Source organism: Streptomyces griseus subsp. griseus, from assembly GCF_000720255.1.
Taxonomy (GTDB): domain Bacteria; phylum Actinomycetota; class Actinomycetes; order Streptomycetales; family Streptomycetaceae; genus Streptomyces; species Streptomyces griseus_I.
Genome location: NZ_JOJE01000034.1, coordinates 1 through 55,572 on the forward strand (window position 1 = coordinate 1; position 55,572 = coordinate 55,572).

Here is a 55,572-nt window from a genome sequence, read left to right on the forward strand (position 1 = left end):
CCAGCCTGAGCCCGGAACGGGGCCTCCGCTCCGCTCCAGCCCCAACCCAACCGGCCTGTAGGGGAACTGTGAGGAAAAGCAGCAGCAGTGAGAGGGGGAGGCGGGAGCCGTTGCGGGATGAGCAGCTGGTAGTGAGGGATGGGCGGGTGACGGGTGGTCAGCGAGGCTCCTGATTGCCGCACGACCGAACGAGGGGGTGATCCCTTCGGGTGCCCCTCTCGGGTTTCGAGTGCTTCACTTTGGCGAGCTAGATAGACTCTGGAACCAGTAGGCCACACCGCTCCGAGGAAAAGGGTCGCTTTGATTTCCGCGATGCGGTTTTATGCTCAACCCAATCAGGCGCAGCGTCGAGAATTCAAGTTTGGTGGACTGAGCTTAGCCACAGAATGGTACCTCGGATATGCGAATTCGAAATTCGGCGTGCGGAGGTACCGGAGCCGAACGGCCTCCAAGGCCGGGCGGCGGAACCGAGTTCCGGCCCAAGCCGCGCCTTGCTGCTGCTTGTCCCGTCATGGCCGGCACCACCCGAGACTCAGAGCCGCTGGTGCCGCCTACGATCTGCACTGGCGCACGGAGGCGCACGCGAAGCCGCCCCAGCCACTGGGGGCCCGGCGTGCGCGTGCCGGTGGACCTCGACCACCTAATACTTCCCAGAATCAAGAACCCGCTGGTCAGAGACGTGCGTTTCTGTCGATCTGTCCCCTCAGCGGGTACACAACGCCGCCGCTATGTACCTCCTGAGGAGTCACATCGACGTCGGAATGTCAGCGAGGCCGACAGTTCCGAGCGTGAAACGTCAGCGAGGCCGACATTCGCGGGGGCGTTCCGTTGGGCGGTCTGTCGGAGCTCGCAGGGGGGAGATCTGTCCCCCCTGGGGGGACACAACACGCCGGAACGTCAGCCAGACCGACATATCTGTCGGCGTGGCTGACATACTTCTGGCGTCCAAGATCAGCGAAGTGGAGAGCAGCCTCGTGTCATCCGAGCCACAGCGCCGCCGTCCCGCACCGAAGCGCGCGCCGCGCCGCCCGGAGCTGCCGCCCCTTGACGATGAGATCCAGGCGTGGTCGAAGCCGACCCGGCCGGTTGAGGATCTGGATTCGCTCGCCGGCCGCTACCCGGACCGGCACATCTCGCTGAGCAGCAAGCGCAAGCAGATGGAGTTCTACGACACTCCGGAGCGGCCCAAGGCGTTCTCCATGGACTCGCTGGAGTTCTTCTTCCTGATCGCGCAGTACTTCCGCGAGGCCCTGCCGCTGCGGCTGATCCTGCTGATGATCGCGTGCCAGAAGGCCGGCGGGCAGATCCGGCTGACCCAGGAGGAGATGTCGACGGTCCTGGACGTGCACCGAGGGAAGATCAACGAGGCCCTCGGGGAGATCATGTCGCACGGGATCGTCTTCAAGGTGCGCCGGGGCGTCTACCAGTTCAACCCGCCCTACTCGTACCGTGTAGCTGAGTTCATCCCGGGCACGGAGCTGGTCGAAGCCGAGTACGTCCAGGTCGACCAGGACAAGACGATCGCGAAGATCCGCAAGGATGAGAGCCTGCCGCAGCTGGTGCGGTTCCCGTCGCTGGAGCACATGCGCGAGGCGATCGAGGAACTGCGCAAGCAGCGGGCCGAAGAACGCGCTGCACGCCGTCTGGCTCGTGCGCAGCGCCAGGAGGAGGGAACAGCCCAGTGAGCACCCTGAAGTGGGCGGCGACCAACGCCGACAGCCTTCTCGCAGACCTGGACCTGCCGCCCGCCGCCTACCGCGCGCTGCTCAAGCTCCGGGCGCGCAGCGAGGCCGGGGGCCGTATCGCGATGGACCAGGCCACCCTCGGTGAACTGCTCGGGCTCAGCCGCCCCAGCGTGAACGCCGCGCTGCGAGAGCTGGAGCTGGCCAGGCTCGTCAAGAAGGTCCGCAACGGCGTCTACCAGATCAACCCGATGCTGGCCGGCTACAACTCCCCCGAGGACGCCCTGGACGCCGTCAAGGCGATGCCCAAGGCGGACCGACTGGACAGCAAGACCTACGTGGCGAGCTACCACAAGGCCGTCGCCGCCTACCAGGACCAGCTTGCCGAGCAGCGCAAGAAGCGAGCGAACGTCGCCGCCGCCAAGAAGGCCGCGGCCGCCAAGAGGCGCGGCTCGCTGCACGCCGTCGGCTGACCCGGCCGCCCGCCCGGCCGGGTGGCACGACATCAGCGGCGCCGCACCCCTCCGAGAGGGGCGCGGCGCCGCTTTCGTGTGCGGGCAGCGAGTGTCAGATCCGTACGCACGGTTCCCGCAGGCGGGAAACGCCCAGGTCGGGAGCGGGGCGAAAAGAATCATGAGTGGCCCCCTTCCCTGAGTGTATGAAGCTCCATACAGTGTATTGAAGTTCATACAGTGTATTGAAGTTCATACAGCTACGGGAGGACCCGCCGTGTTAGTCACCCTCGTCACCGCCGCCCTCGCCATCGTCGCCACCTTGCTGGGTGCGATCGTCTCCGGCCGCTTCCAGGAGCGCGCCGCCGAACGCGGCGTCCGCGCCAGCCACGGTGAGGCGATCCGCCGCGACCGGCTGGAGGCCGTGACCGCGCTGGCCTGCGCGATCAGCGACCACCGCCGGGCGATGTGGATGCGCGGCGACGCCGTCCTCAAGGAGGCCGGCACCGAGCGGATCGAGGCGCTGCGCGGCGAGAGCCACATGACCCGGTCCGCGGTCACCCGCCCGCTGGTCGCGCTGCGCGTCCTCATCGAGGACCAGGCCGTGCGCGCCGCCGCCGACCACATGGTCACGCTGACCTACGCGATGCGCGACGCGTACGCCACCGCCCAGGAGCTGACCGCCGCCCGCGAGGCCGCGAAGGTCGCCCACGACACCTTCGTCGACACCGCCGCCGGCTACCTCGCCCGGACCGCCTGACCGCGCTGCACCCTCGTGCCGTCGGGGCCGTCGACTCGGAATGTCATCGCTCTCCGGCGGCCCCACTCACCACAGCCTCCCCCTCGCATCCACGCACCCGATCGGAGTCCCCATGGAGAAGCAGTCGAAGGCCCTCGCCCGGATCAGCAGTGTCGAGACGTCGGCCGAACGGAGCGCCGGCACCTCCACCGGCGGCGAGGACCTGGCCGTGCTCGCCCCGGCCGCGGCCGCCGCGCTGGGTCTGCTCGCCGACGCCGTCCGGCGCGGCGGCGCCGACCACGACGACATCGTCCAGGCCCTCAAGGCCGCCGGGGTCCACGAGGCGTTCGCCAGCGTCTTCGACGCCGCCTCCGAGCGCGTCATGGAGGCCACCGACGACCCGTACGACTTCGACGTGCGGCTGCACGCCGACAACCTCGCCGGGGCCGCGGGCGACGTCCGCCGCGCCTTCGAATGGCTCTAGACCCCGCCAGCACCCGCCACCGCCCCACGGGAAGGCCACCGATGACCACCGAGCCCGAACACCCCAACCCCGTCCCCGACCTCACGATCCCGCTCTCCACCGCCGTCGCCCAGGCCCTGGGCGACGACGTCGGGCAGCTCGCCATGCGGCTCGGCTCCGTACTGCACGGCCTCGCGCAGCTGCGCGCCGGCGGGGCGAGCACCGACGACCTCGCGAACACCATCCTGATGTCCAACGGGCTGATGAACCGGCTGGAGGGCATCCGAGACGCCGCCGTACGCCAGCACGCCGCACAGGGCGGCTCGTACGGCGCGCTGGCGAGCTCCATGGGCGTCACCCGGGCCACCGCGCAGTCCCGCCGCGACACCCTGGTGAAGAAGGCCCCGACCCCGATGGAGCGGTGGGCCACCGGCGAGACGGAGTGACCCCGAGCAGCGGCGCCGTGCAGCAAACAGTCGTTTGGTTGCTGCACGGCGCTGCTGCGTGCAGCAACGGGCCTGCTGCCCGTGCAGCGCCCTTGTGCCGTCTGGCCCGTGGGCCGGAGTGTCAACGCACTCCGGCGTCGCGAGCAGTGCCCCAGCGCCCCACGAGCAGCAGCCGGACAGCACCGAGCAACGGCTCCTACTGCAGCCGGCGCTGCACGTGCAGCACACGCAGCAGCGCCCCGGACGAGGGTGGTGTCCGGGGCGCTGCTGCGGGGTGCTCGGGAGGCCCTACGCCTCAACGTACGCGACGATCGTGATCGACCCCAGGGCCGTCACGTAGTAGATCACCCGCACGCCGTCGATCTCGTCGACGTAGTCGCGCAGCAGGGTGCCGGGCACCTCGGTGCCGAGCGCGGGGTTGACGCTGATCGCGACGATCGCGCGGTCCAGGCGGTGCGTCTCGTTGGCGGTGAGCTTGGCCAGCTGGGTGAGCGCGGGCTCCACCAGGATGACCCGGGAGCGCCGCGCGCCGTGCTCAGGCGACACGGGCCTGCCCGTCGGCGAGGTGGGCGAGGTGGGCGTCGCGGGCGACCTCCCACGGCACGCCCGCCTCGGGCGAGGGGTAGCCGTTCTCAGCGATGTCCTCGAGCACGGAAGCGAGGACGTCGACCTTGGCGCGCTGGTCGGCCGCGTACTTGCGGACCGATTCGGCGGCGGCTTCGTCGATCGGCTGGCGGTCGGGCGTGGCGGCCGGCTCCTGGCTCATCGAGGGCTCCCGGGGCGTCATCTGGCGTGTGTTCTCACGGTATCGCCGGGGCGCGGCACTGGTCTGCGGTACGGACGAAACCCGCCCGATGACACAGATGACACAGCTGAACAGTGACACAGATGGTCACGACCACCTGGGAAAGCAGGGGGTTGATGACACAGTCCGGCGCCGATGACACAGATCCGCGGCCCCGGCTGGACCCAGGACCCAGGACCCAGGACAAGGGACCCAGGTTCGTACGGCGCTGCTGGGTCCCGTCGGGCGGGTCAGGCCGGGGTCATTGGCCGGACTGCGAGAGGCCTTCCACGAGCTGGGTGACGACGTCCAGGATCGACTTCCCGAACGCGGTCGGCGCGATCAGCACCCCGAACGTGAGGCAGATGACCACGGTCATCTTCTCGTCGAACCGGCTCCGGGCGTGCGTACGGCGGCGCAGCCGCACCACGATGATGATGGCGAGCAGCACCGCCACGTTGATGGTCACGATCACGTGCCCGGACCTCCCGTAAGTCCACAACTGCCCTGCGAGCACCGCGCGTTCACTCCGGTGTTCTTGTGTAGCGCGAAGGGACCACGACCGCTCCGGGGTTGACCTCGGTTGGCGGCAAAGCGGGCCCTCCTGGCTTGAATGCGCAGGTCAGGGACGCGGCGGGCGGGGGTGAGCGAGGCCTTCGGGCGCGAATACGGACCGTGACTCGCGGGTGGTCCGGCGGGGGCGCCCTGTCCGCTGTCACGTTGTCACGCGGATCCGCCCTGGAGGGGGGTGCAGGCCCGATCCACGCCCCGAAAATCGGACATTAGCGGGCATTCTCGCGGGCGCTGTCACGCTCCAACCGGGGAGCGTGACAGCGGCGTTGGAGGTGCGTGACAGCAAATCCCATCACGTTCGGTGAGCGTGACGGGTGCCGGGCGCTGTCATGTCACAGGGCTACAGGTCACCTCACATGAACCTGTCCACCTGGGAAAACGAGGGTTCGACCTCACAGGTGAACAGGGTGAATAGGGCGTTCGGGCTCTCAGGCTCCCAGTCATGGCACAGGTTGTCTGTGGGCCTGTGAGGGTTGCCCTCCGTGATCAGGGCTGCGCCGGGGGCCAGATGTGCGGACCGCGGCACTGCCCGCAGGCGGCGCAGCCGGCGCACTCCATGCAGAACTGCTTCGGGACGCGCGGGCACCAGCAGATCGGGTTGTAGTCGGGGTCGTCCTCGCCCTCGAACCAGGGCTCGCCCAGCGGGGGCCGGTAGTCGACGTGGACCTCGCCGTCGGCCGTCAGGTCTTCGTACCGGGTGCCGCAGCCGGTCGACGTCACCCACGTGGCGATCACGTGGTCGGCGGCGCTCACCGGCTGCTCCGGCCGCGGGCCTCGATCCAGGCGGCGAGCGCGAGCACGGCGTCCGGGTCGGCCTGCGCCAAGCGCACCGCGTGACCCGCGTCGAAGTCCTCCAGCGTTCCGGTCCGCGCCATGGCCCGCAGCAGCGCGCTGTGCGCCCGCACCGAGGCGGGGACGGCGTCCAGGTCGCTCGGAGGAGCCATGCTGTGGCCCTCCAGGATGCGGAACATGTCGTAGAACTCGCCGTACTCGTTCAGGTAGTCGAGGGCGTGGCGGTCCTCGGGCTCGTGCAGTACGAGCGGGCCTTCGGCGCCGTAGCGCCCCTTGGTCCTGCCGAGCAGGCCGGCTTTCTCCAGGGCCATCAGCATGTGGGCGCGCTCGGGCAGCCCGTTGGAGTGCAGCCACTCCTGCCGCTGCTGCTCCATCTCCAGATCCCGTAGTTCTTCCTCGGCTTCGGCCGTTGCTGCGGCTTCGGCGGCGAGCTCGTCCTGGACGACGGCGTCGGCCTTCGGGTCGTACGTCACGCCGGTGGTGGCGAGCAGCTGCGCGATGCGTTCCCACTCCGCGACTTCGGCCGGGCCGCGTGCGTCGTCGGCCAGGTCCTCGCGGTCGCGGTCGATGTGCTGCTGCAGCCGGGCGTCCTCGAGCGCGGCCGCGGCCTCCGCGGCGGTCATGCCGGTGGCGCGCCGGCGGACCCAGCTGCGGCCGACCTTCGCCCGGTCGACCAGCTGGCGGGGCGCGGCCGCGCCGGGCGCGGGTACGCGGGGACGCCGGGTGGATCGGGGAACAGGGGTGCTCACACGAGCCTCCCAATCGTTGCGGAAACGGTGACGGGAAATCCGGCTGCCGCGCGGTGGGCGCGGCAGCCGTAGACAGGTTTATAGCAGCCCTGAATTCGGCGTGCCTAAAACTTGATATCGAGCCACTCCACGTCCGCGAATTGCACCTCCACGCCCGCGCGCCCGCCACCTCCTTGACGGAAATAGGCGTCCGCTATGGCCTCCGCAACCAGTGCATGCAGATCCTTGTCCGTCGCTCCGGACTCCTGTGCCGCCAGGATGGCGCGGGCGTGGGAGGACGAGACAGCCACCATGAGGTCCCGCACCCGGCCCTCATCCGAGGTTCCCTCGGGGCCGAATCCGAAGTAGGCGCGGCAGGAGATGACGAACCCGCCAGAACTGCCCGCGCGCTGCCTCGCCTGTGCCCTGACCTGCGGTTGCCACTGTGACTCGGTCTCCTGCACCAGAGCCTCCTGAAGGCGCTTCTGCGGCTTCTTGGCCGCACCCGAGCGGTAGCGCTCCACCGTGCGGCGGGAGACGCCCAGGCGCTCGGCTACGGCCTTCGTGGAGCCCTTCGCGCGCGTGAGGAGGAATTTCATCTGAGCTTGCGCGGATTTCGGTGCCGGACGGGTGAACAGGGCCCGTTCGGCGCGTCCGAGGCCGTCGAAGAGCTTGTGCCGGAGCAGGGCCGACGCCCTTGCGCGCTGCTGATCATCCATACCGAGCAGCGTCGGGCCGGGCGCCTGTGGACAGAGGCCAGCGGCTGAACGAACTCTCGCTACACGTCGGAGGGGTTGACGCCTCAGGTCAGCGGGGTTTGGGTGGAGGGCCACGTCCAGAGCAAGGGGGCTGGCCATGGAACTGCTCAGGTTGTCCGACCGACTGCCGCAGTGTTCACGCTGCCGGGGCGATCTCATCATGAGCGGTGTGGCGCCCCAGGACGACGAACACGGGCGTCCTATCCATCTGGAGCTGTGCCCGGTCTGCGACACCGGCGACGTCGACCGCCCGGCGGCCGGCCTTCTCGTCCAGTGGTTCGCGAACGACGGCGGTCATGACGTGAGCCGCGTCCAGGAGGGCGCGCACCTGCTGATGGAGTTCACGAAGGAGTGCATGGCCGCACACGGCTGGTACTGGCAGGAGACGCCGCCGCCCGACCAGGCCTGAGCCGTCGGTCGGCGGCGCGGCCGCCGGATCGAACTACTGTTGGGCCGTGGCAACGTACGACTATCCCGACGATCTCCTCACCGCGCAGCGGGACCTCAACCAGGTGCGGGCCGACCTCGCGGCCTTGTACGAGCGGCTGCCGTACTCGGTGGAGCCGATGCAGGCCTGGCAGCGTCCCGAGGGCTACTGGCTCGCCACGTCCCGCGCGTATCCGGACTCGCCAGGCTGGTCGGAGCAGGAGCAGCTGGAGGTTGCCGCGCTGCGCGAGCGGGAACGCGACCTCACCGCCGTGATCCTGACGCACGCCTTCTGGAACGACGTGTCCGGCCCCGAGCGTCCCGACGCCCGCAGCAAGCTCAGGCACGCCCTCGAGGCGGCCGCGGACCGCCAGGAGCAGGAGGCGTAGCCGTGGCGGACACGCCGTCCGAGCCGCCGCCCATCACGGTGGTCCTCCCGGACGGCCAGGAGGTCACAGGACGCCTCCACGAGCGCCAGCAGACGCCCGACGGCTGGCTGTTCCGAGTCTCGGTCCCGGCCTGGCAGAACACCGCTGAGCGGACCGTAGAGGCCGCCTGGTACACGGTGTGGGTGCAGGCTCCCGCCCACGTCAAGCGCGTTGCGGGAGCCGCGTACGACGACGTTCCCACGGCGTACCTGAAGTCGCCGCCGTCGCGGTCAGTGCGGGAGGTCCTCGGGCCGCGCCGGCCGACGGGCTGGGTACTGCAGAAGCTGGACGCCCCCGGGCCCGACCGCGGCGTCCTGCACGCCCCGGACTGTGACGAGGCACCAGAAGGCGCGCCGGTGCTCGAGCTGGAACGCGCCCTGGACGCTGCCGAGAAGGCGGGCGTGAGGCTGTGCTCGCTGTGCGGCGCCGCTCAGGAGTTGGAGCCGTTGCTGAGCGGATTCGACCGGGGCTTCGATCCAGACAACTGAGCGTCCCCCGAGTGGGCCCACTGGCACGGCTGCTCACAGCACGTGGTTCTCGGAGGCGTGTGCCAGGTTCGCGAAGCCGAGAACGGGGGCACGGCACGCCTCCGGTAAAGAGATCAGCAGCCGACTTGCCGTTGGCGAAGGGCGGGTTGTGGAGGACGAGGCAGGCCTGCCCCAGGGCAGGCCCGCCAGAGTTTCAGTGCCGGGTCTCCCACCACAGGATGATCAGGGTCACGGCGCCGCTGCCGAGCTTGTACGCCGCGCCCTGCAGGAACTCACCTGGGACATTCCGTCCCTGCTGGATCGCCCATTTCCCCAGGTGGCGGACGGTTTCGATACATCGCCTGTCCCAGCGGGACGGGTGCTTGGGCTGGCGTTTCGCGTTACTCTCGTCCATACGGAGTTCCTCTCGTTTTCGGGCGTGCTGGAACACCGCGCAAGGAGCCCTCCCAACTCAGAGGCCTAGGAAACCTGTTGGGATGCAGGGCTCCTTTTGCGTGGAACAGCAGTCTAGTGATGCGGCACTGACACTCAGGTCAACGAAGTCACCTGGCACGTGGGCTCGTTGACTCTGGTTGTCACTGGTTGACTCTGGTTGACTCACTGAACCTCAGCGACCAGAAAAACGCTGGTCAGAAGGCTGCGAGCGTGAGGCTGTGAGATCCGCCATACGCGCTCTGGATCGCTGAGGCCGCAGAAGGTACGACTCCTCGCCTGGATACGCAAACCGTTCAGCTTCTGGGAGTGGACCAAGCCGTGGCCGTGCCCGCTGAGTTCAGCGTCGGGTGAAGTCGTGCAGCTGGTCGGCGAGGCGCCGGTCGGGGCGCCGGACGATGATGCACGAGCCCGACTTGTTGGTGGCCAGGCGGTCGACTTCCATCTCCAGCCCCCCGGTGGGGGCGTTGGTGCGGCTGGAGCCGGTCCTGCGTACGTACGTCGCGACGGCCTCGAGGGTGGCGAGGAAGGTGCTGTCGGGGGCCTCGGAGTCGAGGACGTCGTCGGTGACCTCGTGCAGCCAGTGCCGTGCCTCCCGCGTCTCACCGAGGGCGAGGTGGTGCAGGTGCAGGCAGTAGGCGGCGGCCCGGTGGCCGGCTCCCGCGGCGAGCTGCCACCAGAACTGGGCGCTCTCGCGGTGGTCGGTCAGGTGGAGCAGGCACGCGAAGACGAGGGCGCCGTCCACGTCCAGGTGGCGGTCGTCCGTGAGCGTCTCGGGTTCCTGGGCGAGGCGGTCGACGTGGTCAGCGGCGTCGGGCCGGTTGAGGATCCAGCGGCACACCACGGACAGCCGTTGGCCGGCCTGGGCGGCGCGGACGGTGTCCGGGTGCGGCTTAGCGGTGGCCGCGGCCGCGTCGGCGGCGAGGCGGCGCAGGGCGGCGCCGACGTCGAAGCCGTCCCGCGGCCCGGTGGGGATGCGGGCGTCGGCCAGGAGCTCATCGATGGCGGTCACTGTCCTGCCCCCTTCTTGTTCTTGCTGGGCGCCGCGGGCAGGCCGAGCCGAATACGCAGGCGTTCCTTGCCCTTGCGGCCGTGGTAGTCGACGGTGCGGGTGTCCAGGCCCATGTAGCGGGCGATCCGCTTGGTCGGGTAGCCGAGCAGGTGGCGCAGGACGATCACGGTGAACTGGCGGGTGGGCAGCTCCAGGATCGCCTCGTACAGGCCGCCGGCACTGCTGTTGAGCTCCAGCTGGCTGCGGACCGCCTCGAGGTTCTTGGCTATCGGACCGTTGATGAGGAAGGCCGGCGGGCGTCCGTCCTCTTCGAGGTGGCGGGTGACGCCGCGGTGCAGCACGGCGAGTGTCTGCTGCTCGAGGTCGCCCTGCTGCAGCAGCTCGTCCCAGCCTCCGAGAATCTCCAGGAACACCTGGTGGACAACCTGTTCGGCGGTGCGCCGACTGCCGAGGTGGATCTCCGCGAAGTCGTGGAAGAACTCCTGGTGCCCCAGGTAGAAGCCCTCGAAGTCGAGGGGCAGATCGGGGGGCGGGGCCTGGACGGGTCGGCCGTGGCCGCCGTCCTGGGGCGATACGTCAGTGCTGACGTCGCCGTTGCCCATGCAGTCCTCCAGGCGGTGAGCACCGGGCCTCTCCGTTGAGGCCGGCGGGTTCGGACGCGGGCCAACTGGCCTGCGTGAGCGCCTCCTTGGGCGGGGCTCTCACGCACCACCCTGTCGTTTTTGGGCCCCTGAAACTCATGCGACCCTCGGAAATTGTGACTCTGCGATCTTCTCCATAAACGGAACGTGATTACTACGCTGGCTTACACGTTCGAAAATGCGACTTGAGCTGCGGCAACGCAGGCAGCCGCGAAAGTTCTCATTTCAAGAATCGTCGGACTCGTGGCATAGCTCACACTGTGCTCGCTACTGCGTGGACATCTCGTGAAGCGCAAGCCGCCACAGACAGCCGTCTGTGCGCACAACCGATCCGCCGTCACCCGTTCGAGTGAGGTGCGCCGCCGCTGGCATCCCGGTGTCCGCGAGCCCTCGCTTGAAAGGGCCGGCCGATGATGTGACTTACCGCCTGGGCGGGTGAGTCAACGGCCAAAGCCCCTGCTGGAGGAGACCGCGCCCGGTACGAAGATCCCGGATCTGTTGGTGATCTTCGAGAGGAACCCCGCTCGTGCGTCTCCCCCGCATCGTCGGCGCCGCAGCCGCCGTCGTCTCCACGCTCACCGTCCTGCTCACCCCGAGCGCCGCGCACGCTGCTCCCGGCGACACGATCGCTCTGCCCGTACGCGACGCGCTCGCCGCACTCGCCGTCCAGGACGAGGACCGCACTGGCTACGAGCGCACCAAGTTCCGCCACTGGGTCGACACCGACCGCGACGGCTGCAACACACGCTCGGAGGTACTGATCGAGGAAGCAGTCACTGCCCCCGAACAGGGCGCGAACTGCGCACTGGTTGGCGGCTCGTGGTATTCGCCGTACGACGACACCTACTTCACCCAGGCCCGCGCCCTCGACATCGACCACCTGGTCCCGCTTGCCGAAGCATGGGACTCCGGCGCCTCCGCCTGGACCGCCGCCGAACGCCAGGCGTACGCCAACGACCTCGACGACGCCCGCGCCCTGATCGCGGTGTCTGCGGCCAGCAACCGGTCCAAGGCCGATCAGGACCCCACCACCTGGCAGCCCCCGGCCTCCGGCTACCGCTGCACCTACGCAACCGACTGGGTCGCCATCAAGACCAGGTGGACCCTCGCTGTCGACCCCGCTGAGCAGACGGCTATCTCCGAGATCCTCGACACCTGCCCCAACGCACCCATCGAGGTCACCCGAGCCCGCTGACCATGCGGATAGGTAAGAAGAGTCTCGGGTGGATCCGGTCTCGCGCTGCTTCGACCACCGGCCCGACGTCAGCGAGTTGGTCCGGGTCCGCCCCGGACCGCCCTCGAACGAATCTACGGGAAACCGCTCACGTGCGCGGATGTAGGGCGGGCGTTGTCAGAGCCCGCTGTCACCATCCGGCCATGGCCCAGATCAGCCCCAAGCTCGCCCGCGCCTTCTTCGCGGACATCTCCGCCGGCTCCCCTGTTCCGCTGGACCCGGACGACCTCCTGCACATGGTTCATGTGCGCCGTCACGGCCACGTCGTCTTCGGCGACATCGCGGTGCGCTGCTTCAAGCACAGGTCGAAGTGGACGTACGACGAACGCGAGATCCGCCGCGCGGCCCACACCTTCGCGGACTTCCGCCTGGACGTCGGCGACGTCGTGGAGGTGCCACTGCCCACCTTCTTCGACGCCGATGACGGCGACGACCATGGCTTGGGGTATCGCGGCCCGGCCTCCTGGCGGTCCCGGATCGCGTCGTGGCTGTTCTGGGAGGCCCGCCGCAAGGATCAGGAGGGGCGGCCGTATGAAGAGTGGAACGACAACTGGAAGCGCCTCGGGCCCAACGGGCTGCCCGGAACGCTGACGTGGGACGAGTTCGTCGCGGCGCGCAGCGGGATCCGGCTCCGGGAGAACATCGCCAACACCCGGCCGCTGGATCTGATGACCTGCTCCGGCGGCAGCCTGTTTCTGCCGAGGGCCTACTCCGAGCTCCTGGACCGTTGGGAGCAGGTGGACGAGGACCTGGTCGGCCGGGCCCGGACCTGCTCCCGATGCAGCGAGCAGGGCCCGCGCTGGGGCGGCTGGCGCACGCAGACTCCGCTCGGCTACGTCACCCTGTGCCCGCCGTGCTCGGGTGCCACCTTCCAGCGGTACACCGGCCACCTGCGCGGCGTCATGTACGACTCGCGCCGCATGCGCGGCATCCGTGCCGACGACTACCTGTGCAGGCTGTGCGCCGAACGCCGGGCGGCCGCGTGGGATCACTGCCACGACCACGGCTATCTGCGCGGGCCTTTGTGCGGCAGCTGCAACACCTTCGAGGGCAAGAGCGACCCGCGCCACTTCCTCGAGGAGAAGGAAGGGGCCGCCCTGCACCTCCTGGAGTGTCAAGGCTGCCTCGAAGGGCGGATCCTGCCCGGCCGGTACCACGTCGGCCTCGTCCAGAAGCATCTGGAGGCGACCGAGCGCCACCGCCACCGCAGCCGCCCGTGCCGACGCCAGCCGTGGGCCCGGCACGTGGAACTCGCCCACGGGGCACACCACTTCGAGCTGGAATGCTGGCAGCACAGCACGACGTGGCCGAAGGACGTCACGGTGCCCGACACCCTGGCCCTCGTACGGGACTTCGTCGACCAGGCGCTCGCCGCGCGGCCGGCCACCGTAACCGTGCCCGCGCAAGCCGCGTTGGGCACACAGACGCGTGCATGAACATCCGACCCCCCGCGGATACGCGTGTGAGGCCCCAAACCGGCGCAGCAGCGCGGTGCGGGGCCTCACGGGCATCCGGCGGTCAGGACCGCAGTGCGGTCAGCGGCGCGTCTCCCACCACAGGATCAGCAGCGTCACGGCGCCGCTGCCCAGCTTGTAGGCGACGCCCTGGAGGAAGTGGTGGTGGACACCGTGTCCACGGCTCCCACTCCATTTCCGCAGGTGAGTCCTGATGGACGAGAGCCATCTGTCCACACGGCGTGGGTGCTTCGGATCTAAATTCGCGCTAGGCTCGGGCATGCGGTTCCTTGCGTCAGCGTGCGTTTAGGGACACCGCGAGAGGAGCCCTCCCAACTCAGAGGCCTGAGAAACCCGTTGGGGCGCAGGGCTCCTTTCGCTTTCTGCGGAGTCTATAGGCGAGACGCTGATCGGTGTAGTTGCTCATGCGGGAATGCCCGCACAAGACAACACTCTGCCTACACTCTGCCTACCTTCTCGCGCACCAGCGACACATCCATACCGAAAAAACCGCAGCTCACAGGCGTTAATGTGATCCCGGTCACCATAAAGCAGTGAAGCGGCATTCGTCGGTCTTCCCTCCTGCGAGAAACACAGGAACGGTCTTCCCTCCTGCGGGAAACGCAGGCTCCAATGCGCTCCAACGTAATCCATTGCATTCCATTTCATTGCATCGCGATGGGATGTAATGAAATGGATTACAGAGGGTTACGGCAGGGCGCCGGGCTTGAGGTCGCCTCGAAGCCTCGCGGTCTGGTCCTCGCAGGAATGTGAAACGTCTCGTCCCCGGCAGCTTCAATGCCGGGGACGAGGCGTATTGGCGGGCTCAACTACAGCTCGATCTGGATGTGCTCCACGTCGGTGAACTCCACGCCCAGACCGTGGGCGCGGGTGTTGTTGTTCCGGAAGTACATCTCCGCCAGGCCCTCGGCTGCGATGCGCTGGAGCTGCTGCTCGTTGGCGCCACCGTCGCGGGCCTCGAAGAGGCGGTCCGCCCAGCGCGGCGGCAGGGCCTGGGTGATGTCCCGGATCCGGGCGTCGTCGGTCGTGCCCGGCGCTGCCGTGAAGCCGAAGCGGGCCCGGGTGGAGACGACCAGGCCGCCGGTGGACGCGGCCCGCTTCTTGGCCTTCGCCCGGATCTGCGGCTGCCACCGCTTCTTGACCTCACGCTCTATGCGGTCGCGCAGGTCGCGGCGGGGCCGCTTGAACTTGCCCGCGACGTAGCGCTCCACGGTGCGCTGCGACACCCCGAGCGCCTGCGCGGCTGCCTTGGTGCCCTTGAGCTGCTTGACCAGGTACTTCATCTGCGCCTGGGCGCTCTGCGGGATGCGGCGGGTGAACGCCCCTTCCAGCGCCTGGTCCAGGCTGTCCCCGAGCGAGTCGGCCATGGTCGGCTACTCCCCTTCTCCGGCGGTCGGGTCGTTCTTGATGAGGTTGGACAGGTTGAACACGCCGCCGTGTTCCTCGAACTGCTGCTCTGCCCAGAGCACGGTCTGGGTGCCCTGGTGCTTGACCATGCCCGGCGAGATCCCGAGCCGGAACGTGCCGGGTGCGGGCTTGCCCTCGTCCGTGTACGGCAGGACGTCCAGGGGGCTGGGGCCGGTGGAGGGGTAGACGATGGCGTCGGTGCCGATGGCGACCGGGTAGAGGTCGGCCGCGGCGGCGGTCTTCATCAGCTTGCGGTGGATGCCGACCCGGAAGTTGGCGAGGGCGGCGGCCCGGATGTCGGGGCGCCACGTCTCCCGCTTCAGTGCCGGCCACGGCTCGTAGTACGGCACCTGGCCCCGGTTGCGCTGCCGCAGCTTGCCGATGCCGCCCTTCGCGGTCGCCTTGATCGCCTTCACCAGCAGTGCCAGCGTCGGGTCCACCTGCTTGGAGCGGGCCATCGCGTCCAGGAACTCCTGGCCGCCCATCGCGGTGGTGACGCCCAGTTCCTCCATCACCGTCACGTACGCGTCGCGCAGCCGGTTGTACCAGGGGTCCAGGTAGCGGCCGTTCTCCATGCGCACGTGCGCCTCGATCGGCGCGACCTCGAAGCCGAGCTCCACCGCGTACGCCACGGTCGGCGTCGCGTACCAGGCCGGGCCGGTCGGCCGCTCGCCCGTCGGCGTGAACGGGCTGGGCAGCCGGTCGCCGTCGACCGTACGGCCGTTGATCTGCACGCGGGACAGGTCGACGTGGCTCAGGTCGACCAGCCACGAGCCGGGCAGCTTCGGGTCGAACACCGGACGATCGAGGCGGGTGGGGCCGCCCAGGCCGACGGTGAGGCCGTTGACGGCCGCCGCGAACGCGAGGTTCACGTCGATCACCACCAGGTACGGCTTCATGCACTCGTCATCGGTCAGATCCCGGCACCAGTCGTACGGCTCCTCCATCAGCATCTGGTCCGGGGTGCGCAGGTGGTGGCGCTCGTACTTGCCCTTGAGGAGCGGGTGCTCGTCCGGGACCTCACACTCCACGTGCTCGTACACCGCCGTCAGCGCGTCCGCGTTCTTCGCGGGCTTGAACGCGCCGGTGGCCTCGTCCTTCTCCGCACGCGTCGGCGGGCGCAGGGCGGTCATCAGCTCGAGGCCGGTGGTCGACACGGTGCCGCGCGGCGTCGTCACCAGCTGCGCGTACATGCCCAGGTACCGGGCGAGGTCCGCGGGGTGCATGGTCGGGATCTTCGGGTCGTTCTTGTCGTCCCACTCCCGCGCGTCCAGCGCGTTCCAGGACGGGATACACAGCTGCACGCAGCGCCGCTTGGAGCCCTCGGGATCGCGGTAGACACGCGCCCACGGCCCGAACCCGCGCTGGGTGAGCTGCAGTTCAGCCTTCTTGATCTGCTTGAGCACCTTGTGGCTGTCCGGGAGCCGGCCCGCGCGCCGCTCCTCATCCGACAGGGCGGCGGGCAGGCCGTAGCGCTCCAGCGCGGACGGGGTGAGCACCAGGACGGGGTCGGCGTCACGGCCGTTGCGGTGCAGCCGCGCCTGACCGAGGCGAGCTTCGGTGATCGTCCAGTCGACCAGCGCGGGCAGCGACTTGGCGGGCACGTCCAGGACCAGGCCGCCGACGCAGTACGCCGACACCTGCCCGTCCTCGCAGTCGACCACGGCGAGCGGGCCGTTCTCGAAGCGCGGGTCCACGGCGGCCGCCGTGGTGGTCTTCTTCGCCGCCGCCTTCTTCGCGCCCGGGCGCCGCGACGTCGACGTCGGCCTGGTGGTGCTCGCCGCCGGTCGGGCGGGCGGCTTCGCGGGGGCCGGCGCCGACGGAGCCGGGGCCGGTGCCGCGGGGACGGGTTCGGCAGCGAACGTCTCCGGCACGGCAGGTTCGCCGGGCGCCTCGCTCTTGGGTGCGGGGAAGCGTTCGGCCAGCTTCTCCAGGAGCTTCGCGTAGGCGGCGCGCTGCGGCGGCCGCGGCTCGGTACGGCCGGCCTCCCAGTTCCCGACCGCCTCACGGCGCGTGTCGAGAGCCTTCGCAACCTGGGCCTGGCTCAGCCCGGCAGCCTCGCGTAGACGCCTGCGCTCGGCAGGCGACGGCAGGTCGTCTTGGGCGACCTGTTCCAGCAACGCGTCCACGTTGCTGAGCAGCTCGTTCTCAGTGGGCACAGAGCTCACCTCCACTAGACACCCTACCCCAATCGCGCATTGGATCGCTCATTGATTCGCGCATAGATCACTCATGATGTTAGGTTGATCGCGCAGCGCGGGGCGGGAGACAGGAGGCGTGGTGCCAGGACGAGATGGGGGCGCGGTGGTGCTCTCCGAGCAGGAGAGCTTCGACGTGCTGCACCGCGTGATCCTCCCGGCTGCGACTCAGGATGCCGTCGCCCAGCTCCGGCCGGTCGTGGTCGTCGTCGCCGGGCAGCCAGGCGCCGGTAAGACGTGGATCGCCGACCTCGTCCAGGCGGTGCTGGACCGGCGTGGTGGCGCGGTGCGGGTCGGCCGGGACCTGTACAAGCCGGTCCACCGTCACTACGCCCTCGCCCTGGCGGCCGACGTCCGTACGGCCGGAGCCCTGGTGCGCCCCGACACCGCGCGGTGGCAGGCCGCCGTCGAAGCCCACGTTCGCGAGATGGGCTTCGACGCCGTAGTGGAGTCGGCGCTCGCCGACCCGGACGACTTCCGCGACTCCTCCATCGCCTACCGCGCGGCCAGCCACCGGATCGAGGTCGTCGCCGTGGCCACCTCGGAGGCCTTGAGCCAGCTGGGCATCGTGGACCGCTTTCTCACCGAGGCCGCCACCGGTGGCGGCCGGTACGTGTCCTGGGAGAACCACGACAGCTGCGCGAAGAACCTGCTGAACACCCTGGCCGTCATCGAGGCCGAACAGCTCGCCGACCGCATCACCGTCGTACGGCGCGACGGCACTCTGCTGTACACCAACGAGCTCACGCCCGACGGCGACTGGCGTCGCCGCCCCGCAGCGGACCGGGCGGTGCGGGTGGAACGGGCGCGGCCCTGGACAGCGCCCGAGACTGCCGTCTTCCGCCGTGAACTGGCCCGCGCCGACCGGCGTGTGCACACCGAGCTGACCGAAGAGAACAGGCGCCTGGCGGTACAGCGCGACAGCGAACGCGCGGCCGCCTGGTCCGAGCCGGTCCGCCGCACCGCACAGCCCACCCCGGTGCCGCCCGGGGTCGCCTACCACCGGCTGTCCGCCGACGAACACCGCTGGATTTTCGACGAACTGATCACGCCGACAGTTCTGGCGAACGTCACGCCGCGGGACGATCCGCGCGCCGTGTACGTGATCGGCCAGCCCGGGGCGGGCAAGCTGCTGGCCGCCAGGATGGTCCGGCGCGCGATGCGGCCCGGCACGACCAAGCTGGTCGGCGACGACTTCAAGGCCGCACATCCGGACTACCGCCAGATGCTCCGTCAGGATCCCCGCGGCGCCGGCGCGTCCATCCGCACCGACTACAAAGCGTGGTTCGCTCAGGCGGAAGAGTACGTGCGCACGCGGCGCGGCGACCTGCTCATCGAGTCCGCCCCCGGCAGCGCGGACGATGTCCTCGACAGCGCCCTCGCCTGCTCCCGGGCCGGCTACCCGGTGGAGTTGGTGGTGCTGGCCGTGCGGGAAGCGGACAGCCGCCTGGCCACCGCCCTGCGCTACGCCCGGGCCCTGCAAGCAGGAATCACCGGACGGTTCACCACCCGCGCCGGGCACGACCGCTGCTACCAGGCCGTCGCCGACCTCACGGCGGCCGCCGAAACCCACCCGGCCATCACCGCGGTGACGGTGATCCGCCGCGACGGCCACGCCCTGCTGCGCCAAGAGCAGCCCGCCGCACCCGGCCGGGCCTCATGGGCGCTGGCCGCCGAACGGCAGCGCCCCTACACCGAGCAGGAAGCCGCCCACTTCATCCAGCTCTACCAAGGACTGCGCAAGGCCCTTCCCCAGCACCGCGACGAACTAGACGACATCGCCGCCCTGGCCCGCCCCCTGATGCCCGCCGGGTTCCAACGTCTGCGGATCGCCGCGCACCGCCCGGACATACGGCTGCTGCCCCTGCCGCGAACGGTCTACGACTCCAGCTCCCTCAGCCGCGCCGCGTAGAGCACAGCAAGGCGGTCCTCCTCCTGCGCGTCGGCGTCTTCCAGACGCTGCAGGTCCTGGTAAGCGGCCGTACGGCCCGCCGTCAGCTGCGCAAGGCGCTCCTCATCGGGCAGCGGGGCCCGCCGCTCGGCAGCGATCTGCTCGGTGTACCAGTGCACTACCTCCTGCACGATGTCGGCCGCATGTTGGTCCTCTCCCCCGCCCAGGCCGGAGAAGTCGGGTCCGTCTGGTGTACCGGGCATGGCAACCCCCTCATGGTTCTGATCTTGATCGGATGGGTCATTGTCCTCCCGGCCCGCCTGCCCGAAGTTCGGCGCCGCCACGGCGATCCGAGGTGCGGGCAGGCCTGAATCCGTCGCCCTGCCGGGCCGTAGCAGCGGGGCGGGCTCCCCAAATCCCGCAGGGCGGGCATAGGTTGACCTGCGAGTGATCATTTTTCGGGGGTGGATGTGACAGGCGGCCGGGATCTCAGGGCACTGTTCAGCACGAACGACCGCAGCGTGCAGGCCGCGGAGACGTTCACGAACCGGCAGACGCAGTGGGAGACGGTCGCGGCCGCGCTCACCCAGCACCTCCAGCACGTCGGTTCCCCCGGTTTCGACCCCGAGGACCTCGAGGCGCCCCGAGGCCACGTGCTCGTCTTCCACGGCGTCGGCGGCATCGGCAAAACGACCCTGTCCAGGACGCTGGAAGCGGCGCTCGCCGACGCCGGACGCCGCCCCACCCAGTGGGGCGCGCCGGGCTGGCCGGCCGACCGGATCCTGCCCGTACGCATCGACCTCGCCCGCTCCGCCGGCACCGACTTCGAGCAGATCGTGCTGACCATCCGGGCCGCCCTCACCAAGATCGGGCGCCCGCTGCCCGCCTTCGACCTGGCACTGCGCCGCTACTGGGAGGCCAACCACCCAGGCGAGCCGCTGGAGGAATACCTGCGCCGCGCCGGCCTCGGCTCACGGTTCGGGCAGGCTCTGCCGCAGCAGATGCAGTCCGCGCTCGCCGACGTCGCCCAGGCGCTCATGCTGCCCGGCACCATCGGATCGGTCGTCGGCCAGGTCACCGGCGCCCTCATCGGCGCGCTGCGCGAACGCCGCCAGACCGTACGCGCGCTCGCGGGCTGCGCCCGGCTGGCGGACCTTCTGGAGGCCGAACCCGACCTGGACGCCCTGTCCTTCTACCCGCACCTGCTGGCGTGGGAGCTCGCCCGCCTCCCCGACGGCAAGAAGGTCGTGCCGGTCGTCCTGCTCGACACGTTCGAGGACATCGGCGACCGCACCCGCCGCGACCTCGAGCGGCTGATCCAGCGGACCGTGTGGCTGATGCCGAACGCGTTCTGGGTGATCACCGGACGCTCCCGCCTGCAGTGGGCCGACCCGGCCCTGCAGGGACAGCTCGACTACACCGGCCCCGCAGCCTGGCCCGGCCTCGCCCACTCCGCCGTGCCCGCAGCCCGCACCCCCACCCGCGCCGGCGCGGCACAGCAGGTGCTGATCGGCGACTTCTCCCCCGAGGACTGCGACGACTACCTCGCCCGACGCCTCACCCGCGACGACCAGCCCTTGATCGGCGAGCCCATCCGGCAGGTCATCACCGCCCGCTCGCACGGCCTGCCCCTGTACCTCGATCTGTCCGTCGCCCGGTTCATGGAGCTGCGCCGCAGCGGCCGCACCCCGCAGCCAGCCGACTTCGACCACGACTTCCCCGCTCTGGTCTCCCGCACCCTGTCCGACCTCACCGCCGACGAACGGCACGTCCTGCGCTCGGTGAGCCTGCTGGACGCATTCGACGTCCCCCTCGCCACCCGGGCCGCCGGCCTCGCCCACGAAGGCCCCGCCCAGCGGCTGACCGAGCGGCCCTTCGTCCGCGAAGCTCCCTTCAGCCTGTGGCCCTTCCACCTCCACGGCCTGATCCGCTCCGCCGTACGCAACGCCGAAGACACCACCGACGACCGCTGGACCGAGACCGACTGGCAGCAGGCCGCCCAGCGGGCCTTCACCGCCCTGGGCGAGCAGCACCAGGCCGCGCCCGGCCCGGACCGGCTCCTGTTGATCGCCTTGCTGCGCCAGGGCCTGCGCCTTGCCCGGGACCACCGACTGGACCTCGGCTGGCTCACGCCCGCCGCCTGGACCTACGTCAGCGACTCCGTGTGGGAACCCCTCGCCCCACCCGACACCGACAGCACGGGACTGGACACGCCAGCCGACGCGCTGGTGGAACTCCTGAGCACCCTCACCCGCCGCCAGCACGAGCACCGCGCTCGCACTGTCAGCCGACTCACCGCCCTCCTCGAGGCCGAACTGCTGCCCGCCGACCTGCAGGAGATGGCGCTCTATTACCGGGCCAAGTCCCTGCGCGACACCGGCCAAGCCGCCCAATCCCGCCGCGACTACCAGCAGGTTGCCGACCAGGGCGGCCGCCTCGCCCCGGCCGCCCGCCGTGGCCTGGCCCACGCCGCACGCCTGGCCGGCGACTTCCCCACCGCCCTCGCCGAAGCCCAGAATCTCGGCTGGGAAGGCCGCCACCAACGCGTGTTGGGTGATCTGCATTGGCTCCAAGGGCAACCCGAGCGCGCCGCCGCGGCCTACCTCGCCGGACGCACCGAAGCCGAACAGCACGGCAAGGCCGGAGAGGCCGCCCACAACCAGGCTCTGCGCGCATTCGCCATCGCTCTCTACGACCCCGACCAGGCCACCGCGGAAATCGACCTCGCCTACCAGCTCCTGGCCGGCCTCAACCTGCGCGCCACCACCATCAACGTCCGCCGGGCCGAACTCATCCGTGATGCCGGCAGCGACGGCGTCAACGACCAGATCGCCAGGCTGCGCACCGAACTCGATATCGCGGGCCTTGCCTCGCTGGCACCCGCGATTGAGCTGGCCGGCGCCTTCCACCAGGCCGTCCTCGACGACCACGCCGCACTGGACGCTGCCCTCACCCGGCTACGAGAACAGACATCCGACGAAGATCACGCCTACTTCGTCGACATCGCCCACTTCATGGCCGACCTGCCCCTCGATCAGGCTTCCGGAGCCCGGTGGCTCGACGGCGAACACCACACCCGCAGCCGATGGCGCGGCCTGGTCAGCGCCCGGCAGGCGCACCTGCACGCCGGGCGCTGACGAAAGAAGGAGGGGCCGTTTCCCGCAGGGCGGTCCCCGACGGCGGAAGGACACGCCAGGCCGCCCGGCACGGGCCTACGAGGCGGTTGGCGCGGCGCGCTGGGCGTGCAGGGGCGGCGGTAGCGGAAGCCGGAGCTCTGCCACCCCCCGGATGTTCAGTTCGCCGGCCTCTGCCCGGCGCAGGAGTTCGCCCGCGTTCTTCAGCGCCATGATGACCCGGGTGCGCAGGCGGGGATGGAACGGCATGGCGAGCGGGACGAGGGCGTCGATGGCGGCCGGGTTCGGGAACGAGTTGTTGCGCAGCTCGCCGACGACCCGGTTGAAGGCGGATCCGAGCTTGGGCGGCAGCTGAACGTGGGAGCGCTGCAGCGAGGACAGCAGCAGCGCCAGCATGTCCTCGTACGCGGTGCGCAGGGCGTTGATGCTGTCGTACGACACGATGTCGGCGGCGAACAGCCCGCGGCTGCGCTCGAGACGTTCGAGGATGGACTTGAGCATCTTCAGGTCGATGTCGCCGGCATACCGCAGGGGCCGGTCCACCCGGGCCAGCAGCTTGCCGCCTTCCACGCCTTCCCTCCGGGAGAAGCTGCTCAGGAGGTGGAACCACGCCTCCTGACTGCGCAGGGAGTAGACGCCGCAGCCGATGAGGATCTGGTAGAGGATCTTCGCCTTCAGCGGGCGCGCGCCGCGCAGGACGGCCCCGTACGTGACATGGGAGTAGCCGGGCGCCTGTTGGGCGAGGGTGCGGTGGCTGAGCCCGTTGAAGTCCAGCAGGGTCTTCAGGAGCTCGCGCAGCTCGGCTTCGTCGACGGCGTGCGGTGGGGTGAGGTGGCCGGTGCGCTCCCAGCGGCTCAGTGCCTCGCGGCACAGATCACCGGAGAATCCGGCGGCGGCCAGGCGCAGACTCTCCCAGCGCGCGCTCCAGCTCTCGGGGTCGCCGCCGCAGGCCAGGACGTAGCCGTTGACGGTCGCCCAGGTGGGCAGCTTCTTGCCCGCGTGGGCGTTCGACAGCGTCGCGGTCGACAGCCCGCTGTGTTCGGCCATCAGCGACAGCGGCGGGTTGCCGGCCTGCTTGCGCAGCGCCTGGAGGTCGCGGGCGAAGGCCACCAGCGGGTCATTGCTGGAGGGCAGTTTCTTCATGGGACGGGCCACGGCGTCCATCTCCTTTTCGAGCCCGGAACGGGCCGGGGCCCGTCGGTGAGACGGGCCCCGGCGGATCGGTCAGAGCAGACGCTGGCGCAGTTCGGCGGCCAGCAGGCCGCCGGCCCCCAGGATGGCGAGGGCTTCCTCGAGCTTCATCCCGCGGGCGAGCAGGACGAACAGCGCGGCCAGGAGTATGACCAGCAGGAGTAAGGAAGCCAGCGGCGAGGCCTTGGCAGCGCTCGCCGGGGTGTTCGCGCACGGCCCGTTCTGCTCAGCAGGAACGGGCTCAGGAAGCAGGTACGACAAGGAAGTTGACTCCCAACAGGAGGCGGATGGTCAGCAAGCGGTCCGGAACTTGGTGCTCAAGTGCCTTGCAGGGCACGGGACTTCACGCCGGTGGTTGCAGCCACAGGCGCCAGCGAAACCCACGTTACCCACGCTTACGCGCGAGAATGCCGATTCAGTTCCCATTGGAGGCAAGCCGTAAATAAAGCGCCGACCTGTTATTTAACGACCGGAACGGAATTGTTCAAAGATTGGCTCACCGCCGCATTTAACAACCCGCGAATCTGCCTCATAAGTGCAGGTCAGGAAGCGTGTGGATCGGACACGCGGAACTTTCTGCCTACAGTCCTTGTGGAGGTTAATTATCCCCCTCATTCTTGAACTCGTTCCCACGTGCGCGTACGTACGCGCACTAGAGAGGCGCAGGTCCAACGGTCCGGACACGCACCGCAGAACGCAGGAGGCCCCGTTGCAGCGGGGCACCTCCGCAAGGTGGCACGGCCGACAGGTCAGCCACTGGACTTCCTTCCGCCCGACGATGACGACTCTCGCGGGCCGAAGGGCGTACGGCAAGAGGGCAGGGCCCGGCGGATTCCGCCGGGCCCTGCTGCCATGAGCCCGTTCCTCACCCCTTCAGGTCGGCCTCACGCCCTCCACGGCGATGTCCGGGGGCGCAACCTACGCCGTCCTGCCCAGCGAGGGCGTGGTCCCCGGAGGTGATCAGATCGGACTACACACCGAGCTCGTAGTGGCTGACGCCGTCGAACACCGTCACGGTGCCGTCGCGGCCCACGGTTCCCCACGGCTGCTCCGGCAGCGAGATGTTCTTGAAGGAGCCGCTGCAGCTCTCGCAGCAGTCGAACGAGTCCTGCCAGGCCGTCACGTCAGAATCCGTCGTCGGATTACGCATGGTGTGCCGGTCGTGGCCCTCGCAGTTCTCAGCCTGGCACGGCTCGCCGTGACCGCAGTCCGGTGTGCCGCATGGGCATGGCTGGTCGCACTCCGCCGGCTCCCACTTCTGTGTCGCCACCGCACGCTGCTGCGGCGTCATCCCGGGGCGATGCGGGGTGCCGAACTCCTGGTCGGTGAGAGTCCCGAGCACGGGCTGCGGAGCGACAGGAGCGGCGTAGGGGTCTCCGCAAAAGGGGCCGGCATCTATGTCAGGCGTGATCCAGGTACCGGTCCACCGCGGGTGGCGGTCGGTGATGGGGCTGCCGCACTGCGCGCAGAGCACCGCTGGGACGTCGTGTTGGCGCAGTAGGCGGGCGAGTTCGGCCCGCTGGAGCTCGGGGACGTGGTCGTAGTAGTCGAGCACGCCGGACATGGCCTGGGAGGTGTTCCAGGTGGCGGTGTCGACGGTGTCCTCCCAGGTGGTGTCCGGGCCGACCGTGTGGAGGAGACGCCATCCGAACACCGGCATGCCGGGCCCGTGCAATTCCGGCTCCTCGTGGAAGGCCTGCGGAACAGAGGCGGTGTAGTCGGGGCGGACCTTGCGGATCTCGGCCTCCAGGACTGGCCGGAGCGCACTGTGAAGGTCGTGCAGGGCGGCGAGCACTCCGGTTACCATCCGGTCCCGGCCCTGCTCACCGGCCTGGTGCCAGGCGCACAGCAGAATTCCCTCAAGAGGGCCGCCGACGACGACGGCCTGTTCGACGACTGCGGTGCCATCGTCAGCCAGGAGGACACGGTGGCGCATCGTCGACCCGTCGACGCTGCCCGTCCACTCCACGCGCTCGCCGGCCTGCACGGCCTTCACCGCGTCTACGGGAGCGGGAAACCGTTCGCCGAGGTCATCGAGCAGGTCGATGTCCCTCTGCGGGGCGTCGTCCCAATCCACCAGCTCCAAACGTGCGGGCTGGGCTGGAGCGGTCCGCACCGAGGCCCGTTTCTGGGGCGCCTTGCGGTCCTTCTTGCGCTTCTTCGGCATCCTCGTCAGTCTCCTTCACCGTCACGTGGCCTTCGATCCTTGCAGTCGGCGGCGGCCCTCAAGGCCCCGATCACCCGACCCGGCGAGACCAGCCCGCTGCTTCTGGTCACGCCGTACGCTCCAACGCGACTGCCGGGTCCTCGGGTTGTCCCGCAGCGGTGCTGTTCTGCCGGGCTGCTCGCTCGGTACGGGCCCGGCGCAGCGCAAGGGTGCGGGTGGCCTCGGCTTCACGGCGGCGCTGGATGCGGCCCGCTTCGATCGGGGCCGGCTGGTCGTCCGAGGACACCTCCGGCTCCGGGAACGCGCGGCGGCTCAGCTCGCGCATCGCCCGGTTCTGGCGTTCGACTGCCTGCGCGATGCCCTGGTCCACCCGCCGCGCGGGCGCGACGGACTGGTGCGCGGCGAGCGCCTGGCGGTAGCCCTCGGACGCCGACTCGCGGGTTTTCACCGGACCGTTGGGCGCGGCCGCCGGGGCGACAGCGTCCGGTTCGGACACAGGCACCGACCCTGGTGCGAGGATCCGCAGGCCGCGCACGACCGTACGGCCCGCCGACTCGTTCGCCGCCTGGACGACGCGGGCCTGCTCCAGGCGCAGCTTCGTCGCCCAGGCCGCCGACTCCGGGCACACGGTGAGCCGGCCGGAGTCGGCGTCGTACCCGACCGCGGCGACGTGCCCGGCGAACTCGGGGGCGATGGCCTCCCACCGCTCCCGCAGTGAAGCGCCGGCGGCCGGGAGCTCCCACGCCCGCTCGTTCACCAGCATGCCGATCGCGGCACCGAGCCCCAGCGGTTCGCGCCCGCCGTGCCGCACCGACGGCGTCATGCGCGGCTTCGCCTTCGCCGTACGGCCGTTGCCGCCGTTCTTCCGCGCCGTCTCCAGTGCGGCCCGCAACGCGACCCGCGCCAGGTCGACCCCCGACAGCTCGCCGCCGCTCATGACTGCTCCCAGGTGGTGTAGCCGAGGTTCAGGTGCCCGAGGCGGGACATCCGGGTCACCTGCGAGACGAACGCCCTCGTGAACAGCCGTTGCGCCGACACCTCGCCGTACCGGTCGATGTGGTCGAAGACGACCTGGTGGTCCTTCGCGGCGCGGTTGCGCCAGTCCAGGACCTGCTCGCGGGTCAGTTCCTCGAGGACCAGCGGCGTCTGGTCGACGACGTCGTCCTGCGGCTCCGGTGCGATGGCGGGTGCCGGGCGGGGAGCGGGCAGCACGATCGGGGCGGACGGCGCGGCCGGCTCATCGATGGCGGGGCGCACGACCGTGGCTTCGGCACGGGCCTTGGCGGCCGCCGCCTTCCGGGCCCGGACCTGCTCGAAGCGGTGCTCGCGGGCCCAGGCCTGGGCGGTCACGGTCTCGTGCAGCTGCCGCTCGGTCGCCGTACGGCGCTCCTCCGGCGAGGCGTACGGCATCGCGGCGTCGACGGCGGCCGCGACCGCCTGGCGCCGGTCACGGCTGTCGAAGCGCCGGTCTTCGCACCGCGGGCACTCACGGCCCGAGTCGAGCAGCACGCCCTCGTCGCACAGCTTTTCGCCGCACTCCTGACGCTGGGGCAGAGCACGGCTGACCAGCCAGCCCACGGGGCTCGTGATCGGCGCGCCCAGACGCATCTGCTCCTCCAGACGCCGGGTGAGGCGGTCGGCGAGGATCTGCGGCGCGTCGACGCGGCCCGCGAACCCCTCCACCAGGAGCAGCTCGGTGCGAGTCGCGGACTCCACCAGCTTCCGGGCGCCCCGACGCTCCAGGCGCTCCCACACCAGCCGGACCGGCTCCAAGATCACCCGCAGGTCTTCCGGCGGCAGCGGCACCCTCCCCCGCTGCTGCCTGCCCTGACCCGCACCGTCCACGGCCCGCACCGAAGCGCCGACCACCGACCCGCAGTCGCCCTCATCGCTGATCGACGGGGACTTCTCACGCTGTTCCCCGCGAAGCGGGCCGCCCTTGCCGTCGACCAGGCGCAGCTCGTCAGCGGCATCAGCGTCCGGGGCCTGGTCCTCGCACGTACCCGCGCGCTCCGGCCGACCACCGGTCCCACCACGGCCTTCGCCGGAAAACCCACAAGAGAGCTCAAGCGACCCACCAGGAGTAACCCCAGAAGCGTGAGAGGCGTGAAGGTGTGCAGCAACGGCGAGGTCTGCCGTATCGGCCTCCTGACCCTGCCCGGCACCCGACACCCCAGTAACCGCAAGGGTCCCAGCGTCCTCGCCAGTCTCAAGATCTCCGGATGCAGTAACAGCAAGGTCTGAAAACACGGCGTCGGCGGCCTTGCGGGCCTCCCGTACGAGCAGACCGTGCGCCTGGGCGACCGGCAGCAGCCGCACCCGGCTGCGCGCGTTCATCTGGGACGCCGTCTCGCGCCGGTCCACCGTCACCGTGCCCCGCTCCTCCAGCCGAGCCAGGACCTTCGCCCCGCCCGACGGCGAGCAGCCCAGCAGCCGGCCGACCGTCGCCGCCGGACGGCCCCGCTCGGTGTCCACCGACCCCGGGCACAGCTTCAGCCAGCCCTTGGAGTTCGTCGACAGCACCATCAGCAGCAGCCCGAGCCGGTCCGTGGCCGCCCCGCGCCCCGTACGGTCCGCGAGCATCCCGGCCGGGGTCACCCGCCCGTCCTTGTGCGCCCAGCCCGGCGCGAACAAGACCTCGATCAGCTTGAGCAGCACCGCCAGCTCCACCCGCGACAGCGCCAGGACGTGCCGCCGGTCCCCGGCCTGCTGCGCCCGGTACATCGGGATCACCCAGCACTCCAGGCCCGTCGCCCGCCCGGCCGCGCTGTTCGTCTCGTTCGACCCGAGCACGCCGCGGTCGCGCAGCTCCGGCAACACCGTGTGCGCGACCCGGGACTTCCCCAGCCCGAGCCACCGGCCCAGCTCCGCAGTAGTGATCTCCGTGCTGTAGTCGGCAGCGACCCGGGCCTTCGCCAGCAGCACCACCGACGCCAGCCGCGTGGCGTCACACGCCCCGTCCAGCGCCGGGCCCGACACCAGCGCACGCACCGCCGCGAGCAGCCGCGTGCGCATCGTCTCCGTCAACTGGAGCGGGTTGCCCAGCTCCAGCGGAACGACCGGACCGGCCTGAGCCGGAACCGACCGCAGCCGAGAGCGCGGCGCCCCGCCGATGAACTCCGAGCGAGGGGGCACGAGCGGGGCGGCCCACGCCGCGACCGCGCTCACTGGACACCCCGCAGAGACGTCAGAACATGATCCATCCAGCGACCATGGACCAGATCACCTGTGGATAGATTCTGCTCAGCCGCAGATACCCCCGGCACTCCCGCACGGCGGGCAACAATCTTGGAACCCGTCCCGCCACACGGGACGACACCCTCCCGGACGCCGCCGTCGACGCAGTTGTCGACGACCTCCGAGAGCGGGTGCACGAGCGGGGCTGCAGACACCGCGACCACGCTCATCGAGCAGACCTCGAAAGAGCTGCTCTTGGAGCTTCCTACTGGAAGACCCTCTTCCTGTACGAAGCGGGTAAAGCCGAATGAACCGGACGCCGATTCCGTCACGCGGGAAGATCGCCGCGCCTGAACCGGGGTGAAACGGACATGCTCAAGCTGACAGGGGACACCACTCTCGGGCACTATGAGAAACGACCTGCCTTCCATATGCGTGGACCGACCAAGCCCCTCGGGGCCGGCCGAGCCGGGTGTGCGGATGGGTTGGGTACGCCCCCTCCGTGAGGAGCGGGCGACGCCGATGGGTGGGGGAGATTTCTCCTCTCGTTTCGGTGGTGGTTGATCGCAGAAGCCCCTGTGGTGGGGGCCCTGCGGGCGGACTGCTGTCGATAGGTGTCCTTTCGGTTGGTACTGCCGCGGCTGTGGTGGCCGTGGTTAGTGCAGTGGCCCTGATGAGGGGCCGATTGGGAAATGTGCGGCTCGATGAGCCGCAGCTCAGGACCGGTGACAGCCGGGACCTGAGCGGCCGACGCGGGTGGTTAATCCGGTCGGTAGACGGGCCGCGCGAGGCCAGCGGGTGGTAAGTCCGCTCCTTGGCGCGCGCGGCCGATGACCTAGGTCATCCCGACCCCCTTGATTCCGAGGCCGGCGTCGGCATGCCCTCATCCAGTTCCGCAGCTTGCGGGAACCGCTCGGCAAGCCGCTTGAGCAGGTGCATGTAGACCGCGCGGTGAGGACGACGCGGATGGGTCTGCCCCAACTCCCAACGAGCCACGGCGAGGCGCTTCACGCCCACAGCGTCCGCAACCTCCTGCTGGGTGAGGCCCGCAGCGAGACGCAGCTGCTGCCGCACGCGCGGCGGTGGCAAGACGTCATCGAGTAGGGCGTCCACCCGCTCCAAGGGGTTCGCGTCGGACATGGCCCAGCCTTTCAAGATCGATGATCTCCTGAAAGATACACGACGGGAGTGATCTTTGCCATCGCCGAACGATGCGCCGACAGTGTCGTGTTCAGACCGGACCCGCTTCGTCCTCCCGGCGCAGTGCACGAACCGTGTCGCCATCACCAGCTCCACTCGTGGGCGAGGACGGAGAACAGCACGCTGTCGCGCCACTGCCCGTTGGTGAAGACGTGGTCCCGCAGCGCGCCTTCGCGGGTGAACCCAAGCTGCTGCACGACGGCGGTCGAGGCGATGTTGTCCGGGCCGATCGCTGTGGTGATCCGGTGGAGACCGAGGTCCTTGAACGCGTACGTGACCAGAGCGCGGGCCGCGTCCGTGGCGTAGCCGCGGCCCCACTCCTTCGCTGCGATGGCGTAGCCCAACTTCCCAGCCTGGACACCGCTGAGCCCGATCCGGGCGAACCCGATCACGCGGTCGTCGTCGCGCTTGGTCACCCCGAAGTAGAACTCCGTCCGCGGTTCCTGCCGGGCGCGCTCGAGCGTGCCCTCGATCATGGCGACGGCCTGGTCGCGGTCACGGCTGTCGAAGCTGAGCCACGTCGTGACCTTGTCGTCCCCGATGATCGCCAGGACGTCGTCGACGTCCTGCATGCAGAACTCCCGCAGCACGACGGTGCTGCCGGTGACGCGGATCGGATACGGCAACGGAACTCCTAACGGGGCAGAGACTTCAGAGGCGTACGGGTGAAGACCTCGATCTGCTCCTGCAGATCGGCGCCGGCATCGGCGAGCGGCGAGTCCCGCAGCGCGCGGTGCACCCGCTGCGTGCAGGTGATGATCCCGTTGATGCGCTGCTCGGGAACGAGCCCGAGGACCGGTGCAACGGCCTCTTCGGCGCCTTCCAGCTCGCCAGCCTGGATGCGCGCGATGGCCAAAGCGCTGTGGGAGCCGGCCTGATCGCCGAAGGCCCACTCCGGAGACGAGTTGTCCGCGTAGGCCTCCACGGCCCGCGTGGCGTAGTCGCCTGCGGCTTCAGCCTGCGACGGCAGCCACGACAGGGCTTCCGCCGCGTAGTAGATCTGCCGGGTACGGCCGAAGCTGCACAGGCCACCGAGCTCGTCGACCTCGTCCTCCTGGACGAGGTCCCACGCGCTCTCCGCTCGCTCGATGGCGGCCCGTGCCGCGTTCGCGTTGCCGAGGGCCGCCCAGGCGCGGGCCTCGTTCATCGGCAGCCACACGCTGGAGGTGTTGGTCGCGGCGAATTCGGCGCCGGACTGGGCGTACTTGACGGACTCTCGCGTGCGGCCAGCCCAGTACGAGACCAGGGACTGGATGCCGCGGATCCACGCACGCAGGCCGTTGTGGTCGGCGTTGTCCGCGCAGACGAACGCCGTCCGCGCCTGGGTCAGGGCCGCGTGCGGGTCGGCGAGGTCGTGCGAGGCCTTCGCGAGCAGTCCCCCGGTGACCCCGGCGAGGAAGTACAGCTGGCGCGCCTGAGAGGGGCGGCGCTGCTGTTCCAGCAGGGTGAAGACCGTGTCCTGCGTCGTGATCAGATCGGGCAGCAGCTCCGACAGGGGCATCTGCGGGTAGTCCGTCGCCAGACGCTGGACGTCCGCGTGTACCTGCTCCATGACGTCGGATGTCAGCTCCGTCTGACCTGCTGCAAGGGCGAAACTCTTAGCGCGTCGTGCTGCCATTTCAATCAACTCCCGGTCCGCAGTCGGCTGCCCTGTGGCCAGGACCAGCCCCGTGGATTCGTCCACCGCCGGTAAGGCTTCGCCGCCCCAAGGGGCGAGAAGCGCATCGATCGGCTTGCCGAACATCTGTTGCAGAACACGGCGCATGACTGGGGTGGTGCTGGCCCGCTCTCCACTGGCCAGCCGCCGCAGGTGCCGAGTGCTGAGGGTGACGTCCTCACCCAGCTCATCGGCGAGACGCCCGAAGTCACGGACGATCTCTTCATATGTGCGCGGCTGCTGGCGCAGCAGGAACTCCAACGTGGTGCGTGGATCCCCCTTGCGTGCGTTGCCGGCCACCAGTCCTCCCGAGTCACGAATACGTGCTCTGCAGCGCCAGTGTCGTGCCGCGACGACGGCTAGTCAGCAGAGCGAGAGCCCTGGTCCGCCAGCGGTCCTCTTCATGTCCCGGACTGGTCCGGTACGGGGCCGCTGCCGGACCTCGTTTGGTCATGCTCCCCCATCAGACGGTTGTGATCAGCAAATTCATGCGATCCAGCGGCGAGTTGAGGAGGGACACCATGACCGACGATCGGCATCTGGTGACCGACGCGCACGGCCGCTCCACTGACCTCACATCCAACGCTCCCGTCATCGGCTGCCGTTGCGGTGAGCGCGCACCGCTGCCGAGGACACGGCACTGGGCCCGAGCCGCCGTGGCCATCACGGCGATCCTGACCGTTGGCCTGGTCGTCTCGGTCCTGCTCCTGGTGGTCCGGGACATCGTCACCACCGTGGCCGGCACCGGCGTTACCGGGTTGATTCTGAAGGCCCTGCTGGCGCCCTCCAACAGGAGGGACCGGTGAGCGCCATGGTGGAAACGACGATGCCGTGGGCATCAGGACCAGCTCATTTGTTTGCCGCGAGTCGGGCCTGGACGATGTACGCGTACGCGGCCCCCAAGGCTCCGTACTGTGCACCGCCTTCAGTGACGAGGGCTGCGTCAGCCGCGTCGGCCGCGTTCTTGAGCTGGCGAGCGACGGCGTCCGGCACAGTTGGTGCCTCCGCGAACTCCTGCAGCCGCATGACCATTACGTCCAGCGCAGCATCCCTGGACACGCCGGCGGGGGGCCCTTCCGAGCTCACGAGGGCGGGGATCCAGCCGTTGTCAGCGTCGAGCGCGCTGCGGAGCTCTTCCACCAGCTCTTCGCTGGTCAGGCGCTTTCCGGCGTTCATGTTGGGCTCAGTCTCCAGGAGTTCAGAAGGAGGGGGCCGGTCGGTGCCCTGCCCAGGGCAGGGCACCGACTCGTGCCGCACGGACTCAGGCGAGCGGAACGGAGAACCGCAGCGTCCAGCCCTTCGCAAGCACGTGCTGGGTCACCTCAACCACTCGCCCGTCGGCCGTGCGACCGATGTGGTTGATGGTCAGCACGTCCGAACCCTCCGGCAGACCGAGGCGCGCAGCCTCGTCCGCGGTGGCCGGGCGCAGCGCGATGTCCTCGGTAGCGGTGTCGCCCTGGTCGAAGCCCGCCTCCTTCATCCGGCTGATGATGCCGCCCACGCCGGTGTCCACCTGCTCGACACCGGCGGCCTCAGCGACATCGACCGGGATGTACGTGGTGGCGAGCTGCACCAGGCGGTCGCCGTCGAACATCTCGCGAGCGCGAACGACGACCTCGCCACTGGCGCCCAGCAGCTCGGCAACGTCGCCCGGGGCCGCCGCACGGCTGACGGAGACCTCGGAACGAGGCGCCAGTCCGGTGCGCTGCAGCTCAGCGTCGAACGCACCGCGTGCACCGTTCTCCTCACGCTGAGCGGTGGTGTACCGGGTGCGGGCGTCGCGCACGATCGTGCCGGTCTCGGTGATCTCGTTGCTGGCCATGTGGTTCAAGCTCCTAGCTGTTGTGGTCAATGGGTATTCGGTCCGCCCCAGCTCGGGGAGCGGGACGGGGGGTCCTACAGGTCACCCGGGTTCCGGGCTGTCGATGGGCCACTCGTACGCGAGCGCCCATTTGTTTCGCGGCAGTACGTGCAGGCAGATCTCCACCACGCGGTGTTCGGAGGTCAGGCCTTTGTGCGTGATCTCCAGGACGGACTGGTCGGCAGGAATCCCGAGTGCCTTGGCCTCGTCCGAGGACGGTGCCCTGACCTCGACTTCCTCGCGAAGGCGAACCTGCTTGAAGCCCGCTTCGGCCAGCCTCGACTTGCTGCCCCCAGTGCCCGTCTCCAGGTCTGCAAGGACAGGGCAGGCGTCGACGACGTCGGGCGGGAACCAGCTTGTCGCGACCTGGATGACTTCGGCCGCATCCTCGTTGCCGGGCTGGCACGCGGACATGATCCGCGCGCGCTTCAGGGTCTTGGCGCGGTGGTGCATGCCGAATATCTCCGCCACCTTCTTGGGCGGCACGTCACGGTCGATGACCACCTGGTTCTTGAGGCTGAGGCCTCGAGCCTTCAGCTCCGCCTGGAAGGCTCCGGCGGCGCCGCCGGCTTCGCGAATCGCGGCCAGGTAGCGCGTGGTTCGGTCGGAGAGGAGCTTCCCGACCACCAGCGAAACGAAGGTGCCCTTCCCGCGGCGCGAGAACACCAGGCCCTCGCCCTCCAGCAGCCCGTAGACATCACGGGCGGTCTGGTAGGCGATGCCGTGATCCTTCTGGAGCTGGGGGACGCCAGGCAGGCGGGACCCCGGCGGCAGCGCGCCGCGCTCGATCTTGTCCCGGATGTCGGCGGCGATCCGCTCAACCTTCCCGGGCTCCTTCTTGGGCACCAGTTGCCTGTCCTTCCCCTTCGTGGCCGGCCAGCTGATCTCGCTGCCCGACGCGCACAGCATGACATGTCTAGTTGTCTCTCGAAAGTCGGAACACTCGGCGCATGTTTTCCTCCCCATGAAAGCGCAGGTCAAGCCACATTCAGAACATTGGTTAGCTAGACAGGTTGACACCCGCTGGATAGCGGCGTTGTAATCGAGGTGCTCCAGCGGCGGTGAGTAGCCGAACGCAAGGAGTAGCCACCCCGTCATGCCATGGCGCTGCTTGGCATGCCCGAACGCTCCGAGCCCGCCCCACCGAAGGGAGCACCACCCCATGAACGTCACCAGCCGCCCCGCCGCCAGCCTCGCCACCGAGGACTTCGACATGGAGACCCAGGAGCTGCTGGACGCGATCGAGGTGGAGCTGCCGGAGTTCGGCGACGTCGACCTGGACGTCGCGTTCGGAACGCCGCTGGAGATGCACGAGTTCGTGACCCCGGACGAGCTGGCCCGCTGGGACGCCGCCTCCAGCCTCAAGAAGGGCCGGAAGGCCGCGCAGGACCAGGTCGCCCACGACTTCGCGGCGCGCAGGGCCGCAGCCGAGGACATCCTCGCGACGGACCCCTCGATCACCGAGCTGGTCCGCGAGCGCCTGGTCGACGCGCTCATCCCCTACGCCGCGCAGCTGCGCATCGCGCCGCCGGCCGCCGCGCTTCTGCCCGTCGCGGCCTAGCTCCAGCCGGGTCCTCACGGACCCGGCTCCCCCACCCGGAACCGCCCACGAGGGCGGCGCCGGATGAGGGAGCCGGACTCGGATCCCGACAGCACCAGACGCCCAAGGTGAGGCCCGCCATCGCGGTGGGTGGATCTGCGGAGTGGCCGTTCCTTCTCAACTCCACATCGAACATCCGGCGCTACGACTAGCCGGCACCTCCGAGCAAGAGATCTGCGGAGGGGTGCCACCAGGTGAGTCCTCTGGTTGAACCGGCCCAGTCCGCAGGGGATGCGGACCGCCAGCCCGCAGGCGAGATGCGGGACAGGCAACAGCGACAAGCCAGCCCTGCCGCGCAGACAGCTTCCGAAGCACCTTTTCCCTTGCCGCCCTCGGGCGGACAAGCGATCCGAACGCGCGGTGAGAAAGGGCGAAGATCGCGGGCCCCGTGGGAAGTAGCACGACCGGTTCGAGTCCGGTCCGGGGCACTGCGGCCATGCGCCGCTCGGAGCAGGGCATCCCGCCCGCCCGAAACGACGACAACCCCCAAGGGATGAGGCCCCACGGGGGTTGTCCAGGACCTTGCTGGAGGCCCTGATGCTCATCAGCATCGCACGCCCGATCGGCAACACCGACTCCGACCCGGACATGGACGAGGCCCTGCGCCGCGCCCGAGGCGGGAAGTGATCGCCGTGAACTGCCGCCACCAGACCCCGTGTCCGCCGGCGAACAGCTCGGACCGCGAGGCCGCGCACATCGTCTCCCATCACCCCGAGCAGGGCTGGTCGCTGCTGTGTAACGGCGTCCTGGTCTTCGACGACACCGGCGAGCTGCTGCCGGACGGCAGCGTCATCGCCCCGCACCGGCCGCTCGCTATCGCGGCCTGAACCCCCGGCGTTGCCCAGTCGCCACCGGCCCGCCCTGCGGCCCGGTGGCGGTGGAGAGCGACGGAAGTTCCCTTCCCCGCTCGTTCGGCCCTCCCCGCGATGGCTGAGGAGCACATCCCCAACTCCCCTGTCCCCAGGAGGACTCAATGATCACCATCCCCGTCGCGCTGCTCTCCGGCGGCGCGGTCTGGCTGCTGTGGAAGGCGGACCTGGCGATGGGCGCCGTGATCGCGGCGCTGATCTGCGGCTACGCCCTGGCCACGTCCCCGATCGCCGGGGCGATCAACGGCATCGGCTCCGGCATCGCCACGGCGGTGCAGAACGCCGGCGACAACAGCCAGGCCAGCAGCAGCCGGTGAACCTGCCGTCTGCCCGTGGCTCCGGGCCCCGGTCCGGAACCGCGGGGAGGTGACAGAGCCCCCGCCCGCACAACCCCCTGATCCCTCTCCGGAAGGACTCCCACCCACATGAGCGACGACACCGGTAGCTCCGAGGTCAAGGTCGGCTCGGACCTCCACAAGATGATCCAGCAGCTCGAGAAGATCGAGTTCAAGACCGACCGCGACCTCTACAACTACGCGAAGCTCCTGCGCGCGATCGGCTTCGAGTTGTACACGCGCGTGGCGTTCGACGCCGACATGATCACCGCGATCCTCAGCCAGTACAAGGGCAAGTGGTACACGTTCGGCCTCCAGTCCAAGATCCGCGCGAAGCTGGTCGGCGCCCACCTCAAGGCGGGTGCGTCGGCGGCGAAGGTGCTCGGACTGGCGGGCGTGAAAATGTACGCGAGCTTCGTCAAACACTTCATCCGGCCCGAGCAGGAAGCCGAGGCCGAGGCCCGCAAGGGCAAGGGCTCGAAGAAGCCCGGGTTCTCCATCGGTGACAAGCCGTCTGACACCGCCGGGAAGCCCGGCGAAGCAGGAAGGGCCGCCTAAATGGCACGCCGCGCATCTCGTTCGAAGAAGTTCGACCCCCGCAGCGACGAAGAGATCCAGGAGAGCCGCGGTGCCCGGCTCACCTACGGCGGGCCCTGGGCGGTCACCGTCCTCGGGCCGCTCCCCGTGGAGCTCGCGCACGTCGCGCTCACCGGCAACCCCACCGCCCTGGCGCTCGCCTCGCTGGGGCTGGCCGGCACCGGCGCGGCCGTGTGCCGCCTGATGTCCCACATCGACGCCAAGGCCAAGCGCCCCAAGGACCAGCGGATCTGGCACCAGGTCAACACCGGTGTCGTCACCGCCGCTGCCACCCTGGGCACGGTCGTCGGCGTCGACACCCCGGCAACGGCCGCGGCCTGGTTCCTCGGGGGCGTCGGGATGGCGGCCGCGAACAACCTCTGGAGCAAGTTCTACAAGGCGGGCTCGGAGAAGAGCGCCAGCCGGTGGGAGAAGCTCGAGAGCGAGATCGGCCTGGCCAAGCACGAGCTGAAGGAGGCCGCCTCCAACGGCAAGGGCACCGTGATCGCCACGGTGGAGGCCAAGGACGGCGCGACCGCCGACGACCTCGCGCGCAGGATCCCCGCGATGGCTTCGGCCCTGAAGCTGGGCAAGGGACGCATCACCCACACCGTGGACGATGACGACTCCTCCCAGGTCACCCTGCGCGTGCAGGTCGCCGACCTGCTCAAGGAGGGCTTCCCCTGGCGCGGCCCGTCCGCGTTCGGCGCGTCCATCGGCGACGTTCCGATCCGCACCGGCCGCTACGAGGACGGCGAGGACGTCCTGCTCAACCTCACCGGCATGCTGCGCGACCCGGGCCCGCTGTCCAACGGCAACGTTGAGCACTGCATCGCGATGGGCGTGAACGGTGCCGGTAAGACGCAGGGCAACCAGCTCATCATCACCGAGGTCGGCACCCGCACCGAGGCCTCTGTGATCGTGATCGACTGCTCGAAGTTCCAGCAGGACTTCGGGCACGTCCGGCACGGCATCGAGTGGCCGATCGACAAGAAGGACGCCGCCCGGCGATTCTTCAAGATCCTGCCCAACGCGATCGAGAAGCGCACCGACTTCCTCGCCGCGAAGGGCATGTCGAAGTGGGAGCCCGGCTGCGGCCTCAACTTCCTCGTCATCATCGGTGAGGAAGCCGCGGACTTCGCCGCCGACAACGAGCACTACCAGAAGATCCTGCGCACGGCGCGCGCCGCCGGCATCTGGATCCTGACGTCCATCCAGCGTGCGACGCACAACAACATGGACACCGACTCCCGCGCCAACTCGCCCGCTGGCCTGTGCTTCGGCCTGCGGGACGGCGCCGACTCCCAGTACTGCCTGCCGGACGAGGCCGTGGAGGCCGGCGCCTGGCCGCAGTGGGGCAACCGCAAGCCGGGTTACCACTACGCGGCGGGCCTGGGCATCCCGGAGGAGCGGTGGCACGTCACCGCCCGCACCGAGCTGGCCAGCAAGCGCGACCAGGCCGACGCCATCACCGCAGGCGCGGCGATCCGCACCCCGCTGGACGCGACCACCGCTGAGGCGTTCGGCGACCTGTACACCAACCGCACCACGTACGACGCCCCCCTGCTGCCCAAGGAGGAGGGAGAGGAGAACAACCCCCAGCAGCAGGCGGCTCCGGCCCCCGCCGCCCCCGCGGCCTCCCCGGCCGCGGCGGCGCCGGCCTACTCCGGACCGCCCGAGGAGGAGATGGACGACGTGGACGAGGACACCATCGCGCGCGAAGTCGAGGAGCTCAACGAGATGCTGCAGAACGTGCTGGACGAGGACCCCGAGCCCGGCGAGTACGACCACCTGCGCATCGAGGACGAGATCGAGGCCCCGGCCGACGACGCCCCCGTCCTCTCGCTGGGCGGCGACGACGACGCCGACAAGCTCACCAGCGAGCAGGGCCGCCAGGAGCTCTACAAGCGGCTCGACACGTGGGTGCGCGAAGGCAAACTGTCGTTTGCTCCCCGCGAGGTCACCGACATCCTCCTGCGGGTCGGCCTGGCCGACACCAAGCGCTGGTTCTACCGCGAGCGCGACCGCCTCATCGAGCGCAAGGTGATCTCCGAGGACGAGTCCGAGGAGGGCTTCGGCCACTACGACATCCTCCGCTCCCCCCTCTCCAGCGACAACGGAGAGTAGTCAAAACCGGGTGCGCACGGTGCGCAGCGTCGCGCACCGTGCGCACCCGTCCCCGCCCCAGGTAGGGACCCCGCACCCTGGCCGCGCACCACCCAATGCGTACCGGTTTGTCCCGCGCGCACGGTGCGCACCGACGCCGTGCGCACCTTACGGAAGGTAATCGAATGGCAGACCGCCCCGAGGCGCCGCCGCCCTTCACCAAGGCCCAGAAGTGGGCCATCGGCATCGCCGGAATCTTCTTCGCAGGCCTCGCCGGACTCGGTGGATACGGCTCCTTCGCCGCCGTCGAAGACGTCGCCCGCACCTACGGCTTCGGATCCCACTCCTGGATCGTCCCCATCGGCGTTGACCTGGGCATTCTCGCCCTCCTGGTCGTCGACCTGGTCCTGGAGCAGCTCGACATGCCCCTCGCCCCCCTCCGGTGGCTCGCATGGGCGTTCACGGCTGCAACAATCTGGTTCAACATGGCGGCAGTTGATACCGATTTGCCCTGGCACGAGCGCGTCACCGGCCAGGGCATGCACGCCGCCATGCCGGTGCTGTTCGTCGCGTTCATGGAGGGCGTCCGGCACGCCGTACGGCGCCGCACCGGGATGACCTCCGAGCGCCGCATGGACGGCATCCGGCTCAGCCGCTGGTTCCTGGACCCCGTCGGCACATTCGGCATCTGGCGCCGGATGGTCCTCTGGGAGGTCCGCTCCTACCGGATCGGCCTGATCCTGGAGCGGCACCGCCGCAAGGTGATCGGGGACCTCCGGTCCCGGTACGGGCGCCGCTGGCGCAGCAAGGCCCCCGCAGAGAAGCTGTGGCCCCTTCGCGGCGGCATGCTGGACCTCGCCCTGGAGCTGACGGGGACCACAGCGGGGACCAACCCCACCGTCGGCGGGGACCACCCCGCCCTCCCGGCCCCCACCACGGACACGACGGCCCCCGCCCTGGCCCCCAGTTCGGGGGCCACGGTCCCCGAACTGGCCCCCGCACCGGCTCACCCGGTCCCCGCCCCGGCAGGGACCACCGCCCCGGCAGGGACCGCCACCAGCGAAGAGACCGGCCCCCGCACCTCCGGGACCGCCGCCGCACACACCCACACGGCGGGGACCATCACCGTGAAGGTCCCCAACGACAGCCACACCGACGGGGACCACACCGCTCCGGCGGGGACCACCGACGGGGACCACACCGGCACCGAGGGGACCACCCCGGCCAACGCGGCCCCCGCCAACGGCCCCCGCCCCCAGCACCCGGGAGCCACTGGCCCCGTCGCTGAGGGCCGCTACCCGGAGATGGACCTCTCCCAGGGGGCCAACTCCCGCGCCCGCGAGTACAGCGTGGCCCCCGCGCGGCCCGACATCGACGACGTCAAGCTCGCCGAAGCCCGGGACCTCGCGCGCGGCATCATCCGCGCCGGATCCAGCAAGGTCTCGCGCCGCTCGCTCAAGGCCGCCGGCCTCACCGGCAAGACGGAGACCGTCCAGGCGCTCGCCGATCTCCTCAACGAGGAAATCGCCAACGGCGAGCTCGTCCTGGACGAGACCGCGTAACGCCCCGCATGAACCACGAACCGGAGGAAGACACCGTGGACTTCACGTTCGACTTCACCGAGCAGCGGGACGAACCGATCGAGCTGCCGCTCGCGGACGGCCCCACCCACCCGCCGACGATCCTGCTGCGGGGCCAGGTCATGGCCTCGCGCTGGCACACGCTGACCGACTGACCCGAGCCGAGCTGTTGAAGCCAGCTCGGCTCGATCGGCTGCACAGCAGGAGGCCCGCACCGACAACGCCGGTACGGGCCTCCTGCTGTCCGCAGATGTTCCGACAGCTCCAAGGGCTCCGAGGTGTTGAAGCCACCCCGGAGCCCCTGAAGAGGCCGGAGCCTCCCCGGGCGATCTCACGCCAAATGACCCGCCCGAGCTCCCCATCTGAGGAGGACACCATCATGCCGTCCTACGGCGAGCAGCCCCAGACCGCATACCTGCCGACTCCACTGCCGCCCCAGTACGGGCAGGCACCCGCCCCCGCCTACGGCCAGCACGTCGTCCCGCTCCCCCAGGGCACGGTCGTCTACCCGCCGACCGCCGGCCTGGACGGCGTGGTCGTCGTCCCCGGCCCGTACGGCCAGCAGACGGCCTACTACACGCCGCCGCCCGCCCCGGCCCCGCAGCCGCTCGTCTCCCCGCTCCTGATCAAGGCCGCCCTGGTGGCCTTCATCGTCGGCATCGGCGGCGTCGGCGTCTTCTTCCTGATCCACGCGATCGTGGAGCTGGTCAACGCGCTCGTCACCCTCGGGCTCATCGGCCTCGCAGGCCTGGGCGGCTGGATCCTGCTGAAGCTGTTCACCACCACGGGCACCGGACGCGGCGACACCATCAACGTCAGCGCCAAGGGACGCTCCCGTGTCCAGGTCCACACCGGCCGCGGACACAACCGTGGCCGTCGCCGCTGAACTCAAGTCCCCGGCCGATGAGCCGGTCGTCCGGGACATCGACCTGTACGGCGACGGCGACGTCTTCCCCACCTACGGCTACCTCAAGGTGCCCGGCGCGGCAGAGATCCGCAAAGCCGCCCGGGGCGAGGGCCCCGTCCCCGCAACCGGGTTAGCCACCCGCCGCCAGTTACGCGCGATGGGCCTGTGCCCCGGCGGCCACGAGCCCGTCGCCCAGATGGTCTGGCGCACCGGCAAGCGCATGGCCTGGCTGTACAGCCTCGAGCTCGCCAAGCCCAAACGCGTGCCGACGCTCGCTCAGGAAGCCGCGCTCGACAAGGCCATGGCCCGACGCCAGACCTGCCCGAAGTGCCGCCGAAGGTACTTCCGGTGCCTCCCGCTCAAAACGCTCGGCATGTGCCTGGAGTGCCACGACGGCACCCCCGCAGACCCAGCCGACTACGTCTCCGCTGCCACGCAGTGGCTGACGGCTGCCTGATCCACCCGGCCCGCCCCACGGCGGCCCGGGTGGTGAGGGGGAGCCGGACAGCCCGGCCATTCGACCCTGCACCATCCCGCCCGTGTCGCAGTCGACCACCGCGAAGGAGAAGACCCGGTGACTGACCCCACCGAGCCCCGCGAGCCCGAACCCACCGTCCCGCCGATGGAGACGATCGCCGACAGCGACCGCCAGCCGCCCCGCCGCAGCCCTGCCCACACCACCACCGTTCCGAGGCCGGCGCCCATACGGACCCGCGACGACATCCCGCCCGGCGCCCTCGCCGTCGGCGCGATCCTCGGCACCGCCACCCTGATCCTCATCCTCAAGTGGGGCATCCCGAAGGCGATCGACTGGTACCACCACCAGGACTGGGCGTGGTTCACCCAGTGGACCGCCACGGTGAGCGATCCCGTCCACGCCTACCTGAGCGCGCACACCGCCGGCCTTCCGCTGACGGCCTCCAGCGCGGTCAACATCTGGTTGGGCGTCGGCGCTGTCTCCCTTGTGCTGGCCTGGTTCACCGGCGCGGTCGGCGCCCGCCTGACGTACACCGCGCACGGCGCGGCCACCGTGTACATGGTGTGGGCGTCCTCGCCCCCTGCCGGCCGCACCGTCGCCGCCGCGCTGGCCGTGCTGGCCTGGACGATCGGCTCGCTCTTCGCGCTGCGAGGCCTGTCCCTGCGTCCCGTGATCGTCCTGCCCGGGTGCGCCCGCCGGTCCTGACGGCTGCCTGAGCCACCCGTACCGCCCACGGCGGGCCGGGTGGTGACGGGGAGCCGGACAGCCCGGCCGGAAGGGAACTCGCCCATGACCGCCGCCCCCGACATCGCGATCCCGGCCGCGCACGGCCTGAGCAAGAACCTGGACGACGCGTGCCACGACGTCGAAGCGAAGATCGCGCGGACCGACTCGAAGGCCTCTTTACTGCTGGCCTTCGACGGCGCGGTCCTCGCCGGGCTCGCCAGCGTCGCCGACAAGGACCTGCCGCTGGCCGCCCAGGTCGCCGGAGGCCTTGCCGTCCTCGCGCTCGCGGCCGCCGCCGTGCTGCTCCTCCTGGTCGTGCGCCCCAACCTCGGAGGCCGGGGCCGCGTCGTCCGCGAAGGCTTCCCCTGCTGGGCGCAGTTGAGCGAAGACGAGCTGCTCAGCGCGATGCGCACGGACACCCGCGCCACCCGGGTCAGGTCGCTGTCCCTCATCGTGGTCGCCAAGTTCGAACGCCTGACCCGCGCGGTCGACACGATCCTCGCCGCGCTCGCCCTGCTCCTGGCCGCCGCCGTCCTCGCGGTCGCCGGATGAGCAGCTGGCCGTACGCGCTCGTCCTGGTCCTCATCGCCGTGGCGGCCACCGCCGCCGCCCGGCGCACCCACCAAGTCGACACTGACAAGGAGTAGCCCCGTGGCCCTCACCCTGTTCGCCCGCCGCCCCGCCCCCGTCGAACCGCCGGCGCCCGAGCCCGCGCCGTGGCCGGAGATCGGCGAGACCTGGAAGCCCGAGGGCGTCAACGTCGTCCAGCGGTACTACAACCAGGCCCACGCGGTCGTCCTCGTCTACACCGCCGACGACGGGAAGACCGGCACCTACTACGCGGTCGCCTGCCTGGGCTGCCACTTCGCCTCCGCGCAGGACGGGCGGCGCAGCTACAACACGCGCTACAGCCTCGCGGACGCCGCGAAGACGGCCAACGAGCACGCCACGACCTGCCGCGCGCTGCCCCGCGACCTCCCCGCCCGCCCGGACGACGACACCGCGCGCGAGCAGCTGCACGCCTGGGTGCGCGGTGCCCGCCGCCGCAAGGAAGACGTCCAGGTGTGGATCTCCGACCTGGACCTGATCCGCCTCACGCTCCAGCGCACCAACGACTGGATCGTGGGCGTGCTCCAGCAGCTGGCCGTCGACCAGCCGGAGATCCTGCGCATCGAGCGCAGCCAGTACAGCGACTACGTCTCCTACTCCGCACGCCGCCTCCCGGAGGACTGACCGGCGCTCTCCGTACGGTCCCGCCCGCCGCGCGTCGGCGGCCGGGGCCGTGCGGTGTCCGCCCGGTCAGCAGAGACCAGGCGACCGGCCCTCCCCTGGAGGTCACCGTGCCCCTCGCCCGCCGCTCCCTGATGGACATCGCCGCCGAACGCTTCGGCTGGCGCCGCGCCTACGGCACCGCCACCCAGGTCGACGAACTGCTCACCGAGCAGACCGAGACCGCCTACCGCGCGGCCGCCGGCCATGTGGCCCTGGCCACCGCGAAGAACACCGACGTCCTCGCCGTGCAGCCCGGCGTCGTCGACGCACGCGGCCGCGTCCTGGCCGACGTCCTCTTCCTCGAGGGACTGCTCGCCGGGGCCCGCAACAACGGCCTGGCCCCGGAGCTCATCGAGCGCCTGGAGGACGTCGTCGACCACGGCCACGAGCTGACCGTGCTGCTCGCCGACACGATCCGCACCACCGCCGCCGCCCACACGGACGGCCGCTGAGACGCCCGGGGCGGCCGCAGGCTTCCAGACCCGGCCGCCCCGGAGCAGCACCCCTCCTCCCACCAGAGCGCAATCCGACAGAAGAAGGAGCACCCCAATCATGAACCGAGCCGTACGCCGCGCCACCATCGTCGTCGCCGACGCCGCCACCGAAGGCCTGGACATGGCGACTGTCGTGATCGGCGGCGCCATCGGCGCCTGGGCGGGCTACACCTACTACCCCGACACCTGGTCCGGCGACTGGCGCCTCGCGGTCACCGGCGCCGTCGCGGTCGTCGCCGCCGTCGCCATCAACAGCATGGCGGACCTGTTCCTCACCCCGCTGCGCCGCCTGATCGCCAAGGCCCGCTACAACCGGCCGCAGACCAGCGTCCACACCGCCCCGGCCGCACCGGACACCCTGGACGAGGGCCTGGCCCAGGTCGTCGCCGCGACCGAGGACGACGCCGCCCACCGCGCCGCCAGCGCGGCGTTCCACATCGACCGCGGCGACAACTTCCTGCGGGACGAGAACCGGTGGCGCGGCTACGAGAACGGCGAGGCGTCCTTCCACCTGGCCCCCGGCGTTTGGCTTCACTACGCCAGCACCGAGGCCAAGTACGGCGGGGATCACCGCTTCACGCTGCTGACCGGCGACGGTGACGAGCCGGTGACCATCCACAGCATCGACCAGATCCGCCACCACCTCGCCGCCCGCGCCGCCGGCCTCCCGGCCTTCCCGGCCACGGCCGCCGACGCCAGCGAGGACCGCGACGTCCTGCTCGATGACATCGAGGACCTCACCGGCCTGCACGCGAACTGACGGACTGCCCGTTCCGCCCCGACCCGCAGCCGTGCGGGCCGGGGCGGTGCGGTAGCCCCTCAGCCCGCCCGCCCCGGAAGGACACCCACGTGCAGTTCTTCAAGAACAAGCAGCCGGACCAGATGACCATCCGGCGCTCCGGCCTGTTCGTCTCCAAGAAGCTCACCGCCGACATCGAGGCCGCCGCGCCCATCGCCCAGCGCCTGGTCCGCGAGCACTACGGCCGCCGCCCGGTCGTCCCCGTCGAACTCGTGGTCACCAAGACCAATAAGCTCTCCGGCCTGGTCGCTCAGTCGCTGGGCGTCGCCGCCGGCATCAAGTACGAGGTGTGGCGCGACAAGGTGCTATCCCTGACCGCCCGTCCCGGCGACATCTACGCCGTCACCGTGGCCGGTCCCCAGAACTCGATCCGGATCTTCCTCAACGCCCAGCGCCTGCGCCGCCGCAAGGGCCAGGAGGTCGGCCCCACGCTCGTCTACGCGATGGTCGAAGTCGACCAGCTGTGCCGCAAGGGCGGCCCCGACGCGCAGATCGCCCTCGCCCGCCACGAGATGGGCACGCACGTGCTCAACAAGGCCGCCCTCAAGAAGCTCTACAAGGAGCTCGTGGCGCGCGAGGACGAAGCGGAGAAGGCCACCCAGAAGATCATGGGCAAGGTCGTGCGCAACCACCGCCGCCAGGAGGCCGAAGCCCAACGGCAGGTACCCGCCGCGGCCCCCGGACGGTCCTGACCCTTCACCGTGCTGCCCCGGCCCCGACACCGGCCGGGGCGGCGCGGTGCCCGGTCAGCCCGCTCCCAGGAGGATCCGTTGCCCCGCACCATCACCAAGGCGGCCCCCGACCGCCTCACCGCCGTCCTCGCCGACATCCTCGGCACCGACTGGACGCTGCCCACCGTGCCGGAGTGGCCCGCCGTCTTCACCAGCGAGACCGCCGACCGTGACCTCACCTGCTACCCCGACTGGAAGAACGGCCGGATCATCTTCGAACTGTCCCCGGCCGGGGCCGCCTCTGGCGACTTCGACCGCCGCCAGTTCGCGAAGTACACCCCCGACCTGACCGGCCACGACCACATCCACGCCTGGCTCGCCGACGGCGACCTGGCCGCCGTCACCGACGCCCTGGCCGTGATCCTGGAGCGGCTGATCGAACTGCCCCTCCCCGAGCGCACCCCCCTCGCCGACCCGCTGCAGACCCAGCGCGAGCGCCTGGCAGAGCAGGCCAGGGAACTGGCCGCGAACGCCTCGTACTTCGCCGCCGGCCTCATCTGGTCCCAGCCCGTCGGCGACGACGCGCAACGGCTCGCCACCCTCGCTCGCGACCTCGCGCACACTGCGACCCGCGTGGACGAGCTGCGCGGCCACAAGAACCCGCGACGCTGACCAACCCGCCCGTCACCAGCACGTTCCCGACCACGGAGGAACTCATGGCACGCAGCGCCCGGCCCCCCGTCCACTACATGGCGACCCGGCCCGACGGCACCGTCCCGCCCACCGACAACCACCTCGCCCGCTACTACAGCGGCCTGGGCGAGACGATCCCGACCGTCAACCTCGCCGACCACATCGGCCAGGTCATCGACCACCCCAGCCCCGGCCAGCAGTGGTACACCGACAAGCCGTTCTCGTACTTCCACATGTACATGCGGCCCGGCGAGATCCTGGAGCGCATCGAGGAGGGCTGGCCGATCCGGCTGTTCGTCGTGGAGCCGCTCGGTGAGACCGGCAACTGGGGCGGCCGCTACTACCCGTACTGGCTGATGTCCCAGCAGATCCGCGTCGTGGAGGAGACCGGGGCGTGGCAGGCGTTCGGGCACCGCGGCGAGCAGGTCCTGGCCGTCCTCGCGCAGCTGCCCGACCTCGCCCGGCAGTGGGCCACCGAGTGGGCCGCCGACCCCGAGGGCACGCGCCGGACGTACCAGGCGTGGGAGCAGCGGGTGGACGACACCCACGCGCTGACGCAGTGGGCGTTCTGGCGGGCGCAGTCCTCCCGCCGCGCGGCCGGCCTCGCCGCGGCCGACCAGCTCGCCGGGGACGCCGCCGCCCAGGCCGCCACCGACGCCGGCGCCGACCCCCACACCGTCGCCCTGATCCAGCTGCGGGCCCGCTGCCTGGTCGCCGGTCAGCTCATGCACGACCGCATCCGCAACGGCGAGTACGAGCAGTCGATCCGCGCCCTGCTGCTCGGTGCCGCACTCGACACCCCCGCCCCCGTCCCGGCCTGAGCAGGAGTCACCAGATGAGCACCGCCACCACTGACGAGACCGCCACCACTGACGAGACGATCCGCTACACCGCTGACGTCGTCCTGCTCGCCGCCGGGCACGTCCTGCTGATCGAGCGGGGCTGGGACCCGTTCAAGGGCCGGTGGGCCCTGCCCGGCGGTCATGTGGACGTGGGGGAGACCAGCCTGGCGGCTGCGGCCCGCGAGCTGGAGGAGGAGACCGGCATCACCGTCCCGGCCGCCAGCCTCCGGCAGGTGGGTGCCTTCGACGCCCCCGGCCGTGACCCGCGCGGCCGGTACGTCAGCGTCGCCTACACGGCCACCCTGCCGATACCGGTCAGGCCGACGGCCGGGGACGACGCCACCGCCGCCCGCTGGTGGCCCCTGAACGCGCTCCCGGATCTCGCGTTCGACCACGCCGACATCCTGGCGCGGGCCACGGCCGGCTGAACCTTCCTCGAGGGACGCGGCGTTCCTCCGTGCCGCCCCGGCCTCACCTGGCCGGGGCGGTCGCGGTGTTCCGCCACGACCAGGACCAGGACCGGAAGGAGGGGAGGGGCATGCCTCAGTCGTACTGGGAGGTTGACGTCCCGACCAAGAACAACGACCAGGGGCGGCGTCTCCACGTCTTCGTCGGCCTGGCCGACAGCCCCGTCACCGCCCGCGAGGCAGCGCACGACGCGTACGACAAGGCGCTGCTGTTGCACCAGGCCGGGCAGGAGATCCCGTTCGAGTTCGTCAGCGGTTGGGGTGCCCGGGGGCTGCGGCCCGACTGGGACCTCGACTGGAACAAGGCGACGGCCGCTCCGTGGGTGAACCCCCACGGTCTGCTCGGCACACGCCGCACGTTTTGAATCCGCCCCGGGACAGGCGTCAAAGGCGTCCAAACCAGCCGCCTGCCCCGGGCCACCCATCCCGTACGAAACGAGAGGGAGACACCAGTATGGCCTCCACCGTGCGCGTACACGGCCCGTCCGGACAACGCGCTCTGATCATCACCTCTCTCGCGGTGCCGCTGACCGGCTGGACAGTCCACGCCGTCACCCTGCACCGCAAGCTCGCGGCCGCGCGGCGCGACCCGCTGACCGGCCTGCACGGCCGCGACGGCTACACCGGCCGGGCCAGCGCGCTGACCGCCCGCTTCACCCAGGCCGCGATGGTCGTCCTGGTCGACGTCGACCACTTCAAGCAGATCAACGACACCTTCGGGCACGCCGCCGGTGACCGTGTGCTGGTCGCGACCGCGCAGCGGCTCACCGCCTGGGCGGGCAGCCGTGGTGTGGTCGGCCGGCTCGGGGGAGACGAGTTCGCGCTCGCGGTCCGGATCAGCCCGGCGCGGCGCCGCCTGCGCCTGGACCAGCTCGCCGCAGCGCTCGCCCAGCCCGTCGACGTCGGCGACGGCCGCCTGGTCGACGTCGCCGTCTCGATCGGCGCCGCCACCCCGGACCGGATCGGCACCACCGACCTGACGGACCTGCAGCGGGCCGCCGACGCCGCCATGTACGCGGGCAAGCACACCGGCCGCGCGGTCCTCGCCGACCGTTCCCACGCCACCGTGCGGTCCGTCAACGGCCGGCGCGACGGGCGGCCGGGCACGGCGAGCCTCGGGGCGGCCGCATGAAAGCCCCCACCCTCTACGCCCCGGACTTCATCCGCGGCATCACCATCAAGCAGCCCTGGACCGCGTGCATCGTCCACGGCGACAAGCGCGTGGAGAACCGGCCGAAGCCGTGGGCGCCGGGCTGGCGCCTGCTGCACGCCGGTGCGCACAAGACCATGGACCGGGCCGCCCTGCGCGACCCGCTCGTGGCCCGCACGATCCGCGGCCACGAGCTGCACTTCAGCGCGGTCATCGGTGTCGCCCGGATCACCGGCTCCCACACCGACGACGGCGACCCGTGCAGCCCGTGGGCACAGACCGGCTGCTCCCACCTGGTCCTGGACGACGTCCACGCCCTCCCGCTGCCCGTGCCCTGCACCGGGGCGCTCGGGCCCTGGCGCGTCCCGCTGCCCGTGTTCGAGCAGGTCCTCCTCCAACTCCCCCACCTGAACGAGCTGTTCCCGGAGGCCATGTCATGAGCCGTCCCGGCGTCGCCCACCCGACCTCGGGCGCCGACCCCGACCCGCGCTTCCCCTTCCCCCACAGCCCCACCCCGACCCGCTGCCAGCTGGAGCCGACGCTGTTCGACTTCACCAACGGCGACCGCACCACCGACCGGGCGGCGACGGAGAAGCGGCTGGAGCAGGCCCGCAAGGCCTGCTCCCGCTGCCCCATCGTCAAGAACTGCCTGCGATGGGCGCTGGTCAACAAGCCGGTCACGCGGTTCGGCATCTGGGCGGCCACCACCCCCGGCCAGCGCACCGCCCTGCGCAAGCGCATGGTCGACCGGCTCGGGCCGGACTGGATCGACGTCCTCGCCCGCCAGGACGAGGCCCGCCGCGAGCAGGCCGCCGCCGCCCGGCACACCCCGCTGACCGTGGACCAGGCGCGCATCGTCCGGCTGGACCGCCAGGTGAACGGGCCGATGCCGACACACCGGCTGGTCACCCCCGAGCTCCAGCAGCGCAACCGCACCCGGCTCATGGCCGGCCTCAAGGCCGCGTCGTAGGGGGGCCGCGATGTTCACCGACTGGACGGAGGCCCTCGAAGCCGAGGGCCTGCCCCTCAACCCGACCACGACCGAGCAGGAAGCCGCCGCGGCCCGGGTCACCGCCCGCCACGCCGGCAGCAAGGAGGACCTGGCCCTCCTCCTGGACGCCATCGGCCTGCCCGGCGACGACAACACCCTCACCGCCTTGCTCCCCCTCCTCCCCGACCACGCAGGAGAAACCGGCATGACCGAGCGCACCCTCAACGTGACCGAAGCGACCGCGCTGTCCATGTACTACGACGGCGGGCAGATGGACGCCATCACGGACGCCACCGGCCTGTCCAAGGACGAGGTCACCGCCCTCGTGGAGACCAACTTCCCGCCGCCCGCCACGGCGGCCGCCGACGCCACCGAGGCCAACGACGGCGGCACCGGCGACTCGGTCGAGCAGCTGCTCGCCTGGGCAGAGGCCCACGAGACGGCGAGCATCCGCAACAAGGCAGCCCGCGTCCGGACCGACCTGACCGACCTGACCACCCGGCGTGCCGCCGACGACGCACAGCGAGCGGCCGAAGAGCGCGTCACCCGGCTCAAGGCCGAACTGGCGAAGGCACAGGAGGAGCTGCGCGCGGTGAAGGCCGGCACCCTCCCCGCCACCGCCACGGCGGACGAGCCCACCGCCACGGCGACGGAGGAACCCACGCCGATCCGGTCGGGACTCGGCAGCGGCCGCACCAAGGAGGAGCTCGCCGACATCCGCACCTGGGCGCGCGCCAACGGCTACAAGGTCGCGGACGCGGGCATCGTCGCGAAGAAGATCCTGGACGCCTACGACGCCGCCCACCAGGCCCCGGCCGCGAAGGCGAGCTGACCCATGGGAGCCGACGCGATAGCCCTGGACGGCTTCCTGGACGAAGAGAAGGTGCCCGGCCACGGATCGACAGCCCGCTTCAGGATCGTCGTCAGCCCGACGGACGAGCGCGCGGACGAGATGGTCATGCCCTGCACGGTGACCGACCCGGCCATGGCGGCCGCCGTGCTGTACGACCTGGTTCCCGGCGACATGCTGCGCGTCACGGGCTACGTTCGGGCGCCCCGCACCCCGGACGAGCCGATGTGGCTGGACGTCACCACGCTCGAATTCCTGCGGGAGGCGCCTGCCCAGTCACCGGAAGGCGTCGGCGACGGGGAACTCGACTTCCTCACTGCCGACGCCGGGGACATCTACCAGCGGACCGGAATCAGCGTCCACGTCGCCGACTGCGGGCTGTTCGAACGCCACGGCACGTATCTCCTCTGGCACGACGGCGACGTGGCGGTCACGAGCGTGTGGGCCCACACCGGCGCCTGGGTCGGCGAGACCGACGACGCGGACCGGATCGGCGACCTGATCGCCGACTACGAGCGTCGCCCGGCCGACGGCTGACCGGAGACGCCGTGCCGATCCGGCCCGAGAACGTCCTCCGCTACCCGCCCGACTGGCCGGAGATCAGCCTGGCCATCAAGGAACGGGCCGGGTGGCGATGCGAGTGCGAGGGCGAATGCGGCCGGGGCACCCACCCCGGCCGCTGCCCCAACGTCCACGAAGGCGAGGCGTACGGCACCGGCAGCGTCGTCATCCTCACCACCGCCCACCTCGATCACACCCCCGAGAACGTGGACCCCGCGAACCTGCGCGCGATGTGCCAGGGCTGCCACCTGCATTACGACGCCGGGCACCACGCCGTCACCCGCGCCCAGACCCGGGCCCGGGCCCTCGCGGACGCCGGCCAGCTCGCCGTCGACATCGGCGCGGCCGCCACCCCGGTCATGCCGCCCACCCGGCCGCAGACCCTGCCCGCCGCTGCGGCCCCCGCCACCGAACAGCTCCTCCTGGACCTCCCCGAACCCCTCGAAGGGACCCGCCCGTGAAGCTCACCGTCGAACAGTCCCACCTCGCGGCCGCCGTCGGCTACGCCGCCCGCAGCCTCCCCGCCCGCCCGCCGATCCCCGTCCTCGCCGGCCTCCTCCTGGACGCCACCGACGACCGGTTGCGCGTCAGCGCCTTCGACTACGAGGTCAGCGCGGACACCAGCTGCCCCGCCACCGTCACCGAGAACAGCCGCGCCCTGATCTCCGGGCGGCTGCTGTCCGACATCATCGGCACGGTCCGCGGCGACGTGCACCTCGAACTCACCGGCACCCGCATGCTCCTCAAGGCGGGGGCCGCCCGCTTCACCCTGCCGACTCTGCCGCTGGAGGAGTACCCGGCCCTGCCCGACCCGGGCGCCACCGCCGGCACCCTCGCCGGGCCTGCCCTCGCCGAAGCCGTCGCCCAAGTCGCGTGCGCGGTCAGCAAGGACGAGGCCCTGCCCGTCCTCACCGGCATCGGCCTGCGCCACGACAGCAAGGCCGGCACCCTCACCCTCTACGCCACCGACCGCTACCGGTTCGCCGTCCGCACCCTGGCGTGGAAGGACGCCGACCTGCCCGACGGCACCGCCGTGATCCCCGCCAAGGCCCTCACCGACGCCACCAAGGCCACCGCCGACGACACCACCGTCGACCTCGCCCTGCCCACCGGCAGCTCGGGCCTGTTCGTCGTGCGCAGCGAGAACCACACCACCACCATCCGCGCCCTCGAGGGCGAGCTCCCCAAGTACGAGTCGCTGTTCCCCACCGAGTTCGCGGCCACCGCCACCGTGGAGATCGCCGCCCTCAAGGCCGCCGCCCAGCGCGTCGCCCTGGTCTCCACCAAGAAGGAATCCCCGATCAAGCTCACGTTCTCCGCTGACGGCGCCCTCGTCCTGGAGGGCGGCACCAGCGACGACGCCCAGGCCGTCGACAACGTCGACGTCAACCTCGACGGCGACGAATTGAGCATCGCCTTCAACCCCACGTACCTCATCGACGGCCTCAACGCCCTGAACGCTGAGTCCGTCCAGTTCCAGTTCGTCTCCGCCACCAAGCCCGCCGTCATGCGCGGTGCCGGCAGCGACGACCAGGCGCTGCGCTACCTCCTCATGCCGATCCGCCTCACCGGCTGACCCTGCCCCGTCCACGCGCCGCGCTCGCCCACAGCGGGCGCGGCGCCCTTTCGTTCCCCACCACCCGAGCAGGAAGGCTCACCATGGCCCGCATCCGTATCTGGATCGACCCCCAGCACCGTGACGGCACAGTCTGCGAGCACAAGATCAAGCCGTCCGGAAAGCCCCGCGACCCGGAATCCGGCTGCACCGGACGCGTGAACTACCAGGTGATGTGCAGCGAGCACGGCAAGGTCGGCGAACCGCACGGCCTGCGCGTCCTCGCTGAGCCCGCCCAGTCCGCGCACCGCGACAGCCACAAGGCCGTCCCGGCCTCCAACGCCGCGTGACCGCCCGGTACCGACGCTGCGGCCACGGCACCGGCCCGCTCCACCCCGGCGACCAGAAGGCCGTCGCGGAGTTCACCGCGCTGCTGGCCGCCAGGAAGAGACCGGCCCCCTGGACCGGACACGGCGACGTCGCCGTACGGATCGCCCCCGACGGCCGCGGCCTCGAGCGCGGCCGCCCCGCCGACAGACAGCCGGCCGACGCCGACCCCGTCGCCCTGGTCCTCATCCACCCCGACACCGAAGCAGCCCTCACCGGCACACTCCACTGCGCCAGGAGCCGCATCCACGGAGCCTGGACCACGCCGTACCGCCTCCTCACCCACGCCCTCGCCGGACGTGACCTTCCACTTGAGATCGACCTCAGCATCTGAGCGCACACAGAGGCCCCCGCCGCCCGGACTCAAGGTCCGGACAGCGGGGGCCTTTCTGCGTTTCGGCCCATCCTCGATGCCCTCGAGGCAGGACCAGGGTTCCTAACCGGGATAAAGCAGCGGCGCCAGCCGTTCGGGAACACGATGATGAGCTGATGTCCACTGCTGCTGAAGACCGACCAGCCCCCGGACGCCGAATCACGCTGGTCACACGCCGAGACCTCTTCGACTACATCAGGACCGATGGCGCGCCTTGGTATGGGCGCTTGGATGACATCGCCTTTCTCTCCCGGTTGTACGACCTGGACGCCTTGCCGTCGGATGACTACCGCTTCGCCACCGCGCGGGAAGACATCCACCAGCACTGCATCAGAAACCCCGGCGACTGGCCGCAGGACTGGGTCCTTACCGACGCTCGGTTTGGCCTGGACAACGGCTCTGACGAGCAACTGCTGGGCTTCTTGGCACAGATAGTGCATCCCGTCGTGTGCCCCGACCTGGAGCGCGCGGAAGCGATGCTGTCCGAGTTCAACAAGATGCTCAGCCGCGACGGGTGGGGTCTTGCACGGCAAGGTGAAATGTCCGGACGACCCGTCTACGCGCCTACTTTGCTGGGTGGACTCCCGAACACTGCTGTCAGCAGCGCACACGCGGTCGCCGTGCGCGTCGACGCGGAGTACATCGCACAACAGGTCACGCGCATGGAGGGCGCGATCGCAACTGAACCTGAACTCGCGATCGGAACGGCGAAAGAGTTCATCGAGAGCATCTGCAAGACAGTCCTCGACGAACGACAAGAGCCCCACGACAAGCATGACGACGTCCTGGCACTTGTCCGCAAGACCACCAGATGCCTGCAACTCATGCCAGACCAGCTCGACACTTCCGCTCCGGCGGCATCCACGGTCAAGCGGATGATGATGAACCTGGCCCAACTCGTACAGGGCGCAGCCGAACTACGAAACACCTACGGCACGGGACATGGCCGTTCGAAGGCCCAGGCTGAGCAACGCCTCACCTCGCGCCACGCACGTCTGGCAGTTGGAGCCGCATCGACTCTGGGCGTCTTCCTGTACGAGACGCACGAGGAGGGCGGTGCATCCGACGCGACCGGACCAGGGCTGTGACGACGTCGGGGTGCTTACCCGGTAAGCACCCCGACATGCAGGAGCTAACGTCAGATCGGGTGAAATTCGCGCCCCGTCACGTGCCAGGCAATCACTGGCGGCAGTATGCTGCCGCGCATGGCATCTCCTACTTCAGGAGGTGAGCGGGAGAAGCTCGTATCCAAGCTGCCCGCCTCCCTCCGGCAAGCCCTCAAAGTCCGGGCAGCACAGCTCAGTACCGACGTTCAAGACGCTGTCACCGACGGCATCCACGCCTGGCGCGCCCACACCGAAGCGCTCCCCGCGATCGACACGGCAGGAGCCGAGTCCTTCGGAACCTGGCTGCCTGAAGGCCTGTACGACGAATTCAAGCAGGACTGCGTCGCCCGCGGCGTCTCCTACATCCAAGGCCTCGCCCAGTCCGTAGCGCTGTGGCTCGAGCAGAACCCCGCAGACGACGAGACCACACCCACGCGCCGCATCATCGTCTGCAACCAGAAAGGCGGCGTAGGCAAGACCGCCGTCACCGCCGGCCTTGCCCAGGCCCTGGCCGAAGCCCCCCACGAACTGCCGCGGAAAACCGACAAGGCCACGAAACTCGCCACAACCGCGGCAAGCCTCGGACTCCGAGTCCTCATGGTCGACTACGACCCCCAAGGGCACCTCTCCCACCAGCTGGGACTCAAAGCCATCCCAGCAGGCGCCGAAAGCCTCATCACCCACATGCTCAACAGGGAGCAAGCCCGTACTCCCCTGATCGACCTCACCGTCGCCATAAACGAAGCTC

General features: G+C 70.3%; 67 protein-coding genes (1 of these 67 only partly in view). 43 read left to right on the forward strand and 24 right to left on the reverse strand.

The genetic code is table 11. The features are described from left to right. The first annotated feature begins 923 nt into the window (after positions 1–923). From IG99_RS33310 to IG99_RS44410, 5 genes are all read left to right on the forward strand, one after another. Positions 924–1,685, forward strand: a complete 762-nt coding sequence (locus tag IG99_RS33310) for a hypothetical protein (protein ID WP_078948049.1) — start codon at positions 924–926, stop codon at positions 1,683–1,685. Next, positions 1,682–2,155 (forward strand): helix-turn-helix domain-containing protein, encoded by a 474-nt coding sequence (locus IG99_RS33315; protein ID WP_037680659.1) that lies wholly within the window; start codon positions 1,682–1,684, stop codon positions 2,153–2,155. The genes IG99_RS33310 and IG99_RS33315 overlap by 4 nt, the downstream gene beginning before the upstream one ends. A gap of 256 nt (positions 2,156–2,411) precedes the next feature. After that, a complete protein-coding gene (locus IG99_RS33320; protein WP_037680661.1) occupies positions 2,412–2,894 on the forward strand; it encodes a hypothetical protein in 483 nt (160 codons plus the stop codon). A gap of 112 nt (positions 2,895–3,006) precedes the next feature. Next, the gene (locus tag IG99_RS33325) at positions 3,007–3,357 is read left to right on the forward strand and encodes a hypothetical protein (RefSeq protein ID WP_037680662.1); all 351 of its coding nucleotides are present in this window, start codon (positions 3,007–3,009) and stop codon (positions 3,355–3,357) included. A gap of 41 nt (positions 3,358–3,398) precedes the next feature. After that, complete coding sequence (locus IG99_RS44410; RefSeq protein ID WP_051866176.1) at positions 3,399–3,782, forward strand: hypothetical protein; 384 nt, start codon at positions 3,399–3,401, stop codon at positions 3,780–3,782. Positions 3,783–4,070: 288 nt separating this feature from the next. On the opposite strand, the gene IG99_RS33335 is transcribed toward IG99_RS44410, so the two are convergent. From IG99_RS33335 to tpg (IG99_RS33360), 6 genes are all read right to left on the reverse strand, one after another. Then, positions 4,071–4,328, reverse strand: a complete 258-nt coding sequence (locus tag IG99_RS33335) for a hypothetical protein (protein ID WP_037680663.1) — start codon at positions 4,326–4,328, stop codon at positions 4,071–4,073. Beyond that, positions 4,318–4,548, reverse strand: coding sequence for a hypothetical protein (locus tag IG99_RS33340; protein WP_037680664.1), 231 nt, complete (start codon positions 4,546–4,548; stop codon positions 4,318–4,320). Before IG99_RS33340 ends, IG99_RS33335 begins: the two co-directional genes overlap by 11 nt. 280 nt (positions 4,549–4,828) lie before the next feature. Further along, positions 4,829–5,041, reverse strand: coding sequence for a hypothetical protein (locus IG99_RS33345; RefSeq protein ID WP_078948051.1), 213 nt, complete (start codon positions 5,039–5,041; stop codon positions 4,829–4,831). A 584-nt stretch (positions 5,042–5,625) separates the two neighbouring features. Further along, entirely contained in the window at positions 5,626–5,892 is a 267-nt protein-coding gene (locus IG99_RS33350) for a hypothetical protein (RefSeq protein ID WP_037680666.1), read from the reverse strand. After that, entirely contained in the window at positions 5,889–6,680 is a 792-nt protein-coding gene (locus tag IG99_RS33355) for a hypothetical protein (RefSeq protein ID WP_051866178.1), read from the reverse strand. Before IG99_RS33355 ends, IG99_RS33350 begins: the two co-directional genes overlap by 4 nt. 104 nt (positions 6,681–6,784) lie before the next feature. Next, a complete protein-coding gene (tpg, locus tag IG99_RS33360; protein WP_051866180.1) occupies positions 6,785–7,378 on the reverse strand; it encodes a telomere-protecting terminal protein Tpg in 594 nt (197 codons plus the stop codon). Positions 7,379–7,514: 136 nt separating this feature from the next. Here tpg (IG99_RS33360) and IG99_RS33365 point away from each other — a divergent pair, with 136 nt between their 5' ends. Genes IG99_RS33365 through IG99_RS33375 form a run of 3 tightly spaced genes read left to right on the forward strand, consistent with a single transcriptional unit; the run spans position 7,515 to position 8,759 of the window. After that, entirely contained in the window at positions 7,515–7,826 is a 312-nt protein-coding gene (locus IG99_RS33365) for a DUF6300 family protein (RefSeq protein WP_037680669.1), read from the forward strand. 46 nt (positions 7,827–7,872) lie between these two features. Next, positions 7,873–8,232: a hypothetical protein gene (locus IG99_RS33370; RefSeq protein WP_037680670.1), complete on the forward strand. Its 360-nt coding sequence runs from the start codon at positions 7,873–7,875 to the stop codon at positions 8,230–8,232. A 2-nt stretch (positions 8,233–8,234) separates the two neighbouring features. Continuing rightward, positions 8,235–8,759, forward strand: a complete 525-nt coding sequence (locus IG99_RS33375; protein WP_051866182.1) for a DUF6233 domain-containing protein — start codon at positions 8,235–8,237, stop codon at positions 8,757–8,759. 193 nt (positions 8,760–8,952) lie between these two features. Here the strand turns inward: IG99_RS33375 and IG99_RS33380 are convergent, their stop codons facing one another. The 3 genes from IG99_RS33380 to IG99_RS33390 form a co-directional block, all read right to left on the reverse strand. Then, positions 8,953–9,153 (reverse strand): hypothetical protein, encoded by a 201-nt coding sequence (locus IG99_RS33380; protein WP_037680672.1) that lies wholly within the window; start codon positions 9,151–9,153, stop codon positions 8,953–8,955. Positions 9,154–9,531: 378 nt separating this feature from the next. Beyond that, on the reverse strand, positions 9,532–10,203 hold the full coding sequence (locus tag IG99_RS33385; protein WP_037680674.1) for a hypothetical protein: 672 nt from the start codon (positions 10,201–10,203) through the stop codon (positions 9,532–9,534). Continuing rightward, a complete protein-coding gene (locus tag IG99_RS33390) occupies positions 10,200–10,805 on the reverse strand; it encodes a sigma-70 family RNA polymerase sigma factor (protein WP_037680676.1) in 606 nt (201 codons plus the stop codon). Before IG99_RS33390 ends, IG99_RS33385 begins: the two co-directional genes overlap by 4 nt. Before the next feature lie 565 nt (positions 10,806–11,370). Between IG99_RS33390 and IG99_RS33395 the strand changes: the two genes are divergently transcribed. After that, positions 11,371–12,039: an HNH endonuclease family protein gene (locus IG99_RS33395; protein ID WP_051866184.1), complete on the forward strand. Its 669-nt coding sequence runs from the start codon at positions 11,371–11,373 to the stop codon at positions 12,037–12,039. Positions 12,040–12,221: 182 nt separating this feature from the next. Further along, complete coding sequence (locus tag IG99_RS33400) at positions 12,222–13,514, forward strand: endonuclease domain-containing protein (RefSeq protein ID WP_037680678.1); 1,293 nt, start codon at positions 12,222–12,224, stop codon at positions 13,512–13,514. A 99-nt stretch (positions 13,515–13,613) separates the two neighbouring features. Here IG99_RS33400 and IG99_RS49145 read toward each other — a convergent pair whose 3' ends face one another. The 3 genes from IG99_RS49145 to tap all read right to left on the reverse strand — a co-directional run bounded on the left by IG99_RS49145 (position 13,614) and on the right by tap (position 17,119). Beyond that, on the reverse strand, positions 13,614–13,769 hold the full coding sequence (locus IG99_RS49145; RefSeq protein WP_158973287.1) for a hypothetical protein: 156 nt from the start codon (positions 13,767–13,769) through the stop codon (positions 13,614–13,616). A gap of 593 nt (positions 13,770–14,362) precedes the next feature. After that, positions 14,363–14,920, reverse strand: a complete 558-nt coding sequence (gene tpg, locus IG99_RS33405; RefSeq protein ID WP_037680680.1) for a telomere-protecting terminal protein Tpg — start codon at positions 14,918–14,920, stop codon at positions 14,363–14,365. Between the two features lie 6 nt (positions 14,921–14,926). After that, a complete protein-coding gene (gene tap, locus IG99_RS33410; RefSeq protein WP_037680757.1) occupies positions 14,927–17,119 on the reverse strand; it encodes a telomere-associated protein Tap in 2,193 nt (730 codons plus the stop codon). 121 nt (positions 17,120–17,240) lie between these two features. On the opposite strand from tap, the gene IG99_RS33415 reads away from it, so the two are divergent. Beyond that, positions 17,241–19,070, forward strand: coding sequence for a zeta toxin family protein (locus IG99_RS33415; protein WP_051866185.1), 1,830 nt, complete (start codon positions 17,241–17,243; stop codon positions 19,068–19,070). On the opposite strand, the gene IG99_RS33420 is transcribed toward IG99_RS33415, so the two are convergent. Further along, positions 19,037–19,312, reverse strand: a complete 276-nt coding sequence (locus IG99_RS33420; RefSeq protein WP_037680682.1) for a hypothetical protein — start codon at positions 19,310–19,312, stop codon at positions 19,037–19,039. The genes IG99_RS33415 and IG99_RS33420 overlap by 34 nt on opposite strands. Before the next feature lie 207 nt (positions 19,313–19,519). Between IG99_RS33420 and IG99_RS33425 the strand changes: the two genes are divergently transcribed. Beyond that, complete coding sequence (locus IG99_RS33425; RefSeq protein WP_037680760.1) at positions 19,520–22,186, forward strand: ATP/GTP-binding protein; 2,667 nt, start codon at positions 19,520–19,522, stop codon at positions 22,184–22,186. 75 nt (positions 22,187–22,261) lie between these two features. Here the strand turns inward: IG99_RS33425 and IG99_RS44415 are convergent, their stop codons facing one another. From IG99_RS44415 to IG99_RS33465, 8 genes are all read right to left on the reverse strand, one after another. Continuing rightward, positions 22,262–23,338, reverse strand: coding sequence for a hypothetical protein (locus IG99_RS44415; RefSeq protein WP_199815667.1), 1,077 nt, complete (start codon positions 23,336–23,338; stop codon positions 22,262–22,264). Positions 23,339–23,407: 69 nt separating this feature from the next. Then, positions 23,408–23,635 carry a hypothetical protein gene (locus IG99_RS33435; RefSeq protein WP_037680684.1) on the reverse strand — a complete coding sequence of 76 codons (228 nt, stop codon included), beginning with the start codon at positions 23,633–23,635 and terminating at the stop codon, positions 23,408–23,410. 709 nt (positions 23,636–24,344) lie between these two features. Then, the gene (locus IG99_RS44420; protein ID WP_051866189.1) at positions 24,345–25,541 is read right to left on the reverse strand and encodes a hypothetical protein; all 1,197 of its coding nucleotides are present in this window, start codon (positions 25,539–25,541) and stop codon (positions 24,345–24,347) included. 106 nt (positions 25,542–25,647) lie between these two features. After that, entirely contained in the window at positions 25,648–26,478 is an 831-nt protein-coding gene (locus IG99_RS33445; protein WP_051866191.1) for a DciA family protein, read from the reverse strand. Beyond that, complete coding sequence (locus IG99_RS48055) at positions 26,475–28,709, reverse strand: hypothetical protein (RefSeq protein WP_051866193.1); 2,235 nt, start codon at positions 28,707–28,709, stop codon at positions 26,475–26,477. Before IG99_RS48055 ends, IG99_RS33445 begins: the two co-directional genes overlap by 4 nt. An 849-nt stretch (positions 28,710–29,558) precedes the next feature. After that, positions 29,559–29,858 (reverse strand): helix-turn-helix transcriptional regulator, encoded by a 300-nt coding sequence (locus IG99_RS33455; protein WP_037680687.1) that lies wholly within the window; start codon positions 29,856–29,858, stop codon positions 29,559–29,561. A 143-nt stretch (positions 29,859–30,001) separates the two neighbouring features. Continuing rightward, entirely contained in the window at positions 30,002–30,544 is a 543-nt protein-coding gene (locus IG99_RS33460; protein ID WP_037680689.1) for a GNAT family N-acetyltransferase, read from the reverse strand. Between the two features lie 8 nt (positions 30,545–30,552). Beyond that, positions 30,553–31,875: a hypothetical protein gene (locus tag IG99_RS33465; protein ID WP_063768363.1), complete on the reverse strand. Its 1,323-nt coding sequence runs from the start codon at positions 31,873–31,875 to the stop codon at positions 30,553–30,555. Positions 31,876–32,096: 221 nt separating this feature from the next. On the opposite strand from IG99_RS33465, the gene IG99_RS33470 reads away from it, so the two are divergent. Then, positions 32,097–32,381, forward strand: a complete 285-nt coding sequence (locus tag IG99_RS33470; RefSeq protein WP_037680692.1) for a hypothetical protein — start codon at positions 32,097–32,099, stop codon at positions 32,379–32,381. A gap of 43 nt (positions 32,382–32,424) precedes the next feature. Here the strand turns inward: IG99_RS33470 and IG99_RS33475 are convergent, their stop codons facing one another. The 3 genes from IG99_RS33475 to IG99_RS33485 all read right to left on the reverse strand — a co-directional run bounded on the left by IG99_RS33475 (position 32,425) and on the right by IG99_RS33485 (position 34,282). Further along, positions 32,425–32,751 carry a hypothetical protein gene (locus IG99_RS33475; protein WP_037680694.1) on the reverse strand — a complete coding sequence of 109 codons (327 nt, stop codon included), beginning with the start codon at positions 32,749–32,751 and terminating at the stop codon, positions 32,425–32,427. An 85-nt stretch (positions 32,752–32,836) separates the two neighbouring features. Next, positions 32,837–33,397, reverse strand: coding sequence for a UTRA domain-containing protein (locus tag IG99_RS33480; RefSeq protein WP_037680695.1), 561 nt, complete (start codon positions 33,395–33,397; stop codon positions 32,837–32,839). An 81-nt stretch (positions 33,398–33,478) separates the two neighbouring features. After that, positions 33,479–34,282 (reverse strand): GntR family transcriptional regulator, encoded by an 804-nt coding sequence (locus tag IG99_RS33485; protein WP_037680768.1) that lies wholly within the window; start codon positions 34,280–34,282, stop codon positions 33,479–33,481. A gap of 316 nt (positions 34,283–34,598) precedes the next feature. On the opposite strand from IG99_RS33485, the gene IG99_RS33490 reads away from it, so the two are divergent. The 30 genes from IG99_RS33490 to IG99_RS33630 all read left to right on the forward strand — a co-directional run. Next, positions 34,599–34,997, forward strand: coding sequence for a hypothetical protein (locus IG99_RS33490; RefSeq protein ID WP_037680697.1), 399 nt, complete (start codon positions 34,599–34,601; stop codon positions 34,995–34,997). Positions 34,998–35,659: 662 nt separating this feature from the next. Then, entirely contained in the window at positions 35,660–35,863 is a 204-nt protein-coding gene (locus IG99_RS33495) for a DUF5999 family protein (RefSeq protein WP_234312051.1), read from the forward strand. Between the two features lie 146 nt (positions 35,864–36,009). Next, positions 36,010–36,222, forward strand: coding sequence for a hypothetical protein (locus IG99_RS33500; RefSeq protein WP_037680699.1), 213 nt, complete (start codon positions 36,010–36,012; stop codon positions 36,220–36,222). A 108-nt stretch (positions 36,223–36,330) separates the two neighbouring features. Then, positions 36,331–36,798, forward strand: a complete 468-nt coding sequence (locus IG99_RS33505; RefSeq protein WP_037680701.1) for a hypothetical protein — start codon at positions 36,331–36,333, stop codon at positions 36,796–36,798. Further along, positions 36,799–38,943 carry an FtsK/SpoIIIE domain-containing protein gene (locus IG99_RS33510; protein ID WP_037680703.1) on the forward strand — a complete coding sequence of 715 codons (2,145 nt, stop codon included), beginning with the start codon at positions 36,799–36,801 and terminating at the stop codon, positions 38,941–38,943. A gap of 164 nt (positions 38,944–39,107) precedes the next feature. Then, positions 39,108–40,484 carry a DUF2637 domain-containing protein gene (locus IG99_RS44430; RefSeq protein ID WP_051866196.1) on the forward strand — a complete coding sequence of 459 codons (1,377 nt, stop codon included), beginning with the start codon at positions 39,108–39,110 and terminating at the stop codon, positions 40,482–40,484. An 8-nt stretch (positions 40,485–40,492) separates the two neighbouring features. Further along, entirely contained in the window at positions 40,493–40,657 is a 165-nt protein-coding gene (locus tag IG99_RS49150; RefSeq protein WP_158973288.1) for a hypothetical protein, read from the forward strand. Positions 40,658–40,881: 224 nt separating this feature from the next. Continuing rightward, positions 40,882–41,388 (forward strand): hypothetical protein, encoded by a 507-nt coding sequence (locus IG99_RS33520; protein ID WP_037680704.1) that lies wholly within the window; start codon positions 40,882–40,884, stop codon positions 41,386–41,388. Beyond that, positions 41,339–41,866 (forward strand): RRQRL motif-containing zinc-binding protein, encoded by a 528-nt coding sequence (locus tag IG99_RS33525; protein WP_324606156.1) that lies wholly within the window; start codon positions 41,339–41,341, stop codon positions 41,864–41,866. Before IG99_RS33520 ends, IG99_RS33525 begins: the two co-directional genes overlap by 50 nt. A gap of 117 nt (positions 41,867–41,983) precedes the next feature. After that, entirely contained in the window at positions 41,984–42,592 is a 609-nt protein-coding gene (locus tag IG99_RS44435; RefSeq protein WP_051866198.1) for a hypothetical protein, read from the forward strand. An 84-nt stretch (positions 42,593–42,676) separates the two neighbouring features. Then, entirely contained in the window at positions 42,677–43,165 is a 489-nt protein-coding gene (locus tag IG99_RS33535; RefSeq protein WP_051866200.1) for a Pycsar system effector family protein, read from the forward strand. A gap of 99 nt (positions 43,166–43,264) precedes the next feature. After that, entirely contained in the window at positions 43,265–43,846 is a 582-nt protein-coding gene (locus tag IG99_RS33540; RefSeq protein ID WP_037680705.1) for a hypothetical protein, read from the forward strand. A gap of 107 nt (positions 43,847–43,953) precedes the next feature. Continuing rightward, positions 43,954–44,337 (forward strand): hypothetical protein, encoded by a 384-nt coding sequence (locus IG99_RS33545; RefSeq protein WP_037680706.1) that lies wholly within the window; start codon positions 43,954–43,956, stop codon positions 44,335–44,337. 100 nt (positions 44,338–44,437) lie between these two features. Beyond that, entirely contained in the window at positions 44,438–45,139 is a 702-nt protein-coding gene (locus IG99_RS33550) for a hypothetical protein (RefSeq protein WP_037680707.1), read from the forward strand. Positions 45,140–45,228: 89 nt separating this feature from the next. Continuing rightward, a complete protein-coding gene (locus IG99_RS33555) occupies positions 45,229–45,870 on the forward strand; it encodes a hypothetical protein (protein WP_037680708.1) in 642 nt (213 codons plus the stop codon). A 78-nt stretch (positions 45,871–45,948) separates the two neighbouring features. Next, a complete protein-coding gene (locus IG99_RS33560; protein ID WP_037680709.1) occupies positions 45,949–46,521 on the forward strand; it encodes a hypothetical protein in 573 nt (190 codons plus the stop codon). 44 nt (positions 46,522–46,565) lie between these two features. After that, positions 46,566–47,363: a hypothetical protein gene (locus tag IG99_RS33565; RefSeq protein WP_051866202.1), complete on the forward strand. Its 798-nt coding sequence runs from the start codon at positions 46,566–46,568 to the stop codon at positions 47,361–47,363. Positions 47,364–47,377: 14 nt separating this feature from the next. After that, positions 47,378–47,812, forward strand: a complete 435-nt coding sequence (locus tag IG99_RS33570) for an NUDIX domain-containing protein (protein WP_037680711.1) — start codon at positions 47,378–47,380, stop codon at positions 47,810–47,812. A gap of 110 nt (positions 47,813–47,922) precedes the next feature. Continuing rightward, on the forward strand, positions 47,923–48,216 hold the full coding sequence (locus tag IG99_RS33575) for a hypothetical protein (protein ID WP_037680781.1): 294 nt from the start codon (positions 47,923–47,925) through the stop codon (positions 48,214–48,216). Between the two features lie 89 nt (positions 48,217–48,305). Continuing rightward, positions 48,306–48,983: a GGDEF domain-containing protein gene (locus IG99_RS33580; RefSeq protein ID WP_051866204.1), complete on the forward strand. Its 678-nt coding sequence runs from the start codon at positions 48,306–48,308 to the stop codon at positions 48,981–48,983. Beyond that, a complete protein-coding gene (locus tag IG99_RS33585; RefSeq protein WP_037680712.1) occupies positions 48,980–49,441 on the forward strand; it encodes an ASCH domain-containing protein in 462 nt (153 codons plus the stop codon). The genes IG99_RS33580 and IG99_RS33585 overlap by 4 nt, the downstream gene beginning before the upstream one ends. Continuing rightward, positions 49,438–49,971: a WhiB family transcriptional regulator gene (locus tag IG99_RS33590; RefSeq protein WP_037680714.1), complete on the forward strand. Its 534-nt coding sequence runs from the start codon at positions 49,438–49,440 to the stop codon at positions 49,969–49,971. Before IG99_RS33585 ends, IG99_RS33590 begins: the two co-directional genes overlap by 4 nt. A 10-nt stretch (positions 49,972–49,981) precedes the next feature. After that, positions 49,982–50,824 carry an Lsr2 family DNA-binding protein gene (locus IG99_RS33595; RefSeq protein ID WP_037680715.1) on the forward strand — a complete coding sequence of 281 codons (843 nt, stop codon included), beginning with the start codon at positions 49,982–49,984 and terminating at the stop codon, positions 50,822–50,824. A gap of 3 nt (positions 50,825–50,827) precedes the next feature. Then, on the forward strand, positions 50,828–51,379 hold the full coding sequence (locus IG99_RS33600) for a hypothetical protein (protein ID WP_037680716.1): 552 nt from the start codon (positions 50,828–50,830) through the stop codon (positions 51,377–51,379). Between the two features lie 11 nt (positions 51,380–51,390). After that, positions 51,391–51,864, forward strand: coding sequence for a hypothetical protein (locus IG99_RS33605; protein WP_078948055.1), 474 nt, complete (start codon positions 51,391–51,393; stop codon positions 51,862–51,864). Then, a complete protein-coding gene (gene dnaN / locus IG99_RS33610; protein ID WP_037680718.1) occupies positions 51,861–52,979 on the forward strand; it encodes a DNA polymerase III subunit beta in 1,119 nt (372 codons plus the stop codon). Before IG99_RS33605 ends, dnaN begins: the two co-directional genes overlap by 4 nt. A gap of 83 nt (positions 52,980–53,062) precedes the next feature. Beyond that, positions 53,063–53,308, forward strand: coding sequence for a hypothetical protein (locus IG99_RS33615; protein ID WP_037680720.1), 246 nt, complete (start codon positions 53,063–53,065; stop codon positions 53,306–53,308). Beyond that, positions 53,305–53,679, forward strand: coding sequence for a hypothetical protein (locus IG99_RS33620; protein ID WP_037680787.1), 375 nt, complete (start codon positions 53,305–53,307; stop codon positions 53,677–53,679). Before IG99_RS33615 ends, IG99_RS33620 begins: the two co-directional genes overlap by 4 nt. A gap of 155 nt (positions 53,680–53,834) precedes the next feature. Next, positions 53,835–54,806 carry an abortive infection family protein gene (locus tag IG99_RS33625; protein ID WP_063768364.1) on the forward strand — a complete coding sequence of 324 codons (972 nt, stop codon included), beginning with the start codon at positions 53,835–53,837 and terminating at the stop codon, positions 54,804–54,806. Between the two features lie 117 nt (positions 54,807–54,923). Beyond that, a protein-coding gene (locus IG99_RS33630) for a ParA family protein (protein WP_037680791.1) crosses the window boundary here: on the forward strand, positions 54,924–55,572 show its 5' portion. 557 nt of this gene lie beyond the right edge of the window; 649 of the gene's 1,206 nt are visible here — the first part of the coding sequence; the start codon lies at positions 54,924–54,926; its stop codon lies off the right edge, out of view.

Bases quoted from the DNA above. Each gene is read 5' to 3' on its own strand.
- IG99_RS33325 (WP_037680662.1), top strand. From the start codon at position 3,007: ATGGAGAAGCAGTCGAAGGCCCTCGCCCGGATCAGCAGTGTCGAGACG.
- IG99_RS44410 (WP_051866176.1), top strand. From the start codon at position 3,399: ATGACCACCGAGCCCGAACACCCCAACCCCGTCCCCGACCTCACGATC.
- IG99_RS33340 (WP_037680664.1), bottom strand. From the start codon at position 4,548: ATGAGCCAGGAGCCGGCCGCCACGCCCGACCGCCAGCCGATCGACGAA.
- tpg (WP_051866180.1), bottom strand. From the start codon at position 7,378: ATGGATGATCAGCAGCGCGCAAGGGCGTCGGCCCTGCTCCGGCACAAG.
- IG99_RS33365 (WP_037680669.1), top strand. From the start codon at position 7,515: ATGGAACTGCTCAGGTTGTCCGACCGACTGCCGCAGTGTTCACGCTGC.
- IG99_RS33380 (WP_037680672.1), bottom strand. From the start codon at position 9,153: ATGGACGAGAGTAACGCGAAACGCCAGCCCAAGCACCCGTCCCGCTGG.
- IG99_RS33390 (WP_037680676.1), bottom strand. From the start codon at position 10,805: ATGGGCAACGGCGACGTCAGCACTGACGTATCGCCCCAGGACGGCGGC.
- IG99_RS33400 (WP_037680678.1), top strand. From the start codon at position 12,222: ATGGCCCAGATCAGCCCCAAGCTCGCCCGCGCCTTCTTCGCGGACATC.
- tpg (WP_037680680.1), bottom strand. From the start codon at position 14,920: ATGGCCGACTCGCTCGGGGACAGCCTGGACCAGGCGCTGGAAGGGGCG.
- IG99_RS33420 (WP_037680682.1), bottom strand. From the start codon at position 19,312: ATGCCCGGTACACCAGACGGACCCGACTTCTCCGGCCTGGGCGGGGGA.
- IG99_RS44420 (WP_051866189.1), bottom strand. From the start codon at position 25,541: ATGCCGAAGAAGCGCAAGAAGGACCGCAAGGCGCCCCAGAAACGGGCC.
- IG99_RS33445 (WP_051866191.1), bottom strand. From the start codon at position 26,478: ATGAGCGGCGGCGAGCTGTCGGGGGTCGACCTGGCGCGGGTCGCGTTG.
- IG99_RS33455 (WP_037680687.1), bottom strand. From the start codon at position 29,858: ATGTCCGACGCGAACCCCTTGGAGCGGGTGGACGCCCTACTCGATGAC.
- IG99_RS33470 (WP_037680692.1), top strand. From the start codon at position 32,097: ATGACCGACGATCGGCATCTGGTGACCGACGCGCACGGCCGCTCCACT.
- IG99_RS33475 (WP_037680694.1), bottom strand. From the start codon at position 32,751: ATGAACGCCGGAAAGCGCCTGACCAGCGAAGAGCTGGTGGAAGAGCTC.
- IG99_RS33480 (WP_037680695.1), bottom strand. From the start codon at position 33,397: ATGGCCAGCAACGAGATCACCGAGACCGGCACGATCGTGCGCGACGCC.
- IG99_RS33490 (WP_037680697.1), top strand. From the start codon at position 34,599: ATGAACGTCACCAGCCGCCCCGCCGCCAGCCTCGCCACCGAGGACTTC.
- IG99_RS33500 (WP_037680699.1), top strand. From the start codon at position 36,010: ATGATCACCATCCCCGTCGCGCTGCTCTCCGGCGGCGCGGTCTGGCTG.
- IG99_RS33505 (WP_037680701.1), top strand. From the start codon at position 36,331: ATGAGCGACGACACCGGTAGCTCCGAGGTCAAGGTCGGCTCGGACCTC.
- IG99_RS33510 (WP_037680703.1), top strand. From the start codon at position 36,799: ATGGCACGCCGCGCATCTCGTTCGAAGAAGTTCGACCCCCGCAGCGAC.
- IG99_RS44430 (WP_051866196.1), top strand. From the start codon at position 39,108: ATGGCAGACCGCCCCGAGGCGCCGCCGCCCTTCACCAAGGCCCAGAAG.
- IG99_RS49150 (WP_158973288.1), top strand. From the start codon at position 40,493: ATGAACCACGAACCGGAGGAAGACACCGTGGACTTCACGTTCGACTTC.
- IG99_RS33520 (WP_037680704.1), top strand. From the start codon at position 40,882: ATGCCGTCCTACGGCGAGCAGCCCCAGACCGCATACCTGCCGACTCCA.
- IG99_RS33535 (WP_051866200.1), top strand. From the start codon at position 42,677: ATGACCGCCGCCCCCGACATCGCGATCCCGGCCGCGCACGGCCTGAGC.
- IG99_RS33550 (WP_037680707.1), top strand. From the start codon at position 44,438: ATGAACCGAGCCGTACGCCGCGCCACCATCGTCGTCGCCGACGCCGCC.
- IG99_RS33565 (WP_051866202.1), top strand. From the start codon at position 46,566: ATGGCACGCAGCGCCCGGCCCCCCGTCCACTACATGGCGACCCGGCCC.
- IG99_RS33570 (WP_037680711.1), top strand. From the start codon at position 47,378: ATGAGCACCGCCACCACTGACGAGACCGCCACCACTGACGAGACGATC.
- IG99_RS33575 (WP_037680781.1), top strand. From the start codon at position 47,923: ATGCCTCAGTCGTACTGGGAGGTTGACGTCCCGACCAAGAACAACGAC.
- IG99_RS33580 (WP_051866204.1), top strand. From the start codon at position 48,306: ATGGCCTCCACCGTGCGCGTACACGGCCCGTCCGGACAACGCGCTCTG.
- IG99_RS33585 (WP_037680712.1), top strand. From the start codon at position 48,980: ATGAAAGCCCCCACCCTCTACGCCCCGGACTTCATCCGCGGCATCACC.
- IG99_RS33590 (WP_037680714.1), top strand. From the start codon at position 49,438: ATGAGCCGTCCCGGCGTCGCCCACCCGACCTCGGGCGCCGACCCCGAC.
- IG99_RS33595 (WP_037680715.1), top strand. From the start codon at position 49,982: ATGTTCACCGACTGGACGGAGGCCCTCGAAGCCGAGGGCCTGCCCCTC.
- IG99_RS33600 (WP_037680716.1), top strand. From the start codon at position 50,828: ATGGGAGCCGACGCGATAGCCCTGGACGGCTTCCTGGACGAAGAGAAG.
- IG99_RS33615 (WP_037680720.1), top strand. From the start codon at position 53,063: ATGGCCCGCATCCGTATCTGGATCGACCCCCAGCACCGTGACGGCACA.
- IG99_RS33625 (WP_063768364.1), top strand. From the start codon at position 53,835: ATGTCCACTGCTGCTGAAGACCGACCAGCCCCCGGACGCCGAATCACG.